At 49.1% G+C, this 57,671-nt stretch carries 50 protein-coding genes and 1 pseudogene (1 of these 51 only partly in view); 31 read left to right on the top strand and 20 right to left on the bottom strand.

Translation table 11 applies throughout. The features are described 5' to 3' along the window. Nucleotides 1–51: 51 nt before the first annotated feature. The 6 genes from frdA (at nucleotide 52) to HR45_RS10485 (ending at nucleotide 5,832) form a co-directional block, all read left to right on the top strand. Entirely contained in the window at nucleotides 52–1,827 is a 1,776-nt protein-coding gene (gene frdA, locus HR45_RS10510) for a fumarate reductase (quinol) flavoprotein subunit (RefSeq protein ID WP_037442677.1), read from the top strand. Further along, complete coding sequence (locus HR45_RS10505; protein WP_037442675.1) at nucleotides 1,827–2,552, top strand: succinate dehydrogenase/fumarate reductase iron-sulfur subunit; 726 nt, start codon at nucleotides 1,827–1,829, stop codon at nucleotides 2,550–2,552. The genes frdA and HR45_RS10505 overlap by 1 nt, the downstream gene beginning before the upstream one ends. 12 nt (nucleotides 2,553–2,564) lie before the next feature. Further along, nucleotides 2,565–2,948 carry a fumarate reductase subunit FrdC gene (gene frdC / locus HR45_RS19505; RefSeq protein WP_037442673.1) on the top strand — a complete coding sequence of 128 codons (384 nt, stop codon included), beginning with the start codon at nucleotides 2,565–2,567 and terminating at the stop codon, nucleotides 2,946–2,948. A gap of 12 nt (nucleotides 2,949–2,960) precedes the next feature. After that, on the top strand, nucleotides 2,961–3,326 hold the full coding sequence (gene frdD, locus HR45_RS19500; RefSeq protein WP_037442671.1) for a fumarate reductase subunit FrdD: 366 nt from the start codon (nucleotides 2,961–2,963) through the stop codon (nucleotides 3,324–3,326). A gap of 207 nt (nucleotides 3,327–3,533) precedes the next feature. After that, nucleotides 3,534–5,162 (top strand): ATP-binding protein, encoded by a 1,629-nt coding sequence (locus HR45_RS10490; RefSeq protein ID WP_037442827.1) that lies wholly within the window; start codon nucleotides 3,534–3,536, stop codon nucleotides 5,160–5,162. After that, a complete protein-coding gene (locus HR45_RS10485; protein WP_241461095.1) occupies nucleotides 5,131–5,832 on the top strand; it encodes a response regulator in 702 nt (233 codons plus the stop codon). The genes HR45_RS10490 and HR45_RS10485 overlap by 32 nt, the downstream gene beginning before the upstream one ends. Nucleotides 5,833–5,905: 73 nt before the next feature. Here HR45_RS10485 and HR45_RS19495 read toward each other — a convergent pair whose 3' ends face one another. The 5 genes and pseudogenes from HR45_RS19495 to metH form a co-directional block, all read right to left on the bottom strand. Beyond that, a complete protein-coding gene (locus tag HR45_RS19495) occupies nucleotides 5,906–7,111 on the bottom strand; it encodes a collagen-like protein (RefSeq protein WP_052074675.1) in 1,206 nt (401 codons plus the stop codon). Between the two features lie 223 nt (nucleotides 7,112–7,334). Continuing rightward, nucleotides 7,335–7,934 carry a hypothetical protein gene (locus tag HR45_RS10475; RefSeq protein WP_037442667.1) on the bottom strand — a complete coding sequence of 200 codons (600 nt, stop codon included), beginning with the start codon at nucleotides 7,932–7,934 and terminating at the stop codon, nucleotides 7,335–7,337. A 507-nt stretch (nucleotides 7,935–8,441) separates the two neighbouring features. Beyond that, entirely contained in the window at nucleotides 8,442–9,368 is a 927-nt protein-coding gene (gene rimK / locus HR45_RS10470; protein WP_241461102.1) for a 30S ribosomal protein S6--L-glutamate ligase, read from the bottom strand. Nucleotides 9,369–9,485: 117 nt separating this feature from the next. Further along, a pseudogene (locus tag HR45_RS19620) lies at nucleotides 9,486–9,848 on the bottom strand (ATP-dependent zinc protease family protein); the annotation flags it as partial. 295 nt (nucleotides 9,849–10,143) lie between these two features. Beyond that, the gene (metH, locus tag HR45_RS10465) at nucleotides 10,144–13,866 is read right to left on the bottom strand and encodes a methionine synthase (protein ID WP_037442663.1); all 3,723 of its coding nucleotides are present in this window, start codon (nucleotides 13,864–13,866) and stop codon (nucleotides 10,144–10,146) included. A 228-nt stretch (nucleotides 13,867–14,094) separates the two neighbouring features. Between metH and HR45_RS10460 the strand changes: the two genes are divergently transcribed. The 8 genes from HR45_RS10460 to HR45_RS10425 all read left to right on the top strand — a co-directional run bounded on the left by HR45_RS10460 (nucleotide 14,095) and on the right by HR45_RS10425 (nucleotide 21,119). Continuing rightward, nucleotides 14,095–14,757 (top strand): histidine phosphatase family protein, encoded by a 663-nt coding sequence (locus tag HR45_RS10460; RefSeq protein ID WP_037442661.1) that lies wholly within the window; start codon nucleotides 14,095–14,097, stop codon nucleotides 14,755–14,757. 129 nt (nucleotides 14,758–14,886) lie between these two features. Beyond that, nucleotides 14,887–15,729, top strand: coding sequence for an ABC transporter ATP-binding protein (locus HR45_RS10455; protein ID WP_052074674.1), 843 nt, complete (start codon nucleotides 14,887–14,889; stop codon nucleotides 15,727–15,729). Continuing rightward, nucleotides 15,698–16,750, top strand: coding sequence for a FecCD family ABC transporter permease (locus HR45_RS10450; protein WP_430742021.1), 1,053 nt, complete (start codon nucleotides 15,698–15,700; stop codon nucleotides 16,748–16,750). Before HR45_RS10455 ends, HR45_RS10450 begins: the two co-directional genes overlap by 32 nt. Nucleotides 16,751–16,770: 20 nt before the next feature. Beyond that, nucleotides 16,771–17,838 (top strand): nicotinate-nucleotide--dimethylbenzimidazole phosphoribosyltransferase, encoded by a 1,068-nt coding sequence (gene cobT, locus HR45_RS10445; protein WP_037442660.1) that lies wholly within the window; start codon nucleotides 16,771–16,773, stop codon nucleotides 17,836–17,838. Continuing rightward, nucleotides 17,838–18,623 (top strand): adenosylcobinamide-GDP ribazoletransferase, encoded by a 786-nt coding sequence (locus HR45_RS10440; protein WP_037442659.1) that lies wholly within the window; start codon nucleotides 17,838–17,840, stop codon nucleotides 18,621–18,623. The genes cobT and HR45_RS10440 overlap by 1 nt, the downstream gene beginning before the upstream one ends. Next, on the top strand, nucleotides 18,620–19,138 hold the full coding sequence (gene cobU / locus HR45_RS10435; protein WP_037442657.1) for a bifunctional adenosylcobinamide kinase/adenosylcobinamide-phosphate guanylyltransferase: 519 nt from the start codon (nucleotides 18,620–18,622) through the stop codon (nucleotides 19,136–19,138). The genes HR45_RS10440 and cobU overlap by 4 nt, the downstream gene beginning before the upstream one ends. Before the next feature lie 51 nt (nucleotides 19,139–19,189). Beyond that, a complete protein-coding gene (gene cobO, locus HR45_RS10430; RefSeq protein WP_037442655.1) occupies nucleotides 19,190–19,825 on the top strand; it encodes a cob(I)yrinic acid a,c-diamide adenosyltransferase in 636 nt (211 codons plus the stop codon). Nucleotides 19,826–19,991: 166 nt separating this feature from the next. Beyond that, the gene (locus HR45_RS10425) at nucleotides 19,992–21,119 is read left to right on the top strand and encodes a tetratricopeptide repeat protein (protein ID WP_037442653.1); all 1,128 of its coding nucleotides are present in this window, start codon (nucleotides 19,992–19,994) and stop codon (nucleotides 21,117–21,119) included. Nucleotides 21,120–21,195: 76 nt separating this feature from the next. Here the strand turns inward: HR45_RS10425 and HR45_RS10420 are convergent, their stop codons facing one another. The 3 genes from HR45_RS10420 to HR45_RS10410 form a co-directional block, all read right to left on the bottom strand. Then, nucleotides 21,196–21,738 (bottom strand): glutathione peroxidase, encoded by a 543-nt coding sequence (locus HR45_RS10420; RefSeq protein ID WP_037442651.1) that lies wholly within the window; start codon nucleotides 21,736–21,738, stop codon nucleotides 21,196–21,198. Between the two features lie 137 nt (nucleotides 21,739–21,875). After that, nucleotides 21,876–23,786 (bottom strand): methyl-accepting chemotaxis protein, encoded by a 1,911-nt coding sequence (locus HR45_RS10415; protein WP_037442650.1) that lies wholly within the window; start codon nucleotides 23,784–23,786, stop codon nucleotides 21,876–21,878. Nucleotides 23,787–24,135: 349 nt separating this feature from the next. Further along, nucleotides 24,136–24,552 (bottom strand): hypothetical protein, encoded by a 417-nt coding sequence (locus tag HR45_RS10410; protein WP_037442649.1) that lies wholly within the window; start codon nucleotides 24,550–24,552, stop codon nucleotides 24,136–24,138. Nucleotides 24,553–24,848: 296 nt separating this feature from the next. On the opposite strand from HR45_RS10410, the gene HR45_RS10405 reads away from it, so the two are divergent. Next, nucleotides 24,849–26,642: a flavocytochrome c gene (locus HR45_RS10405; RefSeq protein WP_037442648.1), complete on the top strand. Its 1,794-nt coding sequence runs from the start codon at nucleotides 24,849–24,851 to the stop codon at nucleotides 26,640–26,642. A gap of 182 nt (nucleotides 26,643–26,824) precedes the next feature. Then, on the top strand, nucleotides 26,825–27,820 hold the full coding sequence (locus tag HR45_RS10400; RefSeq protein WP_037442647.1) for a 2-hydroxyacid dehydrogenase: 996 nt from the start codon (nucleotides 26,825–26,827) through the stop codon (nucleotides 27,818–27,820). On the opposite strand, the gene HR45_RS10395 is transcribed toward HR45_RS10400, so the two are convergent. Then, a complete protein-coding gene (locus HR45_RS10395) occupies nucleotides 27,817–28,368 on the bottom strand; it encodes a mechanosensitive ion channel family protein (RefSeq protein ID WP_037442646.1) in 552 nt (183 codons plus the stop codon). The two genes, HR45_RS10400 and HR45_RS10395, sit on opposite strands and share 4 nt — an antisense overlap. Before the next feature lie 85 nt (nucleotides 28,369–28,453). Here HR45_RS10395 and HR45_RS10390 point away from each other — a divergent pair, with 85 nt between their 5' ends. The 3 genes from HR45_RS10390 to ahpF all read left to right on the top strand — a co-directional run bounded on the left by HR45_RS10390 (nucleotide 28,454) and on the right by ahpF (nucleotide 31,587). Next, a complete protein-coding gene (locus HR45_RS10390) occupies nucleotides 28,454–29,197 on the top strand; it encodes a spermidine synthase (RefSeq protein ID WP_037442645.1) in 744 nt (247 codons plus the stop codon). A gap of 172 nt (nucleotides 29,198–29,369) precedes the next feature. Further along, entirely contained in the window at nucleotides 29,370–29,936 is a 567-nt protein-coding gene (ahpC, locus tag HR45_RS10385; protein WP_037442643.1) for an alkyl hydroperoxide reductase subunit C, read from the top strand. Nucleotides 29,937–30,036: 100 nt separating this feature from the next. Then, nucleotides 30,037–31,587, top strand: a complete 1,551-nt coding sequence (gene ahpF, locus HR45_RS10380) for an alkyl hydroperoxide reductase subunit F (RefSeq protein ID WP_037442641.1) — start codon at nucleotides 30,037–30,039, stop codon at nucleotides 31,585–31,587. Nucleotides 31,588–31,660: 73 nt separating this feature from the next. Here ahpF and HR45_RS10375 read toward each other — a convergent pair whose 3' ends face one another. Together HR45_RS10375 and HR45_RS10370 are read right to left on the bottom strand one after the other, a co-directional pair. After that, nucleotides 31,661–31,852, bottom strand: coding sequence for a hypothetical protein (locus tag HR45_RS10375; RefSeq protein ID WP_037442639.1), 192 nt, complete (start codon nucleotides 31,850–31,852; stop codon nucleotides 31,661–31,663). Nucleotides 31,853–31,956: 104 nt separating this feature from the next. Next, entirely contained in the window at nucleotides 31,957–33,315 is a 1,359-nt protein-coding gene (locus HR45_RS10370) for a thioredoxin domain-containing protein (RefSeq protein WP_081933454.1), read from the bottom strand. Nucleotides 33,316–33,606: 291 nt separating this feature from the next. Here HR45_RS10370 and HR45_RS10365 point away from each other — a divergent pair, with 291 nt between their 5' ends. Beyond that, complete coding sequence (locus HR45_RS10365) at nucleotides 33,607–35,499, top strand: methyl-accepting chemotaxis protein (protein ID WP_037442635.1); 1,893 nt, start codon at nucleotides 33,607–33,609, stop codon at nucleotides 35,497–35,499. Nucleotides 35,500–35,549: 50 nt separating this feature from the next. Here the strand turns inward: HR45_RS10365 and HR45_RS10360 are convergent, their stop codons facing one another. Both HR45_RS10360 and HR45_RS10355 read right to left on the bottom strand, forming a co-directional pair. Beyond that, nucleotides 35,550–35,969 (bottom strand): hypothetical protein, encoded by a 420-nt coding sequence (locus tag HR45_RS10360; RefSeq protein WP_156104057.1) that lies wholly within the window; start codon nucleotides 35,967–35,969, stop codon nucleotides 35,550–35,552. Nucleotides 35,970–36,227: 258 nt separating this feature from the next. Beyond that, nucleotides 36,228–36,644, bottom strand: a complete 417-nt coding sequence (locus tag HR45_RS10355) for an organic hydroperoxide resistance protein (protein WP_037442630.1) — start codon at nucleotides 36,642–36,644, stop codon at nucleotides 36,228–36,230. Between the two features lie 122 nt (nucleotides 36,645–36,766). Between HR45_RS10355 and ohrR the strand changes: the two genes are divergently transcribed. The 5 genes from ohrR (at nucleotide 36,767) to lysS (ending at nucleotide 43,149) form a co-directional block, all read left to right on the top strand. Further along, nucleotides 36,767–37,213, top strand: a complete 447-nt coding sequence (ohrR, locus tag HR45_RS10350; protein WP_052074673.1) for a transcriptional regulator OhrR — start codon at nucleotides 36,767–36,769, stop codon at nucleotides 37,211–37,213. Between the two features lie 104 nt (nucleotides 37,214–37,317). Continuing rightward, nucleotides 37,318–38,469: a 23S rRNA (uracil(747)-C(5))-methyltransferase RlmC gene (rlmC, locus tag HR45_RS10345; RefSeq protein ID WP_037442626.1), complete on the top strand. Its 1,152-nt coding sequence runs from the start codon at nucleotides 37,318–37,320 to the stop codon at nucleotides 38,467–38,469. Between the two features lie 190 nt (nucleotides 38,470–38,659). Further along, complete coding sequence (locus HR45_RS10340) at nucleotides 38,660–40,318, top strand: methyl-accepting chemotaxis protein (protein WP_037442623.1); 1,659 nt, start codon at nucleotides 38,660–38,662, stop codon at nucleotides 40,316–40,318. Between the two features lie 212 nt (nucleotides 40,319–40,530). Next, nucleotides 40,531–41,629, top strand: a protein-coding gene (gene prfB, locus HR45_RS10335; protein ID WP_162180650.1) for a peptide chain release factor 2 whose coding sequence is annotated in 2 segments (ribosomal slippage) — nucleotides 40,531–40,605 and nucleotides 40,607–41,629 — 1,098 coding nt in all. Because the reading frame shifts where the segments join, the coding sequence is not laid out codon by codon here. 17 nt (nucleotides 41,630–41,646) lie between these two features. Next, nucleotides 41,647–43,149 (top strand): lysine--tRNA ligase, encoded by a 1,503-nt coding sequence (lysS, locus tag HR45_RS10330; RefSeq protein ID WP_037442619.1) that lies wholly within the window; start codon nucleotides 41,647–41,649, stop codon nucleotides 43,147–43,149. A gap of 79 nt (nucleotides 43,150–43,228) precedes the next feature. Here the strand turns inward: lysS and HR45_RS10325 are convergent, their stop codons facing one another. The 3 genes from HR45_RS10325 to HR45_RS10315 form a co-directional block, all read right to left on the bottom strand. Beyond that, nucleotides 43,229–44,134, bottom strand: a complete 906-nt coding sequence (locus tag HR45_RS10325) for a GGDEF domain-containing protein (protein WP_037442617.1) — start codon at nucleotides 44,132–44,134, stop codon at nucleotides 43,229–43,231. A 98-nt stretch (nucleotides 44,135–44,232) separates the two neighbouring features. Next, nucleotides 44,233–45,132, bottom strand: coding sequence for a DUF72 domain-containing protein (locus HR45_RS10320; protein ID WP_037442615.1), 900 nt, complete (start codon nucleotides 45,130–45,132; stop codon nucleotides 44,233–44,235). Continuing rightward, entirely contained in the window at nucleotides 45,113–46,009 is an 897-nt protein-coding gene (locus HR45_RS10315) for a LysR family transcriptional regulator (protein ID WP_037442614.1), read from the bottom strand. Before HR45_RS10315 ends, HR45_RS10320 begins: the two co-directional genes overlap by 20 nt. Before the next feature lie 99 nt (nucleotides 46,010–46,108). On the opposite strand from HR45_RS10315, the gene HR45_RS10310 reads away from it, so the two are divergent. The 3 genes from HR45_RS10310 to HR45_RS10300 all read left to right on the top strand — a co-directional run bounded on the left by HR45_RS10310 (nucleotide 46,109) and on the right by HR45_RS10300 (nucleotide 48,918). After that, nucleotides 46,109–46,588 (top strand): CidA/LrgA family protein, encoded by a 480-nt coding sequence (locus HR45_RS10310; protein WP_052074672.1) that lies wholly within the window; start codon nucleotides 46,109–46,111, stop codon nucleotides 46,586–46,588. Next, a complete protein-coding gene (locus HR45_RS10305) occupies nucleotides 46,585–47,277 on the top strand; it encodes an LrgB family protein (RefSeq protein ID WP_037442612.1) in 693 nt (230 codons plus the stop codon). The genes HR45_RS10310 and HR45_RS10305 overlap by 4 nt, the downstream gene beginning before the upstream one ends. Nucleotides 47,278–47,583: 306 nt before the next feature. Further along, nucleotides 47,584–48,918: a leucine-rich repeat-containing protein kinase family protein gene (locus HR45_RS10300; protein WP_206537900.1), complete on the top strand. Its 1,335-nt coding sequence runs from the start codon at nucleotides 47,584–47,586 to the stop codon at nucleotides 48,916–48,918. Nucleotides 48,919–48,948: 30 nt separating this feature from the next. Here HR45_RS10300 and HR45_RS10295 read toward each other — a convergent pair whose 3' ends face one another. Beyond that, the gene (locus HR45_RS10295) at nucleotides 48,949–50,133 is read right to left on the bottom strand and encodes a BaiN/RdsA family NAD(P)/FAD-dependent oxidoreductase (protein WP_037442608.1); all 1,185 of its coding nucleotides are present in this window, start codon (nucleotides 50,131–50,133) and stop codon (nucleotides 48,949–48,951) included. Nucleotides 50,134–50,740: 607 nt separating this feature from the next. On the opposite strand from HR45_RS10295, the gene HR45_RS10285 reads away from it, so the two are divergent. Both HR45_RS10285 and HR45_RS10280 read left to right on the top strand, forming a co-directional pair. After that, nucleotides 50,741–51,172 carry a hypothetical protein gene (locus tag HR45_RS10285; protein ID WP_037442605.1) on the top strand — a complete coding sequence of 144 codons (432 nt, stop codon included), beginning with the start codon at nucleotides 50,741–50,743 and terminating at the stop codon, nucleotides 51,170–51,172. Nucleotides 51,173–51,310: 138 nt separating this feature from the next. Next, a complete protein-coding gene (locus tag HR45_RS10280) occupies nucleotides 51,311–51,898 on the top strand; it encodes a DUF6988 family protein (protein WP_037442603.1) in 588 nt (195 codons plus the stop codon). 591 nt (nucleotides 51,899–52,489) lie between these two features. On the opposite strand, the gene ppa is transcribed toward HR45_RS10280, so the two are convergent. Continuing rightward, the gene (ppa, locus tag HR45_RS10275; RefSeq protein ID WP_037442602.1) at nucleotides 52,490–53,023 is read right to left on the bottom strand and encodes an inorganic diphosphatase; all 534 of its coding nucleotides are present in this window, start codon (nucleotides 53,021–53,023) and stop codon (nucleotides 52,490–52,492) included. Nucleotides 53,024–53,146: 123 nt separating this feature from the next. After that, nucleotides 53,147–54,109: a class 1 fructose-bisphosphatase gene (locus HR45_RS10270; RefSeq protein ID WP_037442600.1), complete on the bottom strand. Its 963-nt coding sequence runs from the start codon at nucleotides 54,107–54,109 to the stop codon at nucleotides 53,147–53,149. 180 nt (nucleotides 54,110–54,289) lie between these two features. Here HR45_RS10270 and HR45_RS10265 point away from each other — a divergent pair, with 180 nt between their 5' ends. Further along, the gene (locus HR45_RS10265; RefSeq protein WP_241461094.1) at nucleotides 54,290–56,494 is read left to right on the top strand and encodes a S9 family peptidase; all 2,205 of its coding nucleotides are present in this window, start codon (nucleotides 54,290–54,292) and stop codon (nucleotides 56,492–56,494) included. Nucleotides 56,495–56,539: 45 nt separating this feature from the next. Here the strand turns inward: HR45_RS10265 and HR45_RS10260 are convergent, their stop codons facing one another. Next, on the bottom strand, nucleotides 56,540–57,671 hold the 3' portion of the coding sequence (locus HR45_RS10260) for a cation:proton antiporter (RefSeq protein ID WP_052074670.1). The gene runs 65 nt beyond the window's last position; 1,132 of the gene's 1,197 nt are visible here — the last part of the coding sequence; the start codon falls outside the window, past its right edge; it ends in the stop codon at nucleotides 56,540–56,542.

Here is a 57,671-nt window from a genome sequence, read left to right as displayed (position 1 = left end):
CCACAAGGCTCGCTGGAACACCGAATTTTACATCCTGCTGGAGGGTTGATTGTGAAAACGATAACCACAGATATAGCGGTCATTGGCGCTGGTGGCGCTGGCTTACGTGCAGCGATTGCTGCTGCAGAAGTTAACCCAGAACTGAACATCGCACTGATTTCTAAAGTTTACCCAATGCGTTCTCACACTGTTGCGGCCGAAGGTGGCTCAGCGGCAGTCGTTAAAGAAGAGGACAGCCTAGACAACCACTTCAACGACACAGTAGCCGGTGGCGACTGGTTGTGTGAGCAGGACGTAGTTGAATACTTCGTTAAAAACTCCACTCGCGAAATGATCCAAATGGAACTGTGGGGCTGCCCATGGAGCCGTAAAGAAAACGGTGAAGTGAACGTGCGTCGTTTCGGCGGTATGAAAATCGAACGTACTTGGTTCGCCGCTGACAAAACCGGCTTTCATATGCTGCACACCCTGTTCCAAACCTCAATGAAGTACCAAAGCATCGTACGTTACGATGAATACTTCCTGCTGGACTTGGTGGTTGTAGAAGGCGAAGTCCAAGGTGCTATCGCTGTGTCTATGGCGGAAGGCGAGCTGGTGTGCTTCAAAGCCAAATCAGTGATTCTGGCAACCGGTGGTGCAGGTCGTGTTTATCACTTCAACACCAACGGCGGCATCGTAACCGGTGATGGCATGGCAATCGCTTATCGTCACGGTGTACCTCTGCGTGATATGGAATTTGTGCAATATCACCCAACCGGTCTGCCAGGCACCGGTATTTTGATGACTGAAGGTTGCCGCGGTGAAGGCGGTATCATGGTCAACAAAAACGGTTACCGTTACCTGCAAGACTACGGCCTAGGCCCTGAAACACCAGTTGGCCAGCCACAAAACAAATACATGGAACTGGGTCCACGTGACAAAGTTTCACAAGCCTTCTGGCACGAACAACGCAAAGGCAACACCATCAAACATCCACTGGGTGATGTGGTGCACTTGGACTTGCGTCACTTGGGTGCTGACTACCTGCACGAACGTCTGCCATTCATCTGTGAATTGGCTAAAGCGTACGTCAACGTTGACCCAGTAAAAGAGCCAATCCCAATTCGTCCAACCGCACACTACACCATGGGCGGTCTGGAAACTGACGGCAATACCGAAACCTGTATTAAAGGTCTGTTCGCGGTCGGTGAATGTTCATCTGTTGGTCTGCACGGTGCTAACCGTCTGGGTTCTAACTCACTGGCTGAACTGGTGGTATTCGGTCGCTTAGCGGGTGAAACCGCAGTGCAACGTGTCGCTGAGTTTAAAGGCTGGAACGGCGCTGCATTTGAAGAGCAAACCAAAGCGGTTGAAGCGCGTATTGACGCACTGCTGGCGCAAAAAGGTACTGAAAACTGGTCTACCATCCGCACCGAAATGTGCATGAGCATGGAAGACGGTTGTGGTATCTACCGTGACGAAGCTGGCATGCAAGCCACTGTTGATAAGCTGGCTGAACTGCGTACTCGTTACAAAAACATCGAAATCACTGACAAGAACAAAGTGTTCAATACTGACTTGCTGTACGCAATCGAAGTGGGCTTTGGCTTGGATGTGGCAGAAGCGATGGCGCACTCTGCCATCAACCGTAAAGAATCTCGCGGCGCGCACCAACGTCTGGACGAAGGTTGCACCGAGCGTAACGACAAAGAATACCTGAAGCACTCGCTGGCGATTTACCAAGGCGACTGCGCTCCAGCCATCAAGTATGGCGATGTGAAAATCACTAAATCTCAGCCTAAAGCACGTCTCTACGGTGATGCTGCCAAACAACAGGAGAACGCGTAATGGATAAGTTGCAAACTGTTAACGTCCTTCGTTACGACCCAGCCAAAGATGACGAGCCGTATTTAGAAGCGTTCAAAGTGCCAGCCAATGACACTACCTCAGTACAAGATGCATTGGCTTACATCAAAGATAACTTGGACAAATCACTGTCTTACCGTTGGTCTTGCCGCATGGCGATCTGTGGTTCTTGCGGTGTGATGGTAAACAAAGTACCTAAGCTGGCCTGTAAAACCTTCCTGCGTGATTACCCAGAAGGTATGACACTGGAGCCGCTGGATAACTTCGCTATCGAAAAAGACTTGGTGGTGGATAAAACCCCATTCTTGGAACGTCTGGAAGCTATCAAGCCTTACATCATCGGTAACGATCGTAAGCCAGAAGACGGTACAAACCTGCAAACCCCAGCGCAGATGGCGAAATACAAGCAGTTCGCTGGTTGTATCAACTGCGGCCTGTGTTACGCAGCCTGTCCTCAGTTTGGTTTGAACCCAGAGTTCATCGGCCCTGCAGCACTGACCTTGGCACACCGTTACAACTTGGATAACCGTGACCATGGTAAGAAAGAGCGTATGAAGCTTATCAACGGTGATAACGGCGCTTGGGGTTGTACCTTCGTAGGTTATTGCTCAGAAGTTTGTCCAAAACACGTTGATCCAGCAGCTGCTGTTAACCAAAGCAAAGTGGAGTCTACTAAAGACTTCCTGATTGCCATGTTGAAACCTTAGGAGACACATAAGATGCAAAACCGTAAACCTTATGTCCGTCCGATTCACCGCACTTGGTGGGCTGAGACTAGTCGTTTCAGTTTCTACATGGTGCGTGAGTTGACCATCATTCCGTTGATTCTGTTCACTTTGAACCTGTTGGTGGGCTTGTACTCACTGACTGATGGCAAAGCGGCATGGGAAAGCTGGGTAGCTTTCTCTGCCAGCCCAATCGTGCTGGTAGTAAACCTGTTGGCACTGGCTGGCGCGCTGTATCACGCGAAGACCTTCTTCAGCATGATGCCACAAGTGATGCCAATTAAAGTCGGTGCAAAGCCTGTGTCTAAAGGCATTGTAGTTGCTGTGCAATGGGCTGTTGTTCTGGCGTTTTCTACCGCTGTTATGTTGCTGGTTTAATAGGAGACCATCATGCTTAATTATTCTCCAAAACGTTCTGATGAGCCTATCTGGTGGAGCCTGTTTGGTGCCGGTGGTGTTTGGTTCGCTATCGTTACCCCAATCACTGTATTGCTGATGGGCCTGTTGCTACCGCTACATGGCTTAGGTCTGGTTGACCTGAACTACGACAAACTGTTGGCCTTTGTCGCTAGCCCAGTCGGAGCGGTCTTCACTGTACTGACTATCGCTTTGCCAATGTGGCACGCCATGCACCGTGTACACCACGGTCTGCATGACCTCAAGTTCCATGTGGGTGCTGTCGGTAAATATCTGTGCTACTTCGTCGCTTTAGTGTTCACTGTACTGGCAGCTATTTGGGTACTTGACCTGATCTAAGTCCCTGACGGGGTATTTGGCGGCCAATTGTTTGTGGGTGAACAGGCCAAAAAATGCCCCTTTTTACTTACGTTAGCTATAGTTAATCAATGCCTATGCTATGCTTGGCGCTCGAAAAATTCTGGGTGTAAGGCTCCTATATTGATGATTAATTCAGCTGTTATTGCAAAAGTTTCAGATGCATTGTCGTTTAATAAAAAGCGACCAATGAAATTAAAACGGCACTTCATCACCAGTATTTTGTTGGCAACCGCTTGGATGCTGACACTCATGTCTTTCACCGTCTTCCACCTGCTAAAAACCACTCACGATGAAAGTCTTGAAACACGCAGCTTGGAGATGGCGAGCATTGTCGCACTCGATCCTGTCGTGATTAATGCCGTTGAAGAAGCCAATCAGCATGGCGGCGTTAATATTCGTCCTTATATCGAAAGTTTGCGAGCGCAAACTGAAGTCACCTTCATTGTTGTCGTCAATAAATACGCCATTCGTTTAAGTCACCCAGATCCGAAAAAAGTCGGTCAGAAATTTGTCGGTGAAGACTTAATTCCCGTCTTAGAAAACGGGATTAAGCACAGCAACTACGCCGTTGGCTCGCTGGGGAAAGCGATCCGTAGTTTTGCGCCGGTAATGGTCGATGGCAAAGTGGTCGGCGCGGTGTGCGTCGGTATTCTCAACGAAGAAGTGGCACACCTGTTTATCAAGCAACACTCTAATCTATTGATTGTGGTGATCATGGTGCTGTTGGTGGCCATCATGCTGATTGTGACCTTGATGTCTAAGCTGAATCGCACCATGAAAGACCTCGACCCTGAACTGGTTGTTAACATGCTGATGGAACATGATCGTATCTTTAATGCGATTCGTGACCCCATAGTCTCTATCGATAATAACCTCAATATCACCGCCATCAACGACATTGCCACCAAAATTATTGCCATGGGCAGTATGGGTAAAAAAGATTTTATTCATCAGCCGCTTGCGCGATTTTCAACGGCATTAAGTCAGATAGTTAAAGCGGGTACTGGTCGCGAATTTACCGGTACCATTAAACTCGGCAAACTCGATTATCGGGTCTGCATTTACCCATTGCAGAGTGGTCAGGAACATCATGGTTATGTGATCATTTTCCTGTCAGATATGCAGCTCAACGAGCTGAAGAAAGAGCTGATTTACTACAAGAACTACGCTGAACTGTTGCGTAGTAAAACTCATGAATACTCAAATAAACTCAATGTGTTAAGTGGTATGTTGCAGTTGCAGCATTACGATGATGCGATTGAGTTTATCGATCGTGAGAGTAAAGGCCATCAACGGATTATTGGCAACATTGTCCGCTCCATCCAAAATAGTACTGTCGCATCTTTGTTACTGGCGAAATACAACAAGGCGGCAGAGCTCGGCGTCAAGTACCTGTTGGATGAAGATAATATCCTTAAGGATTACAGTAAGCCGGTCTCAGAAAAACTGGCGACGATACTAGCAAACCTCATTGATAACGGCATTTTAGCCGCCTGCAATAACAAGCATAACGCTGCGCCTATGGTGCAGATCTATGTGAGTGATCGCAGTCAACATGTTATCCTTGAAGTACAGGACAGCGGCGCCGGCGTAGCGCCGGAGATTGCCGATAATATTCTCGAATTTGGTGTCAGCAGTAAAGATGAACAGGAACAAACCGGGGTCGGCCTGTATCTTGTCAACGAGCTGGTTAATCAGTTGAACGGCAGTATCGACTGGGAACGCACTGAAGATAATACCACCCTGTTCTCCATCTACCTTGATAAAGGCGAAATCAAGCGCTATGAAGAAGAAAGTCACTACCATGATTATTGAGGATGATCCCAGAGCGAGTTACGCACTGGAATCAACCATTAACCAGCACACCGACTTCGAAGTGGTGGCCGTGAGCGAAACCTACGCTGACGCTTTGATGCAGTTTGAACTGTATAAACCGCAGTTGGTGTTTGTTGACATTACCCTGCCAGACGGTAGCGGTTTGGACGTGATCCAAAAGCTACGCCGCGATGGTGCCAACTGCTATTTCATTATGACCACTGCTGAACGTGACGCTACCACGGTAGAACACGCGGTCCAGCTGGGCATTAGCGACTATTTGGTAAAACCTGTGCGTATGTCACGGGTGCGTCAAGCGCTGGACGACTACAAACTGTATCGTCAAAAACTGGCGTGCCATGACACCGTTGACCAAGGTGCGATTGATCTGATCTTGGGTAAGCGCAGTACCAATGCCCCAGTGCGTAAAACACCAAAGGGGATTGATGCCACCACGCTAGAATCGCTGAAGCAGATCCTCAAAGAGGAAAAGCTGACGGACTTTTCTGTGGATGATATGAGTGAACGCATGAACGTGAGCCGTATTACGGTGCGCCGTTATCTGGAATATCTGGAATCTGAAGGCGTCGTTAAAATGGTATTGAACTACAAGACCGGAGGACGTCCGCGTCGTTTGTATCAGCTGACTGACGTGAATTTGCTAGATTAGGCTCACCACGGCTGAACAAGTATAAAAAGACCACCTTGCGGTGGTCTTTTTTTGTCTCATTACCTCTCCCGCCTTAAGGTGAGGTATTCGTCGTCAAATCATACTGCACTTGCCCTTCATCGTTTTCCCAAGTGATGCGGCTGAATGCCAAGCCAATGCTCGTCTGCACGCCAGCCGAAGACATAGATAACGCAAAGCTACTCGCAATGGACTGATCAAGCGTAATCTTATTTGGCTGCTGCTGACCCGTTATATATTGATGATCTTCGATCACAACTTTTTCTATGTCGTTGGGATTACCCAGCATACAAAGTAACGGTTCTTGCAGTTCGCTACCGAAGTTGAGCTCCGATACTGAAAGTATCGACACTTGGTGTTGCGTGAGATAATCAACCGATCGTCCTAACCCAACACTGTAGCTGTCTATCGGTAAGAAAGTTTCTTTACTTGCGGGTAGAGGGCCTATGGCGAGAAACGTCTCCGCAGCACAGTCAGGAACTTGCTGAGTAGCGGCCAAATTATCGATAAGTACCGTACTGTTGTTGTAGCTAAATTGGAAATTTGCAGGTGATATCGTCAAGGAGATTTGGCCGTTGCCGTCACTATAGCTGCTGAAGATGACCTGCTGGAGATTTAGCTGTATCTGTGGGTAGTCGGTGAATTGAAAACTGACCGAACTGGTCGGCTGATCTGAAAGCAACGCTTGCAACAATGGCCGCGATTGCCGTCCCTGATCTAACGCCACCGCTATATCCGCCATGTTAAGACGACCAATCCGAGATGTCGAACCACTGGCTTCGCCGAGTTGCCGTGCGACAGCAAATGACAAGGCTGTAATAGGCAGCTGACCATTGCCATCAATTGTCATACTGCCGATAACACTATTGTTAGCATTACCGCCTGTATGTTGAGCGCTCAGGCGTTCAAGTTCGGCGTAAATCGCCTGTAAATCGTCGGCGGTGGCGCCGTCCTGACCTGCGGGGCCCGGCTCACCTTGCGGTCCCATTGGACCGATATCACCTTGTATACCTTGCTCGCCCTGCGGACCAGCTTCCCCTTGTACTCCTTCCGTGCCTTGTATGCCTTGTGGTCCCATTGGGCCAGGCGGACCCGCTTCACCTTGCGGGCCGGGTGTGAGTTCTACATTTTGAAGATCGGTGGTTAACTGACTAACGTTGCTTTCTAGCTGTTCCACGCGTTGTTTTATGTTGTCTGTCTTTGCCTGTACCGATGACATACCGACTGTCACTACTGCGGTTATCCATACCAGAAGTTTCATTCCGCTTTCCTCGTGCTTGTAGCAATCGTCCGTAATCCCGAACGCTAGAACAGCAAAGGATTAAGCATTAGCCAGCTTGCTGGAAAAGGCAAAATATTAGCGGACACCGATATAAGATCAGACCTGTTGCTTGCTGCGTGACGCAGGATTGAAGACAATAAAAATGCCGCCAACACTCATTATTACACGTGGTTAGCGACATTCTTTATACGCATGCGGCTGTTTATACTGAGGCGTTGACCAGAGAACCGGGCGCCAGATTGTGCAATATATCTTGCAAGTAACTTTGTGCCTGTGCTGTGTCGCCACTATCCAGCGCATCACCAATTTGAGACAAGGCGTTTTTTAACGGATTATCACTGTCGTCTGACTCGCTATCATTAGCGCTCAAAGAGGCGATAAGTGAATCATATGCACTCTGAGCACTGTCCGTATCGCCATCGTTTAAGGCAGAGATCAAACTCAGTAGATTATCACTGCTGCTGTCATGATTTGCTGTCGGTGGAGGAGGTGGCATTTCACCATTGGTTGGTGGGGTGAGGCTGGAGAAAGTGTCAGCCGCACTTTGTAAGCTGCTCAGATCGCCGTCCGCTAAACTCGTTTCAACCGCTGATAGAAATTGTCCGACCGGATCTGAGTCACTAAATCCACTGCTACTCGATGGTAAGGCGCTCACAATCGCATCGAAGCTGTCTTGTGCTGAGGCGAGATCGCCTGAATTAATCGAACCGACCAATGCCTGCAACTGGTTTTGCAAGGAGGTTGCTGTCGAACTGGTGATAGACGGCATAGTCGTCAGTGAAGATATGCCTGAGATATTCATAGGTGTCTCCATTATATAAAGTTGTTGTTTTATATTGGAAGCCAAGTCTTATTAGTTGCTGTTGATGACTAAATTAAACCTAACCAAATATGAGTATCGGTGATTTATTTTGAAGCTTTATTGAATATCTTAAGTGTTATAGAGGGAATTGGTTTTTAAAAAATATCTTTACGCTTGTAAAAATAATAAGTTACTGATTTTAGTTGTTTTATTTTTATTTTGTGTAAGTGGGTGTAATACAAATTGATACAGTGGAAAAATAAAATATGACCGTATTCATATGTAATAAATGAAACAAATTTATACGTTTGTTACTCTGTTTTATAGAAAGCAATATTTGAGACAGAATATAATAAATTTTTGTCTTTACTACCCCTTAAAAACAAGCTGATTATTGATGTTGCTCTATAACGAGTGCATCAACTTTGACTTAGGTGTGTAACGGCACTTGCAAAAATAGGTTCAAAAAAAGAGCGATCAGATGATCGCTCCTAAGATACTTATCGACTATTTAGCACTGGTTGCATCAGCTTTACGTCGTCCCGCCAACTGCTTTTCAATTGCCATTATCATCTTCGCGGCAATATCTTCGTTAGTAGCGGTTTCAATCCCCTCAAGGCCAGGTGATGAGTTCACTTCCAGCAGTAACGGCCCTTTGTTAGAGCGAATCAGATCCACACCCGCGACTTTTAGCTCCATCGCTTTGGCCGCTTTAATGGCAATACGGCGCTCTTCCGGGGTAATTTTAATCAGTTCTGCACGACCACCTTGATGAATATTGGCGCGGAACTCGCCCGGTGCCGCCACTCGTTGAATTGAGGCCACCACTTTGCCATCAACCACAAAGCAGCGCAGATCTTTGCCGCTCGATTCTTTGATAAATTCCTGCACTAGAATGTTGGCATTCAGGCTCTTAAAGGCGTTAATCACACTCTCTGCCGCTTTGCGGGTCTCTGCCAACACCACGCCTTTACCTTGGGTACCTTCCAATAGCTTGATGATCAGCGGTGCGCCACCGACCATGTTGATCAAATCGCCCGTGTCGAGTGGTGAATTGGCGAAGCCGGTGGTGGGAATGTCCAGACCATTATCCAGCAACAGTTGCAACGCCCGCAGTTTATCGCGCGATTGGGCAATGGCGTCAGAGTTGTTTAAGCAGTAAATGCCGAGCGACTCAAACTGGCGCAACAGAGTGCAGGCATAGAAGGTCATGCTCGGCCGAATCCGCGGAATGACGGCATCGAGCTCATTCAACACTAAACCGCCACGGTAGTGAATTTCCGGCCGGGTGGCATCGAGCTTCATATAGCAGTTTTTGATATTAAAAAACTGGATCTCGTGGCCACGACTTTCAGCGGCTTCAATAATGCGGCGGTTGCTGTACAGGCTCGGGTTACTCGCTAACAGGCCGATTTTAAGGCCAGTAGTGCGGATCTCGGGTGCCTGATATAAGTGGGCAAGTTGATCGGATAAGCGTTCACCCAGCAAGCAGTGTCCCGCCGGATCAACCAGTGTACGGCCATGCATTGCTTCGCGCCCCAGCAGCATACGATAGCCCATGCTGTCGCGATTGGTCAGGGTCACTTCGACATCCCACAGTTGTTCACCCAGAGCGAGCGGTACACGGATCACCAAGCGCTTTTCACGATCGCCACTGGAGCTTTTGATGATGCGCTGATCGATCACTTTCGCTTCGCAATGGACTGTGACTTTGCGGTTATCCTGAATCGGATGCACCTCAAATGACACCCACGGCTCGCCGTTGCGCGAAAAAGGCTGAATATTGATGGCATGCAATGATGAGGTTTTGGCACCAGAATCCACGCGCGCCTTAATGGCGGGGATATTAAGCGTAGGAAACGCGCACCACTCATCACTACCGATAACAATTTTCGGCTCATTGCTTTGTATCATGTTTTGTAAACGCTCGAATAGTAAGGACTGAACATCCTGAAGAAATCAAAATGCTGGCTACTACAAGCATAGTCGCCGATTGGCGTGCTTTATAGCTGAAAAGCCACGGTTGGCAAAGTGATTTATGACGCCGCCATGAAAATTTCATCTTTGCCGCACAAATCTCGCTGAGAGTGTGGCCGTGGCAACATTGAGTTATGCATGCTTAGGCCAAATAAGTCGTGCTGTACTGAAAAGACAAAAGGCACTGAGGAGTGCCTTTTGAACGGGGATGTTGGCTGCGAGCGCTGGCCGATTATTGTTCCGGATCGTAATCCAACACTGGCGCCAGCCATTTCTCGGTTTCAACAATGCTCATGCCTTTACGGCGGGCATAATCTTCTACCTGATCGCGGCCAATATTGGTCACGCCAAAGTAGCGCGATTGCGGATGGGCAAAGTACCAGCCAGACACCGCTGCGGTCGGATACATGGCAAAGCTCTCGGTGATGTTGAGATCGATACATTCATTCGGCTTCAGCAAATCCCATAGCAGGCCTTTTTCGGTGTGATCGGGGCAAGCCGGGTAGCCAGGCGCAGGGCGAATGCCTTTGTATTTCTCGCGGATCAGCGCTTCGTTATCCAAGTTCTCATCGGCGGCATAACCCCAAAACTCTTTGCGCACTCGCTCGTGCATCCGTTCGGCAAAGGCTTCCGCCAAACGGTCCGCCAAACACTTGAGCATGATGGCGCTATAGTCATCGTGCGCTGCTTCAAAACGCTCAAGATGCGCATCAATGCCGTGACCTGCGGTCACTGCAAAGCCGCCCATATAGTCGGCTACACCAGTTTCTTTTGGCGCAACAAAGTCCGACAGACAGAAGTTGTGGTTGCCGACCCGTTCAATCTGCATCCGCAGATGGTGGGTGGTCATCAATACCTCGCTGCGGCTGTCATCGCTGTAGAGTTCGATGTCATCAAAGTTGACGCTGTTGGCAGGGAACAAGCCAATCACCGCTTTGGCTGTGAGCCATTTTTCGTCGATGATTTTTTGCAGCATCGCTTTGCCGTCGGCGAATACTTTCTTGGCTTCTTCACCAACAATCTTATCTTCCAAAATCTCAGGATAATGGCCGTGCAGTTCCCAAGCGCGGAAGAACGGCGTCCAGTCGATGCGATCGACTAAGTCCGTCAGCGGATAATCATCAAACACTTGAATGCCGAGCTGCTTGGGTTTGATTGGTGGATTCGCTGCCCAATCGTGAGTCACGCGGTTTTCACGCGCCGCTTCGAGGCTGGCGAGTTTTTTACGTTTGGTTTGCGACAGGCGTTTTTCGCGCATCACCGCATATTCTTGGTACGTGGCATCGATAGTCGCTTGGCGAGTGTCATCGTTAATGAGCTTGCTCACCATCGGTACCGCCCGCGACGCATCGGCAATGTAGATCGCTCCGTGCGGATAATGCGGGGCAATCTTCACGGCAGTATGAATTTTCGAGCACGTGGCGCCGCCGATAATTGCTGGAATGGTCAAACCTTCACGCTCGAAGGTTTTGACGTTGTGCACCATCTCATCAAGGCTTGGGGTAATCAGCCCCGACATGCCGATGATGTCGACCTTTTCTTTGCGGGCGGTTTCGACGATCTTTTCTACCGGCACCATCACGCCAAGATCGATCACCTCATAGCCGTTACAGGCCAGCACTACGCCGACGATGTTTTTGCCGATATCGTGCACGTCACCTTTCACGGTCACCATCAGCACTTTACCGTTGCTTTGGCCTTCAACTTTTTCCGCTTCAATAAACGGGTTGAGGTAGGCCACCGCTTTTTTCATCACGCGGGCGGATTTTACCACTTGCGGCAGGAACATCTTGCCTTCGCCGAACAGATCGCCGACCACGTTCATGCCGTCCATCAACGGCCCTTCAATCACATCCAGCGGTCGAGTGGCGGCTTGACGCGCTTCTTCGGTATCTTCGTCGATAAATTCGGTAATGCCTTTGACCAGCGCGTGTTCGAGGCGCTTGTTTACCGGCCAGTGACGCCACTCTTGTTCTTCAGGTTTGGCTGCGCCGGCGCCATTGCCGCGATAGTTTTCGGCAATCTCCAATAACTGTTCAGTGTTACTGGAATCAGCGACTGGGCAGGGCAGGTTGAGCACCACCGCTTCTACGCGCTCTTTTAGTGGCGGGTCGATGTCATCGTAAATCGCCAACTGACCGGCGTTAACAATGCCCATGTCCATTCCCGCTTTGATGGCGTGATAGAGGAACACCGCGTGGATAGCTTCACGCACCGTATTGTTACCACGGAACGAGAACGATACGTTCGACACGCCGCCAGAAATCATCGCGTGCGGCAAGGTCGCTTTAATATCTTTGATGGCTTCGATGAAATCGACCGCATAGTTATCGTGCTCGTCGATGCCGGTAGCGACCGCAAAAATGTTCGGGTCGAAGATGATGTCTTCCGGCGGGAAGCCGACTTGATCGACCAGAATGCGATAGGCGCGAGTACAGATCTCAGTTTTACGGGCGCGAGTATCCGCTTGGCCTTGCTCATCGAACGCCATGATGATTGCAGCGGCGCCATAGCGTTTAACTAAGGTGGCTTGCTCGATAAATTTGGCTTCGCCCTCTTTGAGCGAAATCGAGTTCACAATGCCTTTGCCTTGAATACATTTGAGACCCGCTTCAATCACTTCCCATTTGGACGAGTCGATCATGATCGGCACTTTGCAGATATCTGGCTCAGAGGCGATGAGGTAGAGGAAGCGGGTCATCACTTCCACGCCATCAAGCATGCCTTCATCCATGTTGATGTCGATGATCTGCGCGCCGTTTTCTACTTGGTCGCGGGCGACATCGAGTGCAGTTTCATAATCGCCTTCTTTGATCAGCCGCAAAAAGCGCGCTGAGCCAGTGACGTTGGTACGTTCGCCGACGTTAATAAACAGCGAGTTGCGGTCGATAGTGAGTGGTTCCAAACCGGACAAGCGGCTGGCAACCGGAATATCGGGTAGTGCGCGCGGCTGATACTGCTCCACCGCTTCACGAATCGCTTTAATATGCGCTGGCGTGGTGCCGCAGCAGCCGCCAACCAAGTTGAGCAGGCCTTCTTTGGCCCATTGGCCGATAACTTCGGCCATCTCTGCTGGCGTTTCATCGTAGCCACCAAACTCGTTTGGCAGGCCAGCGTTCGGGTGCGCTGAAACAAAGGTCTCGCTGATGCGCGCTAGTTCTTCCACATAGGGGCGCAGCTCTTTTGGCCCCAAGGCACAGTTCAAACCGAAAGAGAGCGGCTTGATGTGGCGCAGTGAGTTATAGAAAGCTTCGGTGGTTTGACCTGTGAGGGTACGGCCGGAGGCATCGGTAATGGTGCCGGAAATCATTACTGGCAGCTGTTGGCCGAGCTTTTCAAACACTTCATCGATGGCAAACAGCGCGGCTTTGGCGTTGAGCGTATCAAAGATGGTTTCCACCATGATGATATCGGCGCCGCCGTTGATCAGCGCTTCAGTAGCCTGCATGTAAGCTGTCACTAACTCATCGAAGTGAATGTTACGGAAACCTGGGTCGTTAACGTCTGGGCTGATCGAGCAAGTGCGGTTGGTCGGACCAAGTACGCCAGCAACGTAACGTGGAATCCCTGTCGCTGCGGCCACTTCATCGGCGGCTTGGCGGGCAAGTTTGGCGGCTTCAAAGTTAATCTCAGTCACCAGCTCTTGCATGTCGTAATCGGCCATCGCCACTGTGGTGGCGTTGAAGCTGTTGGTTTCGATGATATCGGCACCCGCTTCAAGGTATTCACGGTGAATGGCTTTAATAATGTCAGGTTGCGTTAACACCAGTAAGTCATTGTTACCTTTGACATCGCAGTGCCAGTCTTGAAAGCGTTCGCCACGGTAATCGGCTTCTTCCAGCTTGTACCCTTGGATCATAGTACCCATGGCGCCATCAATAATCAGAATACGCTGAGAAAGTGTAGATTCGAGCTGTTGTCGAACCGGCGCTGACGGGGTTTTGCAAGTTGCCATCGTTAAAAACCTTTTCTTCATGCCATGGACACAAATGCCTACAATTGTTGTATGATCCAGATCACATTCGGCATACGCCGTAATTATGGCATCTTAGATGCGGCTGCAGGCTTAATTAATGGGTTGTTTTGGACATTTATACGTATAGACGTCCATGATACGGATTCAAGGTTACTGCGGCAAGGTGAAATTGGCAGCAAGAACCCGAGTTGAAGCAAAGGATCCAGCATGACCCGAACCCGTAAATTGACGATATACTTGATGCGGCATGGCCACTGTGAAGGTGGTGAGATGTTACGCGGTAAAACCGACGTGCCTTTGAGTATTGTGGGTGAAGAGCAGATGTGGGATGCATGGCGCATCATCTCTGATGATATTGACGGTGCTCGTCTGTCTATCCTCAGTTCTCCGCTACGTCGCTGTTGTGATTTTGCCGATGCGTTAGTTGATGATATGCCAGAGTTTTTTGAGCGTTCGTTGCAAGTCTCGCCGTGGTTGTCTGAGCTTGATTTTGGTGATTGGGACGGCGTTCCTTTTGCAGAATTAGAAGCCTGTCATAGCGACGAATTGATTGCCTTTTGGCAAGACCCTCTTGATATCACCCCGCCACACGGTGAACCCGTACGTGAGTTTCATCAACGCGTTGTTACCGGCTGGAAAGAGCTGCAGCAACAGTTATTAAAAGCCGACAAAGACTATGCGATGTTAGTGACTCATGGGGGCGTGATCCGCTCGCTTATGAGTGATGTCATTTGCCCCGGCGAGTTACCTGCTGCCGGATTATTTAATGCGTTTGACTTGCCTTACGGTTCGGTTGTGAAAATTAGCCTGTTTGCGTCCGAAGTTGATGGTGAGTGGCAATGTTCCGGGCGACTACACTGGAACTTCTAACCTTTCTCTGTTTATCAGCCCTATAAACCTAGGCTAAGCTCTTAATTATTCAGGAAACAGAGTGACAGTCTCAGTGAAGCTGGTAGCCTTAAGCGATTTTTTGATGAGCGAACAACGCGGAGGTGGCTCATGAATGCTGCCCTCAGGGCAGAAAATCTCAGTTGGTCAGCCGACGGCACGCAGATTTTGCAAGACGTAAGTTTTGCGCTGCAACCGGGCAAAATGCTGGGGTTAATCGGTCCCAACGGTGCTGGTAAGTCCAGTTTACTTCGCTGCCTATATCGCTATCACCAGCCACAAGCGGGTAAAGTCCTACTTAATGATAAAGAAATCAATAGCATAAGTCATAAAACCTTTGCGCAAACGGTGGCGGTGGTGTTACAGGACACTCCGACCGAAATGAACACCAATGTTCAGCAAATAGTGGCCACCGGTCTGACCCCTTATAAAGGCCTTTTCCAATGGGATAACAAGGAGGATAATAACGCTATTCACTCAGCGTTATGCCAGGTTGGATTGGCCGACAAAGCATATGCGTCTTTTAGTCACCTTTCTGGTGGCGAAAAACAGCGAGCGTTAATCGCCCGGGCGATAGTGCAGCGACCTTCATTATTGATTCTTGATGAGCCGACAAATCATCTGGATATCCGTTATCAAATTCAGATTCTCGAACTGGTACGCAGTCTCGGGATCACGGTTATCGCTTCAATTCATGATTTGAACTTGGCATCGGCGCTGTGCGATGAGCTGTTGTTGTTGTCTCAGGGGCGTTGTGTCGCCTTTGGTGCAGCAGAAGAGGTGCTGACGGAGAGTCAAATTTCGCAGGTGTTTGGTGTCTGTTGCAAAGTGACACCACATCCGCAATTAGCGAAGCCGTTAATCCATTATTACTATGGTTATCATCACGAAAATGGCTTTAGCAATGACAGTGAGACGAATAATGAGGTTGTCACAGATGCCAATAACGCCTGACAACCTGCTGGCAGCACAGCCTAGACGCGGCACTCTTTGCTGGTGTCTGCTGCTGATGTTGTTAGTGCTAACGCCGCTGCTGGCAGCCAGCTTTGGGGCGGCGGAAATTGGTGTGGTGGATGTACTCAATGTACTGGGTAAGCGCTGGTTGGACATGGGGCAAGTGTCCGGCATTCGTGAACAGATTATCTGGGAGCTGCGTTTACCAAGGATCATTTTGGCATTTACTGCAGGAGCGGGTTTAGCGCTGAGTGGCTTTGTATTGCAAAGCGTCACGCGTAATCCGCTGGCAGATCCTTATCTGTTTGGGATTAGCTCTGGTGCCTCTTTTGGCGCTGTGTTGGCGATAACCCTGACCGGTGGGACAGTGTTGGCTGGTTTATCCTTGCCCGCCGGGGCATTTCTGGGGGCCTGTTTGTCAGTGTTGCTGGTACTGGCATTAGCGGGGCATAGGATGACGAGCCAAGTCGAACGTATGTTGCTGTCCGGTGTGGCGGTGTCATTCATGTTTGGCGCACTTACCAGCTTGTTGTTGTACTTCTCTACGCCGTTGGCGGCGCAGTCTATGCTGTTTTGGACCATGGGCAGTTTTGCTCAGGCCGAGTGGCACAGTTTGTGGTTGCCGGTAGGCGTAGTGACCATTGCACTTGGCTTAGTGTTTGGCCAAAAGCGACAGATCCTTGCCATGTTAAGTGGTGATGAGACCGCACACACTCTGGGGGTCAGGGTAGTGAAAATGCGGCTGGGAATGTTGCTGTTGTGCTCGCTCATCACCGCAACTTTGGTGGCACATTGTGGCGGGATTGGGTTTGTGGGGTTGATGGTGCCCCATCTGGTACGTCTGTTATTGCCCGGACAGCAACCGATATTGCTGACGGCGATAGTAGGTGGCCTGTTTATGGTGTGGGTAGATGTGCTCGCTAGAAGTGTACTGCCTTCACAGGAATTGCCGGTGGGCGTGCTCACCTCGGCTGTAGGTAGTGTGTTTTTCCTGTTCGTATTACGAAGACGCGGACAGTAAATCAATCAGGATGGAATCGTATGTACAAGGTATCCCCAGTTAATCACTCACTTGATAGTGAGATACACTCGTGTATTGACAATAAAACCAAGCCCCTTGGTGCTCTCGGTGAACTCGAATCACTGGCACTGCAATTAGGGCGTATTCAGTTAACTTCCGCTACTGACAAATTAGCGATCAACAAACCCACCATGCTGGTGTTTGCTGGCGACCACGGTATTGCCGATTACGGCGTATCGATTGGTGACAGTGACATTACCACGCAGATGGTTGCGAACTTTGTGAATGGTGGCGCTGCGATCAATGTTTTCTGTCGCCAAAATGGGATGGCGCTAGAAGTGATTGATTGTGGCATTAAAACCCCAGTGGATGATGCGCGCATCATCAACCAACGTCTGGGTAACGGTACTCAAGCGATGCACAAAGAAGCCGCGATGAGCATCGACACTGTGCATAAAGGTTTTGCCTTTGCCCGTGAGTTGGTAGAACGTCATGTGGCCAATGGCAGTAACCTGTTGGCAATAGGCGAAATGGGCATTGGTAACACCACTTCGGCCGCCGCCGTTATGGCAGCGTTGACAGGCATTCCGGTGGCCGAATGTACCGGTAAGGGCACTGGCATCGACATCGTTGCGTTAAAACGTAAACGTATTATTGTGGAGCAAGCCTTGCTAGAGCACTATTCACACCTGACGAATCCGATTCAGATTTTGGCGTGTTTGGGCGGTTATGAAATCGTGCAGATGACCGGCACTATTTTGGCAGCAGCTGAGTTTGGCGTGCCAGTATTGGTCGATGGTTTTATCGCATCTGTGGCGGCATTGGCTGCGGTTGAGCTGGCGCCAGCGGTACGCGACTACCTGATCTTCTCGCACGAGTCTGGAGAGCACGGTCATAGACGTTTGCTATTACGTTTGAATGCACGCCCTATGTTGCGTTTGGGCTTGCGGTTGGGTGAAGGTACTGGCGCGGCGCTGGCGCTGCCATTGCTGCAGGCGGCCGTTGCCTTTTACAACGAAATGGCGAGCTTTGATGAAGCGGGTGTGACTTCAGTGGTTGAGCCTATGCTGAAATCTGGAGCCGCTTAATGAGAGATCGGGCTGTCTGGCTGGAACAACTGCGACTGCTACTGATTGCGATAGGTTTTTTTACGCGCATCCCAGTCCCGTCGCAAATCAATGTAGACAGCGACAGCCTGAATCGCGCCAGCCGCTATTTTGGTCTGGTTGGCCTGATAGTGGGTGGCGTCTCCGCCTTAGTGATGTGGTTAGTATCGTTGGCGCTACCAATGTCGATTGCCATCGTGCTGGCGATGCTGACCAGCGTGTTGCTGACGGGCGGATTTCATGAAGATGGTTTAGCCGACACCGCCGATGGCTTTGGCGGTGGCTGGAGCATTGCCGACAAACTCAGCATCATGAAAGACAGCCGTTTAGGCAGTTATGGTGCGCTAGCGCTGGTATTGGTGCTACTGCTGAAGTTCGAGTTACTAACCGAGTTGGCGTTGTACGATCCGGTATCGGCATTTTTTGCGTTAATTCTGGCGCATACACTCAGTCGCGTCATCGCTGCGAGCCTTATCTACAGCGAAGCCTATGTCCGCGACGACGGCAAAAGTAAACCTTTAGCGCATCAGCAAAGTCTAAATGACCTTGGCATTCTGCTGCTTACCGGGGTATTAGTCGTGATGCTGGTCGCGCCCGCATCAATCGTTACCTTTATTGTCTGCGCAGTGATTATCCGCTTTGCGTTGGTATTCTGGCTGCGTAGCCAAATTGGCGGCTATACCGGTGATACGCTCGGTGCCGCACAGCAACTCAGTGAGCTTGCTATCTATATCCTACTGCTCGTTGGTCGGAACAGCGGCGGATGATACAGCTGATTTTAGGCGGCGCCCGCAGTGGCAAGAGCCGTTACGCCGAACAACTCGTCCAGCAATCTGGCCACTCATCTGCTATCTATATTGCGACCGCTACGGCGGAAGATAATGAAATGACCCAGCGCATTCAGCAGCATCAGCAGCAACGCAGTAGCAGTGTGACGGAGTGGCAGCTGCTGGAAACCCCGTTAGCGCTCAGCGAAACCCTCAGCAGTTTGTCCGGACATCATCACATGGTATTGGTGGACTGCTTAACCTTGTGGTTGACCAATCAATTGTTAGCCGAGGCGGATATGGCGCAATGTCGTCAAAGGCTTTGTCAGGCAGTACAGCAGTTTGATGGTGAACTACTGCTGGTCAGCAATGAAGTCGGTTCCGGCATCGTCCCATTAGGCGAACTCAGCCGCCGCTTTGTCGATGAGGCGGGTTGGCTTAATCAACAACTCGCGGCGATCGCTGACCGCGTCACGTTAGTAGTGGCAGGTTTACCCCTTAGTTTAAAAGACTGAATCCATACAACTTGTTATGCTTAGCTGCCAATATTTTCATGAGATGTCACCGTGACTGAAGAACAGAATCCAAACCAGCCGCCGGCCAACGAACAGCAAAAGGCAGCGCGTCATAAGGCGCGCCAACAGAAACTTAAGCAAGCGGTTGATGCGCGTGTTGCGGCGGCCAGCGATGAAAAGGGTGTGCTGTTGGTGCTCACAGGAAATGGCAAAGGCAAATCCACCGCCGGATTTGGTACGGTTGCGCGTGCCGTAGGGCATGGTAAAAATGCTGCCGTGGTGCAATTTATTAAGGGCTCGTGGGAATGTGGCGAGCGTAAGTTGTTGGAAAATGCTGGCGTGCAGTTTGAGGTCATGGGGACTGGCTTTACCTGGGATACTCAAGATCGCGACAAGGATACCGCTGCTGCTGAGAAAGCCTGGCAAGCGGCTGAGCAATGGCTAAGCGATGACAGCATTGATGTGTTGTTGTTGGATGAACTCACCTACATGGTTAGCTTTCATTATCTGGAGCTCGAGAAGGTGCTGACAGCCCTGAAAAATAGGCCACCGATGCAACATGTCATCATTACCGGACGCAATTGTCACCGGCAATTGATTGAACTGGCTGATACGGTCAGCGAAATCAATAACGTCAAACATGCTTTTGACCGTGGCGTAAAAGCGCAGCCCGGTTTTGACTATTAACTGGCGCCGATTTTGGCGGAAATTCGGTGCTTAACCGCAGATTTCCGCTAAAGTCGATATATTTCACATCTATGATTTAAAAGCGTAATTTTTCTTTTCCCCACCAGTGCTTCACTCGTATGATTTAGTAAAATTTAAATGTCATACATTTGAGGACGTGATTCCAATGATACGCTGGATGTTTCGAGGCGTTGCCACTCTAGTATTATTGCTGCTCATCGCCGTCGCCTTGTTGCTGATGCAACCCGGCCCCAATAGATTCAAACAGCTACAATTGGCCGACTTTTACCTGTTTTCACCCACCAAACAGCTGGCGTTGGCGCAACATTACTGGACGCGCAACAGTGCTGACTACTCTCCCGTATTGGCGGAAAAATGGTTTGTCCGTGCCGCAAAAAATGGTGAGGCAGAAGCACACTATCAACTGGCGCATCTCTATTATATTTTCCCCAAAATCTCTGGTTTGGCCTGGGAAGCTAACGTGGCGATGGCCACTGATGAGCTCGAAAGCGCCGCCAATAGCGGCATGTTAAAAGCGCAAAATGAGTTGGCCGATATTTTGTTTAAGCACGATAACAAGGCCGATAAGATCCGTGGACTGGATTTTCTTGCTCGGGCCGCTGAGCAGCAAGATATCAAGGCGATGATGCGTCTCGGCCAGCTTTACTGTACCGATCATGACATTCTCAACCATGAGCTCGGTCGCCGCTATCTGCAGCAAGCTGCTGCCGCCGGAGATAAGCGTGCGCCATTGATGTTGGCGACACTATATCGACAAGGGAGTTGCGGTGCCGCCGATATGGAACAGTACAATCACTGGATTGAAAAAGCCGCTGCTGATGGAATTGCTGAAGCGCAACTACAGCTTGCCAAACTGTATTTAGACGGCAATGGCCGAGCTAAGGATCAAGTGCAAGCAGCTGTGTGGTTTTATCGCTCACAACAAGCCGATGGACTCTATCAACTAGGTCGTCTATTGCAGCAAGATGAGTCCTTGTTTGCCAAGGTAAAAGCAGAGGTAAGCGCGGGCTTTTTAGCCGAGCAAGATTATGCCGACAGCATTGTGAGTTGCTTTTACCAAGCGACAGAGCAAGGGCATCCTAAGGCGGCATTTGCTTTTGGCGTGTTGAATTTGCGGCACAAAGACAAAGAGTTAGCGATGCAGGCATTTCAAATCGCCAAAGATGCGGGCTACCCAAAATATGCCGCTGAGTTGGGCGATGAGCAAGCAAAGCAAGATCTGCAAACGATTAAAGCTAATGGCCTATTGGCATTCTTTGGGCTTCAGGGCTGAGATTTATCAAGGTAAGAAAAAGGACGGCATCTGCCGTCCTTTTTTTGCTAAAGCGTCTTGGAAACTGGTGGCGACATTACGCCAACACTTTATCCAGTTCTGCCTTGAATTCGGCTGATGTTACGGTAACGTCTGGCGCAAAGCGCGCGAGTACTTCGCCTTCGCTGCTAATTAAGAACTTCTCAAAGTTCCACATAATGTCGCTGTCGTCACTTGGCAGTAACTTCATCTCACCCAACTTAGCGGCTAAGCCACCTGCTGGGTTTTTGATCGCACTAGGTTGCGCCGTAATTAACGCCTGATACAGCGGATGACGGTTAGCACCGTTCACTTCAATCTTGGCAAACATCGGGAAGGTAACGCCATAGTTTAGGGTGCAGAACTGCTGAATTTCAGCTTCAGTGCCTGGCTCTTGCCCTAAAAACTGGTTACATGGGAAGCCTAGAATCTCTAAACCGTCGGCAGCTTTGGCTTTGTACAGCGCTTCTAGCTCTTCGTATTGTGCGGTCAGACCACACTTAGATGCCACATTCACTACTAACAGTACTTTACCTTGGTAATTGCTTAGCGAACATTTCTCACCAGTGATGGTGTTGACGTCAATGTCGTAAATACTCATGTGTAAACCTCTATGTTTATATGACGTAGATCACACTGCCTCAGACATTCACTATCGTCAAGCGTCGCGCCAATGATCCACATGAATTTCATTTGCCGCATTCAAAATGGCGGCATTGTTACTCGCCTAGGTGAGATTTACGCCACTTTAAAGCCCTTAATTGCGCCGTTGAGTTGTTCTCCAAGCGCTGCCAGCCGCTCTGTCGCTTCCGCCGTCTCGTTAGAGGAGGCCGCGGTATGGTTGGTGATATCACTCACCTGAGATACACGACGATTGATCTCTTCTGCTACCGTGCTTTGTTCCTCTGCTGCGGCGGCAATTTGATGATTCATCTGCTGCACCATAGATACTGCGGCGGAGATTTGGCTAAATAGCTCGCCGACACGTTGTGAGCTGCTGGCGTTGTTATTGGCCATTTGACGACTGTTTTCCATCATTTGTAGTGAATTACGCGCGCCGGATTGGAGCTGTTGGATAATGGTTTCAATTTCGGCTGTTGATTCTTGGGTGCGTTGCGCCAGACTGCGAACTTCATCTGCTACCACCGCAAAACCGCGGCCTGCTTCGCCTGCGCGGGCGGCTTCAATCGCGGCATTGAGTGCCAACAAATTCGTTTGTTCAGCGACCGATTTAATCACTTCCATCACGGTGCCAATACCATCGGTTTGCTTGGCCAACGTCTGCATTGCCTGCGTCGTTTGATTGAGCTCCTGATCGAGCTTATTGACCACCTCGATGGCCTCATCCATGGCGCGATTGCCTTGAATCGTCACGCTTTCAGCACTACTGGTTGCTTCGGCTGCTTGTTCTGCATTGGACGCGACATCATGTACGGTTGCGGTCATCTCATTCATTGCGGTGGCGACCTGCTCGGTTTCCACTTGTTGTTGTGCCATACCACTACGATTTTGTTCGGTGACGGTGGATAGCTGGGTCGCGGCCGTCGCCAGTTCGGCGATGCCACCACTGACATTGGTGATGAGTACGGTCAATGCTTGGGTCATGTCTCCAATTGCATTTTGTAGCGTGCCAACTTCGTCTTTTCGGCTTGTAGAAAGTGGGTTAGTCAGATCGCCGTTGGCAATTCGCGCTGCCGCAACCGCGGTTTGATGCAATGGACTAGCAATCAGTCGATTGATAATGATGGTCGCAAAAATGCCTAGCGCGATAGCCACTGCCGAAACGCTGACTAAAGTGTAACGGGCGCGTTCACTCAACTGCTGCTGCCATTGGATGACGTCGTGTTCCTGTTTATCGACGCCACTGCGAATATTTCGCGCTACTACTACATATTCGTCGGTGATTTTGGCAGCAGCTTGGTTGGCTTCGATATAGCGGCTAAGACTTTGTTTAAGGTTGTTGATGCCGTCATTAATAGGGCCTAAATGCAATGCGCTAGCATGCTGATTCAGTTCGCTGATGTGTGTGGTGAATTCAGTCAGATGCTGGGCGATTTGAGTGGGTAGCTGAGCGTTATCATCGCTTGAATCAAACCAATTCCTAAGGTCATAACGCAACTGCTGAATATGGCTATTAAGGGCGTTTACATTGGCGATTAATGACCAGTCTGGTGCTGTGGTTGTTTCGAGTCTTTCTGAAGCATCATCTAGTTGCTGACTGAGATTGCCTGTGATGGCGAGCGCTTGATTTTTCGCTTGCGACTGTGCCTGATTGAGTGGAATAAGGCTTTCAAAAATACTTCGATACTGCTCGATATATTGAATTAGCTGCTGATAAGCCGCTTGCCGCTGCTCATTGGTATCTGATGCTTTTTGTGAACTCAACAGCGATAACATGTGTGTGATGTTATCTGCGAGCAGTTGCTGGTCGGCTTGGCTCGCAGTGCGTAAGTAATTCTCGCGCGCCGCTTTGGTGTCTGAAATCACTTTATTAAGCTTTTGAATTGCAATCACTTGGTCACTGGAGTTAATGACATTACTTAAGCCATTCCAGCCCGTCAGTGTTAACACCAGTGATAACAGTAGCACTATACCAAAACCTACGATCAGCTTGGCGGCGATAGATATGTTTTCAAGAAAGCTCAGCATGCTTTAATTCCCTTTAAAATTGCCTGCGGTGTGTGAAGATAGGTTTATCTTAAAGGTTAAAGTGTAGTAAGTTTCTGTGAAGTTACTAATTGCAAATTCAAAGGGTTGTGGCAGCGAGCGCAAAAGTAAGCAGGCTATTGGCGTTTGCTACTCACTCAACATTTGATAAAAGAATTAAGTCGTTGCTTTTTAATAAGAGTTTAGCGTGGTGTTGCTGTAGTTTAGGGGGGAGCATGAGTGATTTTAGTGTCAGACTTAACGTTTCTGTTTTGGAATATCAGTGCTAACTATTAATTAGATAATTATCATAAAAATAAATGAATATTTTCTGATGAAATACGCTTGGGACTTAGCCTTTAATCTCATGTTTAAGATTGATACAGCGTCGATGATAAATTGAATAGTGGCGTAACCCCGCAGGACCGTGGCTGACAATAACGGACAATACGATAATGCCAAAAAATAGTGCGCTCATATATTGTGGGATAAGGAAGAAAGCCCCGAGCAGCGCAATTTTCGCTATTGTAAGCACACCTTTCAGTTGGATGAGCCAGCTTGGCTCTCTGATGATTTCCCAAAGCATGAGCAGGGCGCCGGAGATCAATGCTAGCAGCCAGTAGGGATACCAATGCTCTCCCTCCACTGCAAATAGAATTCCGCCACTGGCGCCGCAAACGCCGACGATATGCAGTGTTCTCAAACTGGTTTTGATAATCCGCTGCGCCCAAAAAACAGGGGCCGAAACATAATCTTGCTTTTTAGACATAAGTTAGTTGTTCATCAGCTAATTTTAACGCCACTTAATTATAGTGAATCTAATATTGTTCGCTTTTTAATACAAATTTAAGTTTCAAAAATTTGATGCTGATATTTCATTTAAAATTGTTGTGAACATTAGTTACAAAACGAATTTTCTAAATTTTTTGTGAACAAGGTAAATATCGTTAATTAATGCTGGTGCTACTTTTTTTCTGGGAGTAGACACATTATCGAATTGTAAAATAACAACTATTGCTAATGTGGATAACTTAATGATGAGCAATGAAGTTCTGGAGGAATTCCATGAAAGTAGCGGAACTATTAAAAGTATCCAGCTTAGCCCTTGCATTATTCGGCCTTTATAGCGGCACTGCAAATGCTGAGGTGGATAATTTGGCTAAGTTTCACCTTAATATGGGCGAGTGTGATAGCTGCCATATTTCCAAAAAAGGCCCCAGTGATGACAATCTTACCCATGAAAATCAGCAATGTGTAAGTTGTCACGGGGCTCTTGCTGAACTGGCGGCTATGGATGTTGAAGCGAAGAAGAAGATCTCACCGCATCAATCGCATCTAATTGGTGATATCGCCTGTACCGCTTGTCACAAAGGCCATGAAGCGTCAGTCGCCTACTGTGATGCCTGCCATAGCTTCGGTTTCGATATGCCTTTTGGTGGAAAATGGCAACGTAAGTTCGTACCGATTGATGTACATAAGGACGCACAAGACAAAGCTTTGGCGGCGGGACCGCGTGAATCAATTGACGTGGTGATCGTGGGCTCAGGCGGTGCAGGTTTATCTGCCGCTGTATCTGCATCAGAAAACGGTGCCAAAGTTATTATCTTGGAAAAAGAACCGATTGCAGGGGGCAATACCAAACTTGCTGCGGGTGGCATGAATGCCGCGGAAACACAGTTCCAGAAAAAGCTCGGAATTCAGGATAAAGTCTCCATCATGATCGATGACACCATGAAAGGTGGGCATGAGGTCAATGACCCCGCGTTGGTGAATATTCTGGCACAAAACTCTTCCGATTCTATCGATTGGCTGACCGCGATGGGCGCCGATATGAGTGATGTCGGCCGCATGGGCGGTGCCAGTGTTAACCGGGCTCACCGCCCAACCGGTGGCGCAGGTGTCGGTGCTCACGTTGCGCAAGTGCTGTATAACGCGGCGGTGAAAAGTGGCGCCGATATTCGTTTCAATAGCCGTGTCGTCCGTGTGTTGGAAGATAGCAATGGCAACGTTGAAGGCGTGTTGGTGGAAGGTACCTATACGGGTTACTACGTCATTAAAACGCGCGCAGTAGTGATGGCGACGGGGGGATTCGCCAAAAATAATGAGCGAGTCGCGAGTTACGATCCGAAACTCAAAGGCTTTGCTGCGACTAACCATCCAGGAGCGACCGGTGATGGCCTCGATGTTGCTTTGGCCGCCGGAGCAGATACACGCGATTTGAAATACATTCAGGCGCACCCAACTTGGTCACCTGTTGGTGGCGTCATGGTGACAGAAGCGGTTCGTGGTAATGGTGCGATTCTGGTGAACCGTGAAGGTAAACGCTTCGTGAATGAAATCACCACCCGTGATAAGGCATCTGCCGCTATTTTGCAGCAAAAAGGAGAGAGTGCCTTCCTGTTCTTTGATGATTCAGTGCGTAAGAGCTTGAAAAAAATCGAGAACTATATTCATTTGGGCATTGTCACTGAAGGTAAAACCGTTGCTGAGCTGGCAGGCAAGATGGGCATTCCTGCGGCTGAGCTGGAGCAGACCATTGCAAGCTATAACGGCTTTGTCAAAGCAGGCAAAGATGCGCAGTTTGAACGACCTAATATGCCTCGAGAACTGGCGATGGCGCCTTACTACGCCATTGAAGTGAAACCTGCCGTACACCACAGCATGGGCGGTGTTAAAATTGATACCAGTGCTGAAGTGTTGAATAAAGGCGGCAAGGTCATCCATGGGTTGTTTGCAGCGGGTGAAGCAACGGGCGGCGTGCATGGTGCTAACCGTTTAGGTGGCAACGCGATTTCAGATATCGTCACCTTTGGCCGTATTGCAGGCCGTAACGCAGCGAAATTTGCTGAAGCAAAATAATGCCTTAGCGGGTTATTAGGCTGCTGTTTAGCCAGTAATGACAAAGGCGAGCCATATGGTTCGCCTTTTGCTTTCGAGCGCCAGTTCATGTTTTCCCGGTTGCTGAGTTTGATGTTCAAGACAATATCGGCAATTTTTTCTACACTGCTCAACAATTCTTGTTTTTGAAGTGAGTCACAACTATGAAAATCGGTTTTTTTAGTGCCAAGCGATACGATATCCAACACTTTAGCAAAACCAATGAAGCAGGAAACTTTGGCGCTGATATCGAGTTTTTTGATTATCGACTCAGTCGACAGAACGTCCGCTTGGCGTTAGGGTTTGAGGTTATTTGCGCCTTCGTGAACGACGAGCTTTGCGAAGAAGTGTTGACCAAGTTGTACGCGTCCGGCACCAAAATCATCGCCATGCGCTGCGCAGGTTTTAATAATGTCGATCTCGACGCCGCTAAACGACTTGGGCTGGAAGTGGTGAACGTACCCGCTTATTCACCAGAGTCAGTTGCCGAGCACACCGTTGCGCTGATGCTGACGCTTAACCGTAAAATCCACAAATCTTATGGCCGCACTCGTGATGCGAACTTCTCACTGGAAGGCTTGGTTGGCTTCAACATGCATGGCAAAACCGTGGGTGTGATTGGCACAGGTAAAATAGGCATTGCTACCATTCGTATTCTGCGCGGTTTTGGTTGCGAGGTGTTGGCTTATGATCCCTTCCATAACCCGCTGGCCGAAGAGTTGGGCGCGAGTTATGCGTCGTTAGATGACATCTACCAAAACAGCGACATCATCAGTCTGCATTGTCCGTTGACCAAAGATAACCAGCATCTGTTAAATGCCGAAAGCTTTGCCAAAATGAAGCCGGGCATGATGGTGATTAACACCAGTCGTGGTGGTTTGCTCAACGCGGTGGATGCCATGGAAGCGCTGAAAATGGGGCAGATTGGTTCGCTGGGATTAGACGTTTACGAGAACGAAAAAGAGCTATTCTTTGAAGATAAATCTAATGAAGTGATTTTGGATGACGTGTTCCGTCGTCTGTCTGCTTGTCACAACGTTATTTTTACCGGTCATCAAGCGTTTTTGACTCGCGAAGCCTTGGATAACATTGCCCAAACCACTTTGAGCAATGTCAGCCAAATACTTGCCGGTAAAAAGTGTGGTAACGAACTGTTTTAAGCCAGCTTTTTCTCTAACACGTCCGTTGCTGCTTGCTCTGTGAGCGGCAATGGAACTGTATGCTCTTGGGTGAGCTTAATCACCGGATGGGTCAGCGCTAAAGTATTGGGATAGGTGATGGTGTTGCCGTTATCCAACTTGATCAGCAGGTGAAATAGGGTCACTTCCTCCAAAATACCTGTTGCATCTACATCGGCATCAACAATCTTAATTCTGTCGCCTAATTTATAGGGGAACATAAAGAAAATAAGAATGCCGGCGGTAAGATTCGACAAAATTGACCACTGCGCTACCAGCGCCATGCCCATCACCGCAAACGCAGAAGAGACAAACAGCGAGACATCTTGATAGCCAATCCCCAAAGAGATCGCCATCATTGAAATGGTAACGAAAAACAGCACCAAGCTGATAAATTTACTTACCAAGCTGGTTCGGGTTGCGTTAATGTGCTTGTTGGCGCTGAACTCATGGATCAGTTTGCTCACTCGGCGCTGGATTAACACAAAGCTGGCAATATAAAGGATGATGATAAAAATATTTGTCACCATGAGCGGTATTCCTCTAGCGTTTGCTCGTTAAAAGTAGGTTTTATGTTAACCAATTTATATTCCCGGTAAAGTTACGGAGAGATTGATGGAAGATTATCAACTGCTGGCCTCAACGGAAGATGAGTACGGCAGTGTTGCAGTTCTGGAGCTCGGCGATACTCGCATTCTCACTTTTGGTTTCCATGACGAACAAAGCAAACTTAATAAAAAAGCGCCGCACCAGCCACAACACACCTACCTAAAAGCGATGTTGATGTCGCTATTATACGGCACTCCTAAACGAGTGATAGTGCTAGGACTTGGCGGCGGTTTGTTAGTACATTCGCTGCGCAAATTCGATCCTGCCATCAAGATTACTGCGGTGGAATTACGCGAGTCGGTGATTAATATTGCCAAGCAATATTTCATGCTGCCACTGTCGAAGAAGTTGACGTTGGTGCAGCAAGATGCGTTTGAGTATATGGCCAGTCGTGATGATCGCCGGGTGGATGTTATCTATAGTGACCTGTTTCATGGTGACGGTATGGCGGAGATGCAACGTGACGCCGAATTTCTTGATAACTGCTTATATCAGCTGAAAGATAACGGTCTGCTGGTGCTCAACTGTTGGAAAGAAGCGCGTACCGATGAAGAGTTGAGACAGCAACTATTATCGCGTTTTGCCGATGTGCGGGCATGCTTGACCGGTAGTGGTAATTGGGTGGTGTTTGCCGCGCGACGGCCACAGGTGTTTACTCAGGCGGGACTCAAGCAACTGGCACAAAATCTGTCATCTAAACTGGAGTTCGATTTAAGCCAAACGCTGACAAAGTTTGAGATGTGGCGTTAATATGTCAGCATTTACTTCAGTTGTTAGTGATGTAGCTTTTCTCGAAAAAACCGATTGGAACAATAGTTTTTATCTGATTTAACAAAAAACATAAGCGGACTAGTATTACTTCCATCGAGAGGGCAAACGGGTTGCCCATTGATTTTTAATCATTGATTACGGGAGTAATAACATGCCTCAAGCACTGAACACAGCAATCAAACCGTTTAACGCAACCGCTTTCCACAAAGGCGAATTTGTCGACATCTCTGAAAAAGACGTACTGGGCAAATGGGCCGTTGTTTTCTTCTACCCAGCTGACTTCACTTTCGTTTGCCCAACTGAGCTGGGTGACCTGGCTGATCACTACGAAGAGCTGCAAAAACTCGGCGTAGAAGTGTTCTCAGTATCTACTGATACCCACTTCACTCACAAAGCATGGCACGACAGCTCTGACACTATCGGCAAAATCAACTACTACATGGTAGGTGACCAAACTGCCACTATCACCAACAACTTCGGTGTGTTGCGTGAAGGTCAAGGTCTGGCTGACCGCGCTACCTTCCTGATCGACCCTGAAGGCATCATCCAAGCAATGGAAGTGACTGCTGAAGGTATCGGTCGTGATGCAGAAGATCTGCTGCGCAAAATCAAAGCAGCACAATATGTCGCATCTCACCCAGGTGAAGTTTGCCCAGCTAAATGGAAAGAAGGTGAAGCAACTCTGGCTCCATCACTGGACCTGGTTGGCAAAATCTAAGCTAAGCCTTCTGCAAGCTAAGTTGTAGTACTTCCGGCCTACGCACTCTTTCCTCCAGTAGGCCGGATTTCCCTTACCCTTATTTTCACAGGACACGTTCATGTTAGACGCAACTTTAAAACAACAACTGGACACCTATCTGCAATACATTAAGCAGCCTATTGAAGTTAGCGTGTCCGGTGATGACAGTGCTAAATCTCAGGAAGTGACCGAGCTGGCGCAAGAGCTGGCGGGTATGTCCGCTAAAATTTCCCTGCAACAAGGCAACAATCCACGTACCCCAAGTATGTCGATTGCGCCGCAAGGCCAAGCGCCACGCGTGCATTTTGCCGGTGTGCCATTGGGGCATGAGTTCACTTCATTAGTATTGGCGCTGCTGCAAGCGGGTGGTCACCCATCGAAAGCCGATCCAGCGCTATTAGAGCGGATCCGCAATCTTAAAGGTGAATTCCACTTTGAAACCTATATCTCGCTGTCGTGCCACAACTGTCCAGATGTGGTGCAAGCATTAAACTTGATGGCCAGCCTCAACCCGAATATCACCCATGTGATGATCGATGGCGGCCTGTTCCAAAAAGAAGTCGACGAACGTGGCGTGATGGCAGTGCCTGCGGTTTACCTCAACGGTGAACACTTTGGCCAAGGCCGCATGACGCTGGAAGAAATCGTTGAAAAAGTGGATACCAGCGCGGCCGAAGATAAAGCGGCCGCACTGAATGAAAAAGACCCATACGATGTACTGGTTGTTGGTGGTGGCCCTGCTGGCGCAGCCGCAGCCATTTATGCAGCACGTAAAGGTATTCGCACTGCCATTGTGGCCGAGCGTTTCGGTGGTCAGGTAATGGATACCGTCGGCATTGAGAACTTTATCTCGGTGACTTACACCGAAGGGCCAAAACTGTCAGCGGCATTAGAGCAACACGTAAAAGAATACGGTGTCGATATCATCACAGGCCAACGTGCGGCGAATATCAAACGCGATGGCTTAGTGAATATCGAGTTAGAAAGCGGTGCTACTCTGAAAGGTAAGAGCGTGGTGTTGGCTACTGGTGCACGCTGGCGTGAATTGGGTGTGCCGGGGGAAGAGCAATATCGCACCAAAGGTGTTGCGTATTGCCCACACTGTGATGGCCCATTCTACAAAGGTAAGAAAGTGGCGGTGATTGGTGGTGGTAACTCAGGTATTGAAGCCGCTATCGACTTAGCTGGTATTGTTGAACACGTCACGGTACTGGAATTTGCTGACACCCTGCGTGCCGATGAAGTGCTGGTGAAAAAAGCCAAATCACTGGGCAATATCGATATCATCATGAATGCGCAAACTACCGAAGTATTAGGTGATGGCAGCAAAGTGAACGCTATCGCGTATAAAGACCGTGTGACCGGTGAAGCGCATACCATCGAACTGGCAGGTATCTTTGTACAAATTGGTTTGGTGCCGAATACTGGCTTCTTGAAAGAAAGCGAAGTGGAACTGACCCGTTTGGGTGAAGTGATGATTGATGCCAAAGGTGCCACCTCAATGCCGGGCGTATTTGCAGCTGGCGATGCGGCTAACATTCCCTACAAGCAGATCATTATCTCGATGGGTAGCGGTGCAACCGCAGCACTAAGCGCGTTTGATTACTTAATTCGCGAATCCGCTGAGTAATGCGGCAAATCTGCATAGAAAAAGCCGACCAATAAGGTCGGCTTTTTATTTGACTTGTTATTTCAATCGCTGCTTACACAGTGACATCAATGTTATTTCCAAGATTACCTTCTGGTTTAGGCGCCGGAGCTGCAGCCTCAATTAAGTCAACTGCAATTTGTCCTTCAGCTTGCTGTTGTTGTTTGGCTAATTGCGCAACTCGCACACCGACGGCTCCATTGTCCAGATTAGGTGTGACTGCTTGAGAGTTTATTGAGATTGCCATTAAGTTATCCTGTAAATCGCTTAGACAGTTAGGTTAGCTCTATACTGTACAAAATCAAGTCAGTTTTAATCAGCAGTTGCTAACCCATACCATAGTTTTATCGGCTAAGCGGCACGTTTCTGCAGTACTTTTCTCGATATCACGATAATACTGGTCAGTATAATCGCACCAAAAATGAGCCCCACAGCCACGGTAACGCTTTGTAACGCAGCAGGATTTAGCGCCAGCGTGCCACCTAATCCAAGCATCATAATACCGGACATTAATTTTAGCGTTTGGCCTTCTTTTTCTGTCAACTTGCGTTTGCCCAATGTCATTGAAAATGCCACCACAATGGCAATTAATGGGATTACATAGACGACGTTGTAGTACACCAGATACATCATCCGTTCAAAGGTCGGCAGGTTATGCATCGACAACACGCTGGTGTAGATCATCGGAAAGCCCGCAGTACATAGCAGCTCGTAAGCATTGGCGAGAATAGCTAACACAGTGGTACCGAAAATCATCGCGGTTAAGCTGGAGGCACTCGACAGTTTACCCATGCGCTTAATCAAGCTGGTACGGTTTTCCGCTGTCATTGACAAGCTGACTTCACCTTTGGTGAAAAAGTACTCTTTGACGTTAATGACACCCGCCACCAGGGCCAGTAACCCGGCAACCAGAATAATAATGCCACCATCACTGCTGGCACCTAGTAGTTCAAAGATATTCAGCCAGGCGGTCATAAACAGGAAGTAGATGAAGCCGGAGAAGAAGACGAAGATACCGCCAACTAACAACATGCGGCCACGACTCTTAGCGTTCACCATAATCGACAATAAAAATAGCAATACGAAGAAGGCGCATGGATTAAAGGCGTCAGCGCCTGCCAGTACCAACGTCAGGATTGGCAGTGAAATGCTGTCAGGATTTACTTTGCCAATAATCGGCAGCTCGACCGGTTGAACTTCAGGATCTTCCGCCCCGATGGCACAGGTACCGTCGCCACCATCGCTGCTACAGGTGGAAAACAATGACTCGCCTTCAGACGCGGCGACTGGCGCTGGCGCGGCGTTGTCATTGGTTGGCATATCTTCTGCTGCTAGTTGGCCACCATTTTCCAGATAACACTTCTTCAACCGATTCAGTAGAAACTCACCGGTGACTTCGCGGCTAGAGTAACCGATAACGGTTTTACCGCAAGCAGACAGAAATGGCACTGAGCGGCTTGGGCTATTGGTTGCATCCGCCAATGCCTGCCACATTTCAGCCGTACCTTCATCACCAACGCGGTAGCTGTGTAGCTCGATCCACGGATATTTCTCAGACAGTGAATCAATAAATGGATGTGCTTCTTTACAGTGAGGGCAGGTCTTAGACCAGACAAAATACAACGGGATTTTGAGATTGCCGTCGTTATCTACTTTCTGCCACGCTATTGATGCCTGAGGTTCGGCCATCACGCTGGTTATGGCCGCCATCAATAAAGTTAGTCCCAGCACTAGCTTCTTCAGCATAAAACAACCCTTTTTAAGTCGGTTTCGTCGTTATGGTTCCAAGTTCGACGACGAAATGATTTAGAAATCAACTTTATTCAGCAGATGCCGAAATAAATGACCACTACTTGTTGCGCTTACTGGTCGTCATTCTGCGGCTTTACCTATTGATTGTCTGTGACTTTGTAGGTGTTTTGTATTTTTACCTTCTAAACTTAGTGTTAGTTAACTTAGTGCCCACTAGTTGTGACTTATCTATCCACCCGAGGAACCATGATGCGAACCACGTTAAAAGTCCGCTTATTAGCTGCCAGTACATTATCGGTACTGTTTACCGTAATTCTGCTGGTAGGGATGTCTTCCTACTTTATTCGCAGTAATGCTATGGATAGCACCGAACGGGAAGTTCGGGAATTGATTAACACCTTTGCCTCTGGCGTGGGCCAATGGATGCTCGATCGCGAGAATGCGGTTAAATCATTGGGGAAAACCATTGAAAAGTCGCCCGGGCAGGATGTCACACCCTACTTAATGGAGATGCACGAGGCGATGGATTTTGGCCTAACCTACTATGGTGATGAACAGGGCAATATGCATCGACAGGACCCAAGCCTGCATGTGGCGGGATACGATCCGCGGATTCGGCCCTGGTATAAAGGCGCTAAAGAAACTCAAGCCATGTTTATCTCTTCGCCGTACGTTAGTGCCACCATGAAGCAGCTAGTGGTCACCATCTCGCAACCTGTGATGCAAAATGGTCAGTTTGCTGGTGCGGCAGCGGCCAACCTCGCGATTGAAGAACTGACCAATTCAGTACGCAAATTAAAACTTCCCGGCGATGGCTATGGCGTGCTCCTTGAGCGCAATGGGCTGGTGATTAGTCATCCCAATAGCGAAATGAACGGCAAGCCAATCACTGACGCCAATGCAGCATTTACCAGTAGCTGGTTGAGTCAGCGCGCCGCATCGGATCATCTCGACGAATTTTTTTACCGAGGCTCGACCAAACTTTTCTACGTGCAAAATGTGCCCAACACCAATTGGGCACTGATGTTTGTGCTGGATAAAGGCAGCATTATGTCAGCGGCGACCTCGTTAGCCTGGATGATGTCTATGGTCGGTGTCGGCTTCTTAGTGCTGTTCGGCGTGGTGTTGTTCCTCGTGTTTAAGGCGCAGTTCCGCGACTTAGAACGCGTTTCTCAAGCACTGAACGATATTTCTCAAGGCGCTGGCGATCTGACTGTACGCATTGCGGTAAAAAAGGATTATGACGAAATAGGCGTGCTGGCTGGCGGCTTCAACCGTTTTGTTGAACATCTGCATGGCATGATTAGTCGTATGGGGCAGATTGCCGAGCAGTTGGGTGTGCAATCGCAAGATACGCGTCGCTCCGCGGAGCAGAATAATCAAAGTATTGCGGTGCAGCAGGATGAGATCACTATGGTTGCCACCGCCGTGACTGAAATGGCCAGCGCCACCGAAGAAATCGCCAGTAATGCTGAACTCACTGCGCAGACCGCGCAAGATGCGGTGGGGCTGGCAGTTAATGGCCAGCAACAAGTGACCCAGAGTCAGCAATCGATTCGTAGTCTCGCCGAGGAAGTCGACAACGCTAGCCAGATTATTGGTGAGCTGAATGAGCACTCGCAGAAAATTAACAGCATTTTGCTGACCATTAGTGGTATTGCCGAGCAAACTAACCTGCTCGCATTAAACGCAGCGATTGAAGCAGCGAGGGCTGGCGAGCAAGGGCGCGGTTTTGCGGTGGTGGCGGATGAAGTGCGGGTGCTGTCGCAGCGCACTCATGCCTCCACGCAAGAGATCCAAGCGATGATTGAGACACTACAGCGTACCGCGTCTAAAGCGGTTACCTCAATGGACCACAGCCATACCATGGCTGAAACCAGTGTGCAGGATGCCGAATCGGCCAGCGCCAGCTTAGAACAGATCAATAACGCAATTCATCAGATCTCTGACATGGCCAGTCAGATCGCAACCGCCGCGGAGGAACAAACCTCGGTTACTAGCGAAATCAACCGTAATACCGAGGCGATTCGCGAGGTGTCATTGAATCTGTCTGATGAGTCGGTGATAGCTACCGAAAAGGCACAACAGCTGTCGGCGTTAGCGCAGTCGTTGCAGCAAGAGGTTGGACGTTTCCGCTTATAACCTTGATGGTTGAACCGCCCCTGTCAGGAGATAGCAGGGGCTAAGGATGGTTAGTGGTTTACAGGTTGCTCGGTGGTTGAGGGCTGTGCACACCACAAAATTTCGACTTGTCGCTGTTCTGCTGCAGCGGCAGTTTTTATACGAGTGACGATCGGCTTAGCGACATGTAATTTGGATAAATATTGTTTAACACGATCAATACGGCGGTTAGCCAGCCACATATCGTATTGTTGCTGCTTCTTATCACCTGCCACTTTGAACAGGTTAAATTCCAATACCAGATAACCATCTCCCTTATCTTGGGTCTCTTTGGTTATTTCATCTAATTTGGCAGACGCTTTGGCATTGAAATAGGAGCTATTGGATGGGTAATCCACTTGTCCGAGTTGCTGCTGACCATCACATGACGCCATCACAGGTTCAGACAACAACAGTATTAATACTGTACTAAGCGCGATAGCACGCATCACTAATTCTCCTTGTGAACACGAATTTCACCTTTGCGAGCAGAAGAAATTAGATCAAATGCATTAGAAAAGCAAACGCTAATAGTTAAAGTTTGATTGATATATTATTTATAAAAAACAATATATTAGACGTAATTTTGACGAAATGTATAACAGCGCTGGAATCCCGTGTTGCGCCAAAAATATGACCAGTAAACTCACTGCGATAAGCGAGTACTGGTCATCAGTTACAAGTATCGGAGGCCCCGTCTGCCATCCGGCTTAAAGCGGATTACCGTTGACGCTGAGTACGACGTCGATGTTGCCTTTTACCGCATTGGAATAAGGGCAGATCTGGTGCGCACTACGCACGAGCTGTTGTGCTTGTTCGGTTGGTAAGTTTAGTTCGACCGCTAATGCTGCGCTGAGCGCAAAGCCACCGTCTTCCTTATTGAACAGACCAATGGTGGCGGTGACCGGTGCTTTAGCCAGTTTGATCTTTTGTTGGCTGGCTAAAAATAGAATGGCGTTGGAGAAACAAGCCGCATAACCGGCGGCAAACAGTTGTTCCGGGTTGGTTGCAGCACCATTACCGCCCATCTGTTTCGGATAGGCTAAGTCGACTGATAACAGTTTGTCGTCAGTTTCAGCATGACCTTGACGGCCGGCGCTGGCGGTCGCAGAAGTTTGATAAAGCATAGTGCACTCCAGTGTTGTTAATATTGGTTGTGTAAAATTAAATTGTGCACAATATTAATTCGATATCACCAACAAATGCAAGTATATTGTGTGCAATTTAATTGTGCTTTGGTGTCACTGCTATGTCGCAAATGTCGGTAGAAGAGCTGTTGTGTATCGATAATCAGGTCTGTTTTTCTCTCTATAGTGCTGCTAACGCGATAGTGCGCGCTTATCGGCCGTTACTTGAGGCGTTGGATCTGACCTATCCGCAATATCTGGCGATGATGGTGTTGTGGCAAAACGATGGCGCGAGTGTGAAATATTTGGGCGAGAAATTACATCTTGATTCCGGCACGCTAACACCGTTGTTAAAACGTTTAGAAAGTAAAGGCTTATTGCGGAGAGGTCGCAGCGAGCAGGACGAGCGCGTGCGAGTGATTGAACTGACTGACGCTGGCGTTGCACTTAAGCAGCGCGCGGTTGAAGTACCAGAGCAGATGTATTGTCTGCTCGGCTTAGAGGTACAGCAATTAACTGAACTCAAACAACTGTGCGATCAAGTCACCCAAAAGCTGAGTCAGTCTTAGTCTGCAGCTCGACGCAGGCGTGATTTTCTGCGGTAAACAAGGTACATTTGCCGCCAATTTGGCGCTGGCGAGTTTTCAGTGTCGTCTGCAAAAAGGTTAAGTGAGTGAACAAGCCGCAACATTGCGAATTTTACCAACAGGGCAAGTGTCTTTCCTGCCAGCTTATAGAGTTGCCGTTAGCGGAGCAGTTACAGCGCAAGCAGCATGCTTTGCAACAGCTACTGGCGCCTTACTTTGTAGCTGAATGGGAACTCCCTATCTCTGGCCCGGCGTTCGCGTTTCGCAACAAGGCTAAAATGGTGGCGCTGGGTGCCGCACATCAACCGATTCTTGGGATTGTTAGTCCAAACGGTGAACCAGTGAGTTTGGTGAATTGCCCACTCTATCCCGCTTCAATGCAGCAACTGTTACAACATTTAGAGTCTTTTATTCAGCGAGCGGGAATTCCGCCGTATCGGGTCGACAAGGCTAAAGGGGAACTCAAGTTTATTTTGTTGACGCAAGCGCACCACAGCGGGGAATTTATGCTGCGTTTTGTGTTGCGCTCAGAGCAAGCGATTGCCCGTATCGAACGGGAACTGCCCGCATTGCTGCATGAATTCCCTAAAATCAAATTGGTCACCGCCAATATTCAGCCGGTACATATGGCGCGACTGGAAGGTGAGCAGGAAATTTGGCTGTTCGGCGAGCCGCGGTTACGGGAAGTCTTTAACGATATTCCACTCTATATTCGCCCGAAAAGCTTTTTTCAAACCAATCCAGAGGTTGCAGAGCAGCTCTACGCTACCGCTAAAAGATGGTTAGCACCTTTACAACTCAACAGCTTATGGGATCTGTTTTGCGGTGTTGGGGGCTTTGGGCTGCATTGCGCTGCGCCTGATACCCACTTAACTGGGATTGAAATTGAGCCAGAAGCGATCGCTTGCGCCAGCTTAGCCGCAGCAGAATTAGGGCTACAGCATATTCAATTTAAGGCGCTTGATTCGACGACTTTTGCTGATGGTCAGCGGCAGCAGCAAGTACCGGATGCGGTGATTGTTAACCCGCCAAGACGTGGCTTAGGGACGGCACTGAGTCGCGCGCTCAATGAATTTTCGCCAGCGTATATAGTGTATTCCAGCTGCAACCCTAAAACGCTGGCTGAGGATTTACGTCATTTTGATGATTATCAATGTCAGCGCGCCCAGATCTTCGACATGTTTCCGCACACAGATCACTATGAAGTTTTAATATTGCTACAACGTAAGCTTGGTTAAATTATCATCGCTAGCAATTTTTAAGCACAAAAAATGCTAAATAGCTATCACTTTGAAATTTTATATGCTTATGAAACTAAAATTTGTGTGTTTGCTCTACAAACTTTGCTCTTGTACCAAAGTTTTAGTTTGGAACTCGCCGTTTCAATATATAATTAGGATTATCTAATCGTGTATCCGAGAAACCTGTATGAAACACTTGGGCGTGCGAACTAAAATTCTCATACTCGCGCTACTACCTCTTATCATTGTTACTCTTGTTACCTCACTTTTTGCCCGGCATATGGAATTGCAAACCCTCGAAAGTTCGGTGGCGGATTTTCGTGGCAAATTGATTAACGAAAGACGGCAAGAGTTAGTGCATGTCACTGAGATTGCCAAACAGATAGTGGTATTCCAACGCCAGCAAGGCGGTGATTTTAAAGCGGCGCTGCGTGATGCAAAATTTGGCAAAGCGGGTTACTTCTACATGTATGACGGCCAAGGCCGTAACGTGTTTCATGGCTTGTTACCCAAGTTAGAAGGCACCGAACAGATCAACATGACAGATCCTAAAGGGATCAAGATTGTGCAGGGGCTGCTCAAATCTGCCAGCCAAGGCGATGGCTTCCTTACTTTCTATTATCAAAAGCCAGGTAGCTCTGAGCTGATTGAAAAGTTAGGTTATGCCGCAACTGTGCCAGGTACTGATTGGATTATCGGCACCGGCGCTTACTTTGATGATATTGATGCCGCGGTTGCGACTTATCGTAAGTCTGCCGAAGAGGAAATGAGCAGCAAGTTGTGGGTTGTTACTCTGTCCACCTTGATCCTGTTTGCCATCACGGCCGTGGTCATTGCGATATTCAGCACCCGCATGGTGACACCGCTGAATAATATGCTCAACAACCTCAATGATATTGCCCAAGGTGAAGGGGACTTAACCCGCCGCGTTCCTGTGACGGGCAGCGATGAAATTGCTGCACTAGGCACCGCGTTTAACCGCTTTGTGGAAAAACTGCAGCATATTATTCGCGACGTATCTGATGCGACCAATGATGTGGTTAATGCATCCCACGAAATTCACACTCAAAACCAGATGATTGCCGGTCAGCTTGCTAGCCACAACCATGAAACTGATCAGGTGGTGACAGCGGTAACTGAGATGTCATCCACTGCGCAAGAAGTGGCGGCCAACACCAATCAAGTGGCGGATGCAACCCACGATGCAACGGCTGAAGTTGCCAAAGCGCAGCATTGTGTCGATGATTCTCTGACCCAAGTGTCCGCATTGATGAGTGAAATTGACAATGCGGCATCGCATATTCAATTGCTGAATGAGCAATCGCAAAAGATTAATAGTGTTCTGTCTGTGATTGGTGGTATTGCTGAGCAAACTAACTTGCTGGCGCTTAATGCTGCGATCGAAGCGGCGCGTGCAGGTGAGCAGGGCCGCGGTTTTGCCGTCGTTGCTGATGAAGTGCGTAATCTTGCCAGCCGTACCCAAGCGAGTACGTTGGAAATCAATGAGATGCTCAATGAGCTGCATTCGTTGGTGACTAGCGCTGTTGCAGCGATGGAGCAAAGTCAGCAAAATTGCCAACGCAGTGTATCTGCGTCACGACTGATTTCTGATAGCCTCGGCTCGGTAACGTCATCGGTGACCAGCATCAATGATATGAGTACCCAGATCGCCACAGCAGCCACGGAGCAAAGCTCGGTGACTGAAGAAATCAATCGCAATGTCTATGCGATTCAAGAGATTGTTACGGCACTGATGGCCTCCAGCAAACTGGCGGCAGATGTGAGTCAAAAAGTGTCGGCCAGCGGTGACAAGCTAGGTAGCTTGGTAAATCAATTCCGCGTCTAGGCAGTTAATTCATCCTGATAAGCGGCGCTCTTGAGCGCCGTTTTTTTATGCCTTAATAAGCACTTGTGCGTTTCCATCCCGTGTTTTGCCATTAACTGTGGCTTTTTTCGATTTAAATTTAGCCGTGGCATAGGTTTTGACACGCCTTTGAGTTAAAATCCGGCGTTTGCATAATTCCGTAAGTTACATTCCAATCGAGTAATTGAAATCACATGTTTGAAGTGAATCCTGTCAAAAACAAAATCAAGGAGCTGGCTGAGCGCACAGAACTCCTGAGGGGGTATCTTTGACTACGACGCCAAGAAAGAGCGTCTCGAAGAAGTAGTCAGAGAGCTTGAAGGCTCTGAGGTTTGGAATAATCCTGAACGTGCCCAATCGCTAGGCAAAGAACGCGTTGCACTGGAAACCGTGGTCGAAACTATCGACGACTTAGAATCCGGTCTTGAAGACGTGGAAGGTTTGCTGGAGCTGGCGGTTGAGGAAGAAGACGAAGACACCTTTAACGAAACCAGCAGTGAACTGGAAGAACTCGAGAAACGTCTAGCTGAGCTGGAGTTTCGTCGTATGTTCTCCGGTGATAGTGACGCGTCTGATTGCTACCTCGATATTCAATCGGGGTCAGGCGGTACTGAGGCGCAAGACTGGGCCAACATGGTGCTGCGCATGTATTTGCGTTGGGGCGAAGACCATGGCTATAGCCCAGAACTTATCGAAGTATCCGACGGTGATGTGGCCGGTATCAAGAGTGCCACGATCAAGTTCACCGGTGAATATGCTTACGGTTGGTTGCGCACAGAAACTGGCGTGCACCGCTTAGTGCGTAAGTCACCGTTTGACTCAGGTGGTCGTCGTCATACCTCGTTCTGCTCAGTGTTCGTTTACCCTGAAATTGACGATTCTATCGACATCGATATCAATCCTGCCGATCTGCGTATCGACGTATACCGTGCTTCCGGCGCGGGTGGTCAGCACGTTAACCGTACTGAATCAGCAGTACGTATTACCCACGTGCCAACCAATACTGTGGTGCAGTGTCAGAATGACCGTTCGCAGCACAAAAACAAAGATACCGCGATGAAGCAGTTGAAAGCGAAGTTATACGAGCTGGAACTGAAGAAGCAGAACGCTGAGAAGCAAGCGGCGGAAGATCAAAAGTCGGATATCGGCTGGGGTAGCCAGATCCGTTCTTACGTACTGGACGATTCGCGCATTAAAGATTTGCGCACCAGTGTCGAAACCCGCAACACACAAGCCGTTCTTGACGGTGATTTAGACAAGTTTATTGAAGCCAGCCTCAAATCAGGGCTGTAACAGAGAAGACGCTGAAAATGACTGAACATTTGGATGAAAACAAACTGATCGCGGAACGTCGCGCTAAGCTGGATCAAATCCGCACTAGCAGTCCGGCTAACGGTCACCCTAACACTTTTCGCCGCACCCATAAGGCTGCTGAGCTGCAAGCTGAATTTGGCGATAAGAGCAAGGAAGAGATTGCGTCTCTGGGCTTCACCGCAGCGATTGCTGGCCGTGTTATGGCAAAACGTGGTCCATTCTTGGTACTGCAAGATGTGTCTGGCCGCATTCAAGCTTATGCCGACAAAGCGGTACAAGCTGAGCTGAAAGAAAACTATAAAGGCTTGGATATCGGTGACATCATCGGTGTTAAAGGCCAACTGCACTTGTCTGGTAAAGGCGAGCTGTACGTCAACATGGAAGAGTACCAGTTGCTGACCAAAGCACTGCGTCCACTACCAGAAAAATTCCACGGTCTGACTGACCAAGAGATGCGTTATCGTCAGCGTTATGTTGACTTGATCGTCAACGAAGAATCACGCAACGCTTTCAAAATGCGTTCACAAGTGGTTGGTGCTATCCGTAGCTTTATGGAAAGCAAAGAGTTTATGGAAGTTGAAACCCCGATGATGCACGTCATCCCAGGTGGTGCTTCAGCACGTCCATTTATCACTCACCACAATGCGCTGGATATTGATATGTACCTGCGTATTGCGCCAGAACTGTACCTGAAGCGTTTGGTAGTTGGCGGTTTTGAGCGTGTGTTTGAAATCAACCGTAACTTCCGTAACGAAGGTTTGTCGCCACGTCATAACCCAGAATTCACCATGATGGAATTCTATATGGCGTATGCTGACTACAAAGACCTGATGGATCTGACTGAAGAGATGCTGTCATCTATCGCTCTGAAACTGACGGGCGACACTAAGCTGCCATACGGTGAAGATGTGATTGATTTCGGCGGCCCATACGCCCGTATGAGCATGTTGGAAGCGATTCAACACTACAATCCAAACAATGCCAAAATCCAAGCGATGACCTACGAACAGGTGAAAGATTTGGATTTCATGCGCACTTTGGGTAAAGAAGTCGGTTTGGAAATCGAAAGCTTCTGGACTTGTGGTCAACTGCTGGAAGAGATCTTCGGTGAAACTGCAGAGCCTAAGCTGATGCAACCGACCTTCATCACTGGCTACCCAGCAGATATTTCACCGCTGGCGCGTCGTAACGATGACAATGAATTCATCACCGATCGTTTTGAATTCTTCATCGGTGGTCGTGAAGTAGCGAACGGCTTTAGCGAGTTGAACGATGCTGAAGACCAAGACAGCCGCTTTAAAGCACAGGTTGCCGCTAAAGACGCGGGTGATGATGAAGCCATGTTCTACGATGCAGACTACATCACTGCGCTGGAACACGGTTTGCCACCAACCGCGGGTCAAGGTATCGGTATTGACCGTCTGGTGATGCTGTTCACCAACAGCCACACCATCCGTGACGTGATTCTGTTCCCAGCGATGCGTCCACAAGCGCAATAAGTTGCAGTGAACTAAAGAAAAACCGGTCAAATGACCGGTTTTTTTATATCTGAATCTGTCGTGATAAGAGTCGTTGACCTCAATGCAGATGTTCCAAACAGATACGATTGCGCCCCAACTCTTTGGCGTGCAGCAGGCCCGTGTCTGCTCGGTTAAGCACTTCCATATAGCGTTGGTCGTTATGATGAAATTGGCTCAAACCACCGCTGATAGAGGTGCACGCTTGGGGCAAATCCATCTCTAATAGCTGCAGATGCAACGCTTTACGCAGCCGGTCGATAAGCCCCCATGCATGTTCGGTATCGGTATGCGGCATTAAAATCACAAAGCCATTGTGATGATAGCGAAACGCCCGGTCTTCCTGACGAATCGCGCTCACGCAAATCTTCCCCACTAATTCAATAATATTGTCGCTAAGGTTGTGACCGCATTGCTGTTGCAGTTCGTCAAAGCAGTCCAATTCAAACAGCACTAAGCTGCATGGCGCATGATGGCGGTGATACAGGCTAAAGTGCGCGGAGAGTTCTTTACTCATGCGGCGTTGGCTATAGAGGTGCGACAGCAGATCCACTTCGTCATAAAACGCCCACTTCTGTACCTGTTGCTGATAATGACTAATGTCGTGCAGCATCAGCAGCACTAAGTTTTCACCGTGCACACTAAAATCCAACGCTTGCAGGTTGGCGCTAAACCAACGTTTGTCGCTGCTGTCTGGATGAGGCTGCAACCGATCATGCTGACTGATAGAGAACTCTACTTCCAACGGGGCATTCGCCGCCAGCGCCGCTTGCAACTGACTTATCAGCCATTGGGCTTTTTCTGCGCGGTAGACTTTCGCAATCGTGTCTTGCGGCAGAAAGGCATCGACGCAATCGCTGGCCGCCTGCGGGCCGAAGCGTTGTAAACACGCACCCTGAGCGTTAAGTAAGAAGGTGGGAACTGGCAGTAGCGACAGCAACTGCGACACTTGTGCCTGCGAAAGCATGATCTGCTCCGAAGCAAATTGGATGGGTCACTTCAGCATAGTCGCAAATAAGTGCGCGCGCCGTGGATAAGCACTATTTTCAATGTGCTTTTTTGTTATCAAAACAGGCTTTGTTGCTCCTCATTTTGCAGCGGGATTAAGTCGGTTAACTGCCAGCTAAGATGCGTCGCGATATGTTGTTGTAACTGCTGATAAAGTCGATGTGCCAACTCGGGCGCATGAATATTATCCGGGGTGTGAACAAATAGGTGCGGTGTTTTTCCCTCATTTAACCATTGGCTCAATTTACTCAGCCACGGGGCAAAAAAGGTATCGTTGTTGGCTTGTATCAGGTCACCAATAAAGCGCACCACAGGTTGCTCAGCGGTGGCAATGGCATGCACTGGCACTCGTGGCTTCTTAGTTTGCGCATCACGCATGACCTCGGTAACCGCAGGTTTGGCAAAAATAGGGCGGCTGTCCATGATGATGCGGTCACAGCCGTTGTCGATGAGTAAGCGGTTCAATTGCTGCTCGGCGGCGCCTTTGGCGAAAAATGCCGCATGGCGGACTTCAACAGCAAACTGCAGTGCCGCGGGAAGCCGCGGTAAAAAGTCGGCTAATACCACTAATGACTCGGGGCCAAAGGTAGCGGGCAGTTGAATTTTCCAAATTGAGGTATGGGCTTGCAGTGGCTGCATGCGCTGAAAAAATTGGCTTAGTTCAGTATCGCAATGTCGCAGCATGAGCTGATGGGTAACCGTCTTTGGCAGTTTAAAGGTAAAGCGAAAGCTATCCGGTACGCTGTCGGCCCACATGGCGACAGTGTTGGCATCGGGCAGGGCATAAAAGCTGGTGTTGCCCTCAACGGTAGTAAACTTTTCAGCGTAGGCCGCGAGCCTACTGGCTGGCGTAGGGCACGCCTGTAACAGCGAACGTTGCCACTGTGGTAATGACCACATTGCCATGCCCAAGCGCAATAACGGCGTGGTGGTTGGGTTAGTCTTTGATATCGACATGATACTCTCGTACTAGCTCTACCATTGCCTGCGCCGCAAACGACAGAATTTGCCCTTTGCGCCAGTAGATAGATAGCTCCCACATCAAATCCGCCGGATTGAGCGGTACATTGACCACGCCCGGCACTTGATGGCGCGTCGCTAAAAAGCGCGGCATGATCATAGTGCCTGTGCCCGCCGCGACCAAGGCGACGCCAAAGTCGGGGTGACTTACTTTGGTGACAATCTTCGGCATAAAACCACGCTGCACGCAGCCATTTAGCACTAAGTCATGCAGCGCATATTCTTCGTTAAAGATGATCTGCGGATCTTCGGTCAGCTGCTGCAAACTAAGTAGCTCTTGGTTCGCAAACGGATGCTGCTGCGGTAGCACCACCATCATAGGATCGCGTCGAATACAGAAGCCCTCAAAGTCATCATCAAGCGAGATAATGCCGGTCGCCAGTTCCACTTCGCCCTTTTTCAGCTTCTGAGTCTGCTCACTGCCGCCACGCACCAACAGCTTCATTTTGATATTGGGATATAAGCTGCGATAGCGACTGATCACTGGCGTAAACAGTTCGGCGCTGCCAAGCGGTGCCAAACCTAAATGCAGCTCGCCGGTGAGCAGACTGCGCTGCGCCGCCAATTCGCTGAGCATCTCACTGCGGGTGTTCAGTAGGGATTTACCGTAGCGATACACCACTTGGCCAGAAGCTGTAGGGCGTAACTGACTACCGCGTTTACCGCGCTCCAGCAGCACTAAATCTAAGTCAGCCTCAAGTTGGGTAATGGCTTTTGATAGCGCCGGTTGGGTGATATGAATCGCCTCCGCCGCCTTGGCAAAGCCACCGTGATCGACGATTTCAACAAAGTAGCGAATAACTTTAAGATCCACTAATATAACCCTTTGGAATGCTTTGTATTAATAATATTCATTTTTTTTATCTAAAATAGCACCCTACAATTGCGCTATCAATTTTTAACGAGAACCATGATGCAACTGGCTCACTCAGCAGCTCGATTTGGCAATTTACGGCAGCAAAGCAAGCAGCTTTCGCTGGCGATTGTGCAAATTGCCGTGATCTGCTTATTTGCGTGGGCGGCGCATGCAGTGGCAACAGCAGTACACTCACCTATTCCCGGTAGTGTACTTGGCTTGGCCGTGGTGCTGTTGGCGCTAGCGCTCAAAATTATCCCTGAAAAGGCGATTCAGGTGGGCGCGGCATGGTTTATTGGCGATCTATTGCTGTTTTTTATTCCGCCAATGATCTCGGTGATTAAGTACGAAGCGCTGTTAAAACAATATGGTTTTAACATCCTGCTGACGATTGTGCTTGGCGTGATTTCTGTGTTGTTAGGTACCGGCTTTGTGGTGGACCGCGTGTTCCGCTTCGAGCGTAAGCTGCACCTGAAACGGCAGATGGCAAAACACAACAAAGAGCAGCAGGCGCTCAAAGATAAGGCTGGCGAATGAACCAATCAACGCTGTTAGCGCTGATCAGTTTAGCTATCACCGTTGGCAGTTATTACATCGCGAAAGCTATGTATAAACGCCATAAAACTTGGTGGTTGCTGCCGAGTATTCTGGCGCCGGTTGTGGTGGTGTTGCTGGTGGTGCTGTTGTCAATTCCGCTGCCAACTTACTTTGAATACACGCATTGGTTAGTGACGTTATTGGCGCCGGCGACGATTGCCTTTGCGGTACCGATTTATCGTGAACGTAAATTGATCCGTCAGTATCCACTGACCATTACCTGCGGCGTGATTGCCGGCGTGATGTTTGGCTTAACCTCTACCTGGCTGCTGACACGTGTGATCCCGTTGCCAGAAGAGTTAGTGCACAGTGTATTGGTGCGTTCGGTATCGACACCATTTGCATTGCAAGCCACTAGTGCCTTTGGTGGTGTCCCTGAGTTAACCGCCTTGATGGTGATGCTCACGGGGATTATCGGCATGGTGATTGGTGAGCCGTTGATGAAATTATTTCGCATCCACACTTCGCTTGGGCGAGGCGTGGCGTTAGGTGCCAGTGCGCATGGCTCTGGTACTGCAAAAGCCACCGAAATTGGTCAGCAAGAAGGTGTGGTGGCCAGTTTGACGATGATTTTTGCGGGCATTGTGATGGTGATTTGTGCGCCGTTCTTTGCTTGGATTTTTTCCTAACCCTTTTTTGTTAGTGCCCATTTTGACCACGGCTTCCCCAGAGTTTAGTGGTCACGCTCGAGCAATCGAGCACCTACTTTCCTGAGAGTATCTCAGGTCTTCATGTTGCGTTTATAGCCGATGTTCCCCCATCGGCTTTTTTTTGCCTGCAATTTGCTGACGGCAAGCTCGGCGAATTGGTGTGGCCTGATAATTCTGTGTGTTGTGAGTGGCTGTCCCAATTTGAGAACTAATTAAGTTATACTGCCGCCGCTGTTTTGTTGTCAGCAGCCTGCTTCAGCGGGTTTCTTTTTAATCGAGTTAATGATGCACACACTTGAACAACTGCGCGATGGAGCGCTGCAAGGGATTCGTCGGCTAACGCTATCTTGTGGTTTAACCGAGTTTCCACAGGAGATTTTTTCGTTAGCGGATTCACTGGAAATCCTCGATCTCAGCGGTAACGCACTGACTTCGCTGCCGGATGATTTGCCAAGACTCAGCAAGCTGAAAGTGATCTTTTGCTCGCAAAATAACTTCACCAAGTTACCTGAAGTGTTAGGGCGCTGTGAATCGCTGAGTATGGTGGGCTTTAAGTCGAATCAGATTATGGATGTGCCAGCGGCGTCACTGCCTCCAAAATTGCGTTGGCTGATTTTGACCGATAACTGTGTGCAACAACTGCCAGATAATCTTGGTGACTGCGCTGAACTGCAAAAACTGATGCTAGCGGGCAATCAGTTGGTCAGTCTGCCGGATACCTTAGCCAACTGTCACAAGTTAGAGTTAATTCGCCTTGCCGCCAATCAACTCGAACAGCTACCCGAATGGCTTTTCTCCCTGCCGCGTCTGACGTGGTTAGCGTATGCCGGCAATCCGCTCAGCGCGCAGTTGGAAGCTGAAGCGTTGAACGTGCCATTGCCTGCCATCGACTGGCAACAACTGGCGGTGAACGAGCTGCTAGGTGAGGGCGCTTCTGGGCTGATTTATCGCGCAGACTTATCTAGCGCTGCAACGACCACGCCAGTGGCGGTGAAGCTGTTTAAAGGCGCGATGACCAGTGATGGTTTGCCGCTGTGTGAAATGGCATCGACCATTAAAGCGGGGCACCATCCTGCGCTGACGCAAACGCTTGGTCGTGTAGCGCAGCATCCAGAAAACACCGATGGCTTGGTGATGCAACTGATACCCAGTGATTTTGCTAACTTGGCTGGGCCGCCGAGTTTAGCCTCGTGTACCCGCGACGTGTATGCGCCGGAACAGCAGTTTTCGCCTACGGTGATGCTCAATATCGCCACTGCGATTGCCAGCGCTGCGCAGCATCTGCACCAACAGGGCATGATGCATGGCGATCTGTACGCGCATAATATTCTCACCACCGCTGACGGTGATGCCCTGCTGAGTGATTACGGCGCCGCGTCCTTTTACGATACTTCCGATGCAGAACTCGCTGCGCTCTTAGCGCGTATAGAAGTCAGGGCCTTCGGCTGTTTGCTGGAAGAACTGGTTGAACGTTGTGACTTGCTTAATGATGATGCTCAACAGCAGTTGAGTGCGTTAGTGGCAGCGTGTTTGCGGCAGGATTTGATGGCGCGACCAACCTTTGCGGAGATTTGTCAGCGCCTCGTTGAGCTGCAATCGCAGCAAGCCATCGCCGCTTGATGCAAGCTGGCTTGCCGCGCGGTAGATGAGTCACACAAACTGACCCGCGGCAAAGCCACTGCTCCAACAATACTGAAAATTGTAGCCGCCGAGCCAGCCGGTCACATCGGTCACTTCACCGATGAAATACAGCCCCGGCGCTTTTTTCGCTTCAAAGGTTTTTGAACTCAGCTCGTCGGTATCCACCCCGCCTAGAGTGACTTCCGCAGTGCGGTAGCCTTCAGTGCCGTTAGGTTTAATTTGCCACGCGTGCAAGGTGGCGTGTAACTCATCGATTTGGCTATGGCTGAGCTGATTCACATTCGCCTCAGGGATGACATTGCTGTCGCACAGTATCTCGACAAAACGCTTAGGCAATACGCTGGCAAGGCAGTTTTTCAGTGATTTTTGCCCCTGAGTTTCACGCCATTGCTGCAACTGGGCTTTCAGCTCAAGCTCCGGCAGCAAGTTAATGCTGACCGCCTGACCCGCTTGCCAAAACGAGCTAATTTGCAGCACGGCTGGGCCAGAAATGCCACGGTGAGTAAACAGCAGGTTTTCTTTAAAACTGGTGCCATTTTCACTGCTGATGCTGCACGGGATACTGATGCCAGCCAACGCGGCAAAGCGCTCTTTATCATGTTGATGCAAGGTAAACGGCACTAGCGCCGCCGTGGTAGGAAACACCTTGAGGCCAAACTGGTCGGCAATTTTGTAACCTATCGGCGTCGCGCCTAATTTCGGCATGGTCAGCCCGCCAGAGGCAACCACGAGCGACTGGCATTGATAGCTTTCTTGAGTGGTTTGCACCAGATAGCCGCCATCATTAGCATTCACCGACAGCACTTCACTGCGCAGTTCAATATTCACCCCAGCCCAATCGCATTCGGTTAGCAGAATATCGACGATATCTTGCGCGGAATTATCGCAAAACAGCTGCCCCAAGGTTTTGTGGTGGTATTGCAAACCGTGGCGCTCAACCAGCTCAATAAAATCCTGTTGGCTATAGCGACTTAGACAGGATTTAACAAAGTGGGGATTGTGGCACAGGTAGTTTGCTGGGCTTGCATTGGTATTGGTGAAATTGCAGCGGCCACCACCGCTGATCAAAATTTTGCGCCCAGGCTTTTTACCCATATCGAGTACAGTTACTTGGCGGCCACGATAGCCTGCCTGCGCTGCGCACATTAATCCGGCAGCACCTGCACCGATGATGATGACATCGACTTGTGTCATGTGTTGTTCCCCAGTTGAATTTGGCGGCATTGTAGCAAAAGTTGCTCGCTTCGCGAGGTAGGATTTCTGCAACCTGCGGTTGCGAAAGATTTATGGCTTCGCCATACCAAGCTGCGCTTGGCAAGATTATCGCTGCGCGATTGCAACCTGAGGTTGCGAAAGTCGTGGAGCTACTCGCTCCACACCAGAGCCAAAGGGCGATGCTCGTCCCCCGCCCTTTGGAAACCCGACGACGCCCCACGGCGCAAAACGCTACGGCGCTTCTGGTTTGCCATTTTCGCAAATCGCTCTGATTCGGAATCCATTCCTCACCATCGCTTCTCGTCGTCCTTGACTCGATTGCTCAATGTCTGCCCAACGCACCTGCGCTGCGCCAAGGGGAATTGGTGTTGCCTGATCTGCCGCATGTGAACGCTGACCCGTTCGAGATTGAGTCGAACAAGGCTACCTTACTCTGTTATCTAGACCAAAATATGCTCATTTTTCTATTGTGTTCAGTGGCATATGCGCATAAGTTGAGCTGTGAGAATGAGTGAAATGCGACTCCGTGTCGTGATTAATTCCGACATAATATCGTGTAATAAACTGTTCTGTGATGGGAGAATGTATGACAGATTTAGCAACAATTAGTGCTGCTTTAACGAGTATAAAAACAGCGGTAGATTTAGCTAAGATCATTAAAGATGGCGATAAGTCGCTAGAGCAAGCTGAAATAAAGTACAAACTTGCTGAGCTTATTAGTGCATTAGCTGATGCGAAGATGGAAATAGCTGAAGTCAGGGAGCTTGTGTTAAGCAAAGATAACGAATTGTCAGCTCTTAAAGATGTGTTCGAACAGCAAAAAAATATGGAGTGGGATGAGCCATATTACTTTCATGTAAAAGATGGTCAGCGACAGGGGCCTTTTTGTCAGCAGTGTTACGATAGTGAGAACAAGTTAGTTCGGTTGATCAATCGTGGTTTTGCTATGGGGGTGTGGCGCTGTAATACGTGTAACACAACAGTCATTGATGATAGTTATGTGCAAGAGTCGTACTAATCAGATAACAAACTATTTAAGAGTAACTCGCAATGCGTGGCATTTTTGTTTTGTGTTGGTTTTAGTTTTTAAGGTGGTATGCGGCGACTTTGGGTACTACGTTGCTCGCTCCTTAATAGGGCGACAGAGGGCTGAACATTGAGCGCAGATGAACATTTGTATGAACTAATACATTGGATTAATGAGAATTCGACAGGGTTTAAATTGCCAAATGATGCCCGTTCGTCCTTAGCTCTTGGTTGCCTTGATGTTGCATTAGAGCACCAAGCTGCAATTTTGCTCTTATACAGAGCGGAACTGTACGGTTCTATGAGCTCTATCTTAAGAGTGCTTTTCGAATCTTTGGTTCGTGGAGTCTGGCTTTATAAGTGTGCTTCGGAATCAGATTTAAGGAAATTTGAAAAAGGGATAGTTGAGCCAAAGTTTTTTGAGCTAATTGACGCATATGAAAATAAAATTGGTGATCCTGATGGGGTACTTTCCCAGTTCAAGAAAAAGGTGTGGAAACTCCTAAACGATTTTACTCATACTGGCTTTAACCAAGTTTGTCGAAGGCATTCAGAAGGTAAGTTGGGCTCAAATTATGAGCAATCAGAGCTCGATTCAATTCTTAAAGTATCAGGGGCATTAGGCCTTTTCGCTGCATCTCAAATAGCAGGTATTGGTGATAAATCAGAGTTGACTCAGGCCTACATCGACAAAATTAAAGAGTACACAGCCCTCTAACAAGCCGCTGTAATCGCTCTTTACGTTCGCCGGAACAAAAATACATAGGCTGCTCGCGCTTCAGTTGTCATTGTCGCTATGTATTTTTGCCCCTAAGAGTGGTGTTAATTTGGAGGCAATAGCCACCAATTTCAAATCGGTTAATACGCTGAACTTTCAAGCAACTCCGATTACCCCTCGGCGCGGCGTAGGTGCGTTGGGCAGCCATTGAGCAATCGAGATATGGATATCGAGAAGCGATGGTGAGGAATGGATTCCGAATCAGAGCGATTTGCGAAAATGGCAAACCAGAAGCGCCGTAGCGTTTCGCGACGTCGGGGTGGCAGGGGGATTGATAAGGGGGCGAAGCCGTCTAGCCCCCTTATCCTCTGGTGTGGAACGAGTAGTTCCACGACTTTCGCAAACGAAGTTTGCAATGGCTGAAAGCCATAAAATCAAAGCCCGCTGCAGGCGATTTAGCACATCAGTGCTGGCAAGCAACGCCAAGTGTCACCGACAAACACGAAAACCAATCAGCAACACCCGTTGCCAACCGGCAACAAAAAAGCCCGCAAAGCGGGCTTTTTCCATCGAACACCAACGAAAGGTAAATTACTTACCTTCGTTATAACGTTCTGCGCTAGACAGGATCTCAGCACGGGCAGAAGCAGCATCTTCCCAACCGTCAACTTTCACCCATTTGCCTTCTTCCAGATCTTTGTAGTGTTCAAAGAACTGTTTGATCTGGGCTTTCAGCAGTGCAGGCAGATCTTCAACGTCGTTGATGTGCTTATATTCTTTAGAAATCTTGTCGTGTGGTACGGCAACGATTTTAGCGTCTTCACCTGACTCGTCAGTCATTTTCAGAACGCCCACTGGACGACAGCGGATTACGCTACCTGGTTGCAGTGGGTATTGAGTTGGAACCAATACGTCAACTGGGTCACCGTCCAAGCTCAGAGTTTGGTTCACGTAACCGTAGTTACATGGGTAGAACATAGGCGCAGTCATCATACGGTCAACAAACAAAGCGCCTGTGTCTTTGTCTACTTCGTATTTGATCGGATCGTGGTTTTGTGGGATCTCGATAATAACGTAGATATCATCTGGCAGAGATTTGCCCGCAGGCACAGCATTTAAGCTCATGTAAGTATCCTTTCACTTAACAGTGTAATCTTGGCCGTATCACGGCGCGAATATCAATGTGGCGGCTATTATAGCGCGAAAGCTTGGCTTGCCAATGCTGACAAGCCGTTGCCTTAGTATTAGTTACTTGTGGTATTGCAAACAGGTGGCCACTTCGTTGGCTGAACCTAAGATCACTGCCACACGCTGATGGATCGCTTCTGGCTCAATATCCAGAATGGTTTGGTAGCCAGTGCTGGCGCTGCCGCCGGCTTGCTCGACCAAAAATGCCATTGGGTTGGCTTCGTACATCAAACGCAGTTTATACGGCTTGTTTGGATTCTTGCTGTCAGTCGGGTAGGTGAAGATGCCACCGCGGCATAGTACGCGATGCACATCACCGACCATGGCGGCAATCCAGCGCATGTTGAATGATTTTGCGCGCGGGCCAGCTTTGCCTAACAGTAGGTCATCGATATAACTCTGCATTGGGCTTTCCCAGAAGCGTTGGTTTGACATGTTGATGGCAAACTCGGCGGTGTCGGCAGCAATGCTGACGGCATCCTGTGTCAGTAAAAATTCGTTGCGGTCAGTGTCCAGTGTGAACAACTGCGTGCCTTTACCCGTGGTCAGTGCCAGCATGGTGGCGGCGCCGTAGAGCACATAGCCTGCAGCTACTTGCTTGCGGCCCGATTGCAAAAAGCTTTGCTCGCTTACGTCACCTTCAGGTGCTGGCAGTACGGAGAAGATTGTCCCCACCAGTGAGTTGATGTCGATGTTGGATGAACCATCGAGTGGGTCAAAGCACACCAGAAAATCACCGCTATCACTGCAAATTACCGGCTCATCTTCCTCTTCGGATGCCAGCGCGCGTACATTACCCGCGGCGGCTAACGCATCTTTGAGCATATCGTTGGTGATCACATCCAATTTCTTTTGGGTTTCACCTTGGACGTTTTCGTGGTCAGTGCTGCCTAATACGCCTGCCAGTGCGCCGCGGCGGACGGCTTGGCTGATATTAATTGAGGTGGCAGCTAAGGTGTTAATTAGATGAGTGAGCGAATCCGGAACGGCTTTTTCCGCAAGGGCTTGAGCCAGCGTTTGCATACTATTTCCTTGTTTCCATGAGGGACAAATCTCGGTGTGTGAATGATACCCGATTTGGCTATTGTTTGTCTGCCAAGGACAAAATAGGGCAGAATATTGGTTCACTTGCTGCGCAGCAGCACGATTTTTTGCTCTATCCGGAAAATAATAATGAATCGAATCAGGATACTCTCTGTACTTATGGCTATTCCCCTCACATTTGTTAGCACACTTACTCAGGCTCAAAGCCTTGTCGGTGGCACTACACCGCTCACGGTCGATCGTCTTTATGACTCGCCGGCATTGGCAGGTAGCAGTCCACGCGAATTGAAGATTTCCCCCGATGGGAGTCGCGCCACCTTTTTGGTCGGCCGTAAAGACAACCAACATTTTTATGATTTGTGGCAGATGGAGGTGACTAACGGCAAGGTCAGTCTGCTGCTTGATGCTGATAAATTGCAGCAGGGTGAGTTGTCGGATGAAGAGAAAGCGCGTCGTGAACGCCAGCGTATTTTTGGCGAAGGCATCATGGAATACGCTTGGTCGGATGATGGTAAGGCGTTGCTGATCCCCGCGTCCGGCAAGCTGTATTACTATGCGTTGGCAGATGGCAAAGCCAAGTTGCTGCCGACTGGCGATGACTTTATCACCGATGCCAAGCTGTCACCAAAAGGCCATTTTGTCTCTTATGTACAAGGGCAAAACCTGTGGCTACTCGACTTAGCGACCGACAAAGTAACGCAGCTGACTAAAGACGGTGGTGGCGCGATCAAAAACGGCATGGCTGAGTTTGTGGCGCAGGAAGAGATGGGCAAGATGAGCGGCTACTGGTGGGCACCCGATGAATCTGCCATTGCCTTTAACCGTGTCGATGAAACGCCGGTGGAACTGGTAACGCGCAACGAAATCTATGCCGACGGTATCAAGCTGACGCAGCAGCGTTATCCGTATGCAGGTAAACCTAATGTGCTGATCCAGCTTGGGGTGATTGCGTTAAAAGATAAGCGAGTGAAGTGGGTTGATCTCGGTAAAGAAACCGATATCTATCAACCGCGCGCTAAATGGTTGCCTGACAGCAAGCACTTGTCGTTTGAGTGGCAGAGCCGTGATCAGCACAATTTAGATCTGCGAGTCGTGGATGTGACCGCTAATCAAGCGCCAGTGACCTTGGTGCATGAGCATGATGATATCTGGCTCAATCTGAACGATAACCTCAATTTCCTTAAAAACGGCGATTTCATCTGGACCTCAGAACGTGATGGCTTTAGCCATATCTATCTATTTGACAGCAAAGGCAAGGTGAAACAGCAACTGACCCAAGGCGCGTGGGCGGTAGACAGCATTGATCATGTGGATGAAAAGGCGCAGTGGATTTACTTTACTGGTCGTAAAGACAGCGATGTAGAAAAGCATCTCTATAAAGTGAAGTTTGATGGCTCGGGCTTTACTAAACTCTCGGCTGAAGCCGGTATGCACAGTGCTGTATTTGCCGACAATAAGGCCATTTATCTCGACTACTTTGACTCACTGTCACAGCCACCACAGATCTCCTTGCATGACGACAGCGGTAAACGTTTGGCGTGGGTAGAAGAAAACGCCGTAAAACCGGGGCATCCACTGTATGACTATGCCGGACTGTGGCAGTTGCCTGAGTTTGGCACCATCAAAGCCGAAGACGGCCAACGCATGCATTATCGCCTGTTCAAGCCAGTGAACTTTGATGCCAGTAAGCAATATCCAGTGCTGGTGCGTGTTTATGGTGGCCCGCATGCACAGCTGGTGACTAACTCGTGGAGCAGTCAGGATTACTTCACTCAATATCTTTTGCAGCAAGGTTTTGCGGTATTCCAGTTGGATAACCGTGGCTCAGGCCATCGCGGTACTAAGTTCGAGCAGGTGATCTACCAGCACCTCGGTGAGGCTGAAGTGGACGATCAGAAAAAAGGCGTCGACTTCCTGCGCACTTTGCCTTGGGTCGATAGTAAACGCATTGCGGTTTACGGCCACAGCTACGGCGGTTATATGGCACTGATGTGTTTGTTTAAAGCGCCAGATTACTTTGCCGCAGCCGTAAGTGGTGCGCCAGTGACCGACTGGAGCTTGTACGATACGCACTACACTGAGCGCTATCTGGGTAACCCTGCCACCAATGCGGAAGGCTACCGCCTCAGCAGCGTGATGCCGTATGTGAAAAATTACCAAAGTGGTTTGCTGATGTATCACGGCATGGCCGATGACAACGTCTTGTTTGAGAACAGCACCCGCGTTTATAAGGCGCTGCAAGATGACGGTAAGTTATTTGAAGTGATGACCTATCCGGGCTCAAAACACTCGATGCGTGGTAATAAGGTGAAGACCCATCTGTATAAAACCATTACCGATTTCCTTGAGCGCAAACTCAAGTAACAGCGATAAATCCTCGTCTAAAAACGCCGCAGATTGTGGCGTTTTTTATGCGTTTTTTTTGGCAATGAGCAGCCGTTTTAGCAGCACTGGTCCCAGCAGGGTAGTGGCAATGATCACCAGCACTAACTCGGTAAATACACCGTTGGAAATAATGCCCAACTGCAGCCCAAACTGGGCGAACACTAAGCCCACTTCTCCGCGTGGCACCATGGCGCACCCCACAATCATTCTGTCGCGCCAACCACACTGCAGCGGTAAGCCCGCCAGCAGCTTACCGAACACTGCCAAGATCACCATTAACAGCAGCAGTAACAGATTATTTTGATCGATCGCCAGTTGGCTAAGGTCAACGCTGATCCCAACATAGACGAAGAATATCGGCGCAAACACTTCCGTCAGCGGTTGCATGGCGTGTTCCAGCTTATTGGTAAACGGAAACGGGTTTTGCAGGTAGCGTTGCCACGGACTGACAAACTGGCGAGACAGCGCCAGTCCAGCGGAAAAGCCGCCCAATAACGCCGGCGCACCTACATGGTGGGCCAGCCAGGCAAATAGGCAGATAAGACTGAGCATCACCACCGCTTCGTAACCTAGGTTTTGCGCATGGCCGCTTAAAAAACGCAGTAGATAGATTAAGCCGCGTCCCACCACGGGTGCCAGCAGCAAAAACGCCAGTAGGGTGAGTATCAGTTTTAGCATGGGGAGTGGTGCAACACTGCCGTCGTTGGCGAAGGTGAACAATAAACTCAGCAAGATCACGCCGACAATATCATCGACCACCGCCGCGCCGAGAATGATGTGGCTACAACTCTCCTGCTGCTGTTGCGTATCTTTCAGCACACTGACCGAAATACCTATGCTGGTGGCGGTTAGTGCACAGCCATAAAACAATGCGGCAAAGGGCGATAATGCCATCGCGTAATAGGCCACTATGCCGGTCATCAGCAGTGGCAGGATGATCCCGATAACGGCCACCAGAATAATCTGTAGCCCTGAATGATACAGGCGCTTAATGGAGGTTTCGGTGCCGATACTGAACAACAACAGTATGACACCCAGTTCAGCGATATTGGCCAATACTGGCTCAGGATGTAGCCAGCCAAGGAGCGAGGGACCAAGCATAATACCAGCGCTGATTTCGCCCACCACCGCAGGCCAACCAACACGTTGGCACAAC

The sequence above is a fragment of the Shewanella mangrovi genome (assembly GCF_000753795.1).
Taxonomy (GTDB): domain Bacteria; phylum Pseudomonadota; class Gammaproteobacteria; order Enterobacterales; family Shewanellaceae; genus Shewanella; species Shewanella mangrovi.
The sequence above is the reverse complement of the archived record's forward strand: the minus strand, read 5'-3'. Positions and strand labels throughout refer to the sequence as shown.

What these genes read in the sequence shown, in the direction of transcription:
- HR45_RS10325 (WP_037442617.1), bottom strand. Translation starts at nt 44,134, where the DNA reads ATGCTTTCGCAGGCACAAGTGTCGCAGTTGCTGTCGCTACTGCCAGTT.
- HR45_RS10485 (WP_241461095.1), top strand. Translation starts at nt 5,131, where the DNA reads ATGAAGAAGAAAGTCACTACCATGATTATTGAGGATGATCCCAGAGCG.
- HR45_RS10450 (WP_430742021.1), top strand. Translation starts at nt 15,698, where the DNA reads ATGAGGTTGTCACAGATGCCAATAACGCCTGACAACCTGCTGGCAGCA.
- HR45_RS10490 (WP_037442827.1), top strand. Translation starts at nt 3,534, where the DNA reads ATGAAATTAAAACGGCACTTCATCACCAGTATTTTGTTGGCAACCGCT.
- HR45_RS19495 (WP_052074675.1), bottom strand. Translation starts at nt 7,111, where the DNA reads ATGAAACTTCTGGTATGGATAACCGCAGTAGTGACAGTCGGTATGTCA.
- ahpC (WP_037442643.1), top strand. Translation starts at nt 29,370, where the DNA reads ATGCCTCAAGCACTGAACACAGCAATCAAACCGTTTAACGCAACCGCT.
- HR45_RS10295 (WP_037442608.1), bottom strand. Translation starts at nt 50,133, where the DNA reads ATGACACAAGTCGATGTCATCATCATCGGTGCAGGTGCTGCCGGATTA.
- HR45_RS10505 (WP_037442675.1), top strand. Translation starts at nt 1,827, where the DNA reads ATGGATAAGTTGCAAACTGTTAACGTCCTTCGTTACGACCCAGCCAAA.
- HR45_RS10265 (WP_241461094.1), top strand. Translation starts at nt 54,290, where the DNA reads ATGGCTATTCCCCTCACATTTGTTAGCACACTTACTCAGGCTCAAAGC.
- metH (WP_037442663.1), bottom strand. Translation starts at nt 13,866, where the DNA reads ATGGCAACTTGCAAAACCCCGTCAGCGCCGGTTCGACAACAGCTCGAA.
- HR45_RS10370 (WP_081933454.1), bottom strand. Translation starts at nt 33,315, where the DNA reads ATGGCGGCCATAACCAGCGTGATGGCCGAACCTCAGGCATCAATAGCG.
- cobT (WP_037442660.1), top strand. Translation starts at nt 16,771, where the DNA reads ATGTACAAGGTATCCCCAGTTAATCACTCACTTGATAGTGAGATACAC.
- HR45_RS10420 (WP_037442651.1), bottom strand. Translation starts at nt 21,738, where the DNA reads ATGAGTATTTACGACATTGACGTCAACACCATCACTGGTGAGAAATGT.
- HR45_RS10425 (WP_037442653.1), top strand. Translation starts at nt 19,992, where the DNA reads ATGATACGCTGGATGTTTCGAGGCGTTGCCACTCTAGTATTATTGCTG.
- HR45_RS10270 (WP_037442600.1), bottom strand. Translation starts at nt 54,109, where the DNA reads ATGCAAACGCTGGCTCAAGCCCTTGCGGAAAAAGCCGTTCCGGATTCG.
- HR45_RS10400 (WP_037442647.1), top strand. Translation starts at nt 26,825, where the DNA reads ATGAAAATCGGTTTTTTTAGTGCCAAGCGATACGATATCCAACACTTT.
- HR45_RS10395 (WP_037442646.1), bottom strand. Translation starts at nt 28,368, where the DNA reads ATGGTGACAAATATTTTTATCATCATCCTTTATATTGCCAGCTTTGTG.
- HR45_RS10405 (WP_037442648.1), top strand. Translation starts at nt 24,849, where the DNA reads ATGAAAGTAGCGGAACTATTAAAAGTATCCAGCTTAGCCCTTGCATTA.
- frdD (WP_037442671.1), top strand. Translation starts at nt 2,961, where the DNA reads ATGCTTAATTATTCTCCAAAACGTTCTGATGAGCCTATCTGGTGGAGC.
- HR45_RS10305 (WP_037442612.1), top strand. Translation starts at nt 46,585, where the DNA reads ATGAACCAATCAACGCTGTTAGCGCTGATCAGTTTAGCTATCACCGTT.
- HR45_RS10440 (WP_037442659.1), top strand. Translation starts at nt 17,838, where the DNA reads ATGAGAGATCGGGCTGTCTGGCTGGAACAACTGCGACTGCTACTGATT.
- HR45_RS10455 (WP_052074674.1), top strand. Translation starts at nt 14,887, where the DNA reads ATGAATGCTGCCCTCAGGGCAGAAAATCTCAGTTGGTCAGCCGACGGC.
- lysS (WP_037442619.1), top strand. Translation starts at nt 41,647, where the DNA reads ATGACTGAACATTTGGATGAAAACAAACTGATCGCGGAACGTCGCGCT.
- ohrR (WP_052074673.1), top strand. Translation starts at nt 36,767, where the DNA reads ATGTCGCAAATGTCGGTAGAAGAGCTGTTGTGTATCGATAATCAGGTC.
- cobU (WP_037442657.1), top strand. Translation starts at nt 18,620, where the DNA reads ATGATACAGCTGATTTTAGGCGGCGCCCGCAGTGGCAAGAGCCGTTAC.
- HR45_RS10340 (WP_037442623.1), top strand. Translation starts at nt 38,660, where the DNA reads ATGAAACACTTGGGCGTGCGAACTAAAATTCTCATACTCGCGCTACTA.
- frdC (WP_037442673.1), top strand. Translation starts at nt 2,565, where the DNA reads ATGCAAAACCGTAAACCTTATGTCCGTCCGATTCACCGCACTTGGTGG.
- ahpF (WP_037442641.1), top strand. Translation starts at nt 30,037, where the DNA reads ATGTTAGACGCAACTTTAAAACAACAACTGGACACCTATCTGCAATAC.
- HR45_RS10375 (WP_037442639.1), bottom strand. Translation starts at nt 31,852, where the DNA reads ATGGCAATCTCAATAAACTCTCAAGCAGTCACACCTAATCTGGACAAT.
- ppa (WP_037442602.1), bottom strand. Translation starts at nt 53,023, where the DNA reads ATGAGCTTAAATGCTGTGCCTGCGGGCAAATCTCTGCCAGATGATATC.
- HR45_RS10415 (WP_037442650.1), bottom strand. Translation starts at nt 23,786, where the DNA reads ATGCTGAGCTTTCTTGAAAACATATCTATCGCCGCCAAGCTGATCGTA.
- HR45_RS10460 (WP_037442661.1), top strand. Translation starts at nt 14,095, where the DNA reads ATGACCCGAACCCGTAAATTGACGATATACTTGATGCGGCATGGCCAC.
- HR45_RS10410 (WP_037442649.1), bottom strand. Translation starts at nt 24,552, where the DNA reads ATGTCTAAAAAGCAAGATTATGTTTCGGCCCCTGTTTTTTGGGCGCAG.
- HR45_RS10310 (WP_052074672.1), top strand. Translation starts at nt 46,109, where the DNA reads ATGCAACTGGCTCACTCAGCAGCTCGATTTGGCAATTTACGGCAGCAA.
- HR45_RS10285 (WP_037442605.1), top strand. Translation starts at nt 50,741, where the DNA reads ATGACAGATTTAGCAACAATTAGTGCTGCTTTAACGAGTATAAAAACA.
- HR45_RS10355 (WP_037442630.1), bottom strand. Translation starts at nt 36,644, where the DNA reads ATGCTTTATCAAACTTCTGCGACCGCCAGCGCCGGCCGTCAAGGTCAT.
- HR45_RS10475 (WP_037442667.1), bottom strand. Translation starts at nt 7,934, where the DNA reads ATGAATATCTCAGGCATATCTTCACTGACGACTATGCCGTCTATCACC.
- HR45_RS10300 (WP_206537900.1), top strand. Translation starts at nt 47,584, where the DNA reads ATGCACACACTTGAACAACTGCGCGATGGAGCGCTGCAAGGGATTCGT.
- HR45_RS10390 (WP_037442645.1), top strand. Translation starts at nt 28,454, where the DNA reads ATGGAAGATTATCAACTGCTGGCCTCAACGGAAGATGAGTACGGCAGT.
- HR45_RS10365 (WP_037442635.1), top strand. Translation starts at nt 33,607, where the DNA reads ATGCGAACCACGTTAAAAGTCCGCTTATTAGCTGCCAGTACATTATCG.
- HR45_RS10320 (WP_037442615.1), bottom strand. Translation starts at nt 45,132, where the DNA reads ATGTCGATATCAAAGACTAACCCAACCACCACGCCGTTATTGCGCTTG.